This window comes from Streptomyces sp. NPDC055140 (genome assembly GCF_053607285.1).
The window spans coordinates 181,263-227,095 of the sequence record NZ_JBSGTG010000011.1; the positions used below are offsets into that span (position 1 = coordinate 181,263).

General features: G+C 70.3%; 41 protein-coding genes and 5 tRNA genes (1 of these 46 only partly in view). 31 read left to right on the forward strand and 15 right to left on the reverse strand.

Annotated elements, in window-relative coordinates; all coding sequences use genetic code 11:
• The 3 genes from ACWFR4_RS22325 to ACWFR4_RS22335 all read right to left on the reverse strand — a co-directional run.
• A protein-coding gene (locus tag ACWFR4_RS22325) for a DUF742 domain-containing protein (RefSeq protein ID WP_100595020.1) crosses the window boundary here: on the reverse strand, window positions 1-224 show its 5' portion. 187 nt of this gene lie to the left of the window's left edge; only the first 224 of its 411 coding nucleotides appear in the window; it begins with the start codon at window positions 222-224; its stop codon lies beyond the left edge, outside the window.
• Window positions 225-331: 107 nt separating this feature from the next.
• Complete coding sequence (locus ACWFR4_RS22330; protein ID WP_362904909.1) at window positions 332-745, reverse strand: roadblock/LC7 domain-containing protein; 414 nt, start codon at window positions 743-745, stop codon at window positions 332-334.
• Window positions 746-754: 9 nt separating this feature from the next.
• Window positions 755-4,612 (reverse strand): nitrate- and nitrite sensing domain-containing protein, encoded by a 3,858-nt coding sequence (locus ACWFR4_RS22335; protein WP_453654147.1) that lies wholly within the window; start codon window positions 4,610-4,612, stop codon window positions 755-757.
• Between the two features lie 578 nt (window positions 4,613-5,190).
• Here ACWFR4_RS22335 and ACWFR4_RS22340 point away from each other — a divergent pair.
• The 9 genes from ACWFR4_RS22340 (at window position 5,191) to ACWFR4_RS22380 (ending at window position 9,087) form a co-directional block, all read left to right on the forward strand.
• Window positions 5,191-5,388, forward strand: coding sequence for a hypothetical protein (locus tag ACWFR4_RS22340; protein ID WP_453654149.1), 198 nt, complete (start codon window positions 5,191-5,193; stop codon window positions 5,386-5,388).
• A gap of 91 nt (window positions 5,389-5,479) precedes the next feature.
• Window positions 5,480-6,268 carry a fumarylacetoacetate hydrolase family protein gene (locus tag ACWFR4_RS22345; RefSeq protein ID WP_116509456.1) on the forward strand — a complete coding sequence of 263 codons (789 nt, stop codon included), beginning with the start codon at window positions 5,480-5,482 and terminating at the stop codon, window positions 6,266-6,268.
• Entirely contained in the window at window positions 6,261-7,736 is a 1,476-nt protein-coding gene (gene gltX / locus ACWFR4_RS22350; RefSeq protein ID WP_453468694.1) for a glutamate--tRNA ligase, read from the forward strand. Before ACWFR4_RS22345 ends, gltX begins: the two co-directional genes overlap by 8 nt.
• A gap of 10 nt (window positions 7,737-7,746) precedes the next feature.
• Entirely contained in the window at window positions 7,747-8,475 is a 729-nt protein-coding gene (locus ACWFR4_RS22355) for an HAD family hydrolase (RefSeq protein WP_453654151.1), read from the forward strand.
• Between the two features lie 88 nt (window positions 8,476-8,563).
• Window positions 8,564-8,635, forward strand: a tRNA-Gln gene (locus ACWFR4_RS22360).
• Between the two features lie 41 nt (window positions 8,636-8,676).
• Window positions 8,677-8,749 (forward strand) — tRNA-Glu (locus tag ACWFR4_RS22365).
• Between the two features lie 62 nt (window positions 8,750-8,811).
• Window positions 8,812-8,884: transfer RNA gene (locus ACWFR4_RS22370), tRNA-Glu, on the forward strand.
• Window positions 8,885-8,914: 30 nt separating this feature from the next.
• Window positions 8,915-8,986, forward strand: a tRNA-Gln gene (locus ACWFR4_RS22375).
• Window positions 8,987-9,014: 28 nt separating this feature from the next.
• Window positions 9,015-9,087: transfer RNA gene (locus tag ACWFR4_RS22380), tRNA-Glu, on the forward strand.
• A 150-nt stretch (window positions 9,088-9,237) separates the two neighbouring features.
• Here the strand turns inward: ACWFR4_RS22380 and ndgR are convergent.
• Window positions 9,238-9,954, reverse strand: a complete 717-nt coding sequence (gene ndgR / locus ACWFR4_RS22385; protein ID WP_100595026.1) for an IclR family transcriptional regulator NdgR — start codon at window positions 9,952-9,954, stop codon at window positions 9,238-9,240.
• Between the two features lie 185 nt (window positions 9,955-10,139).
• On the opposite strand from ndgR, the gene leuC reads away from it, so the two are divergent.
• From leuC to ACWFR4_RS22405, 4 genes are all read left to right on the forward strand, one after another.
• Window positions 10,140-11,570 (forward strand): 3-isopropylmalate dehydratase large subunit, encoded by a 1,431-nt coding sequence (gene leuC / locus ACWFR4_RS22390; RefSeq protein ID WP_453654153.1) that lies wholly within the window; start codon window positions 10,140-10,142, stop codon window positions 11,568-11,570.
• Window positions 11,571-11,576: 6 nt separating this feature from the next.
• The gene (leuD, locus tag ACWFR4_RS22395; RefSeq protein ID WP_453468876.1) at window positions 11,577-12,170 is read left to right on the forward strand and encodes a 3-isopropylmalate dehydratase small subunit; all 594 of its coding nucleotides are present in this window, start codon (window positions 11,577-11,579) and stop codon (window positions 12,168-12,170) included.
• Between the two features lie 269 nt (window positions 12,171-12,439).
• Complete coding sequence (locus ACWFR4_RS22400) at window positions 12,440-12,670, forward strand: SCO5555 family protein (protein WP_453468877.1); 231 nt, start codon at window positions 12,440-12,442, stop codon at window positions 12,668-12,670.
• A 138-nt stretch (window positions 12,671-12,808) separates the two neighbouring features.
• Entirely contained in the window at window positions 12,809-13,483 is a 675-nt protein-coding gene (locus tag ACWFR4_RS22405) for an HU family DNA-binding protein (RefSeq protein ID WP_453468878.1), read from the forward strand.
• 96 nt (window positions 13,484-13,579) lie between these two features.
• Here ACWFR4_RS22405 and ACWFR4_RS22410 read toward each other — a convergent pair whose 3' ends face one another.
• Together ACWFR4_RS22410 and cofC are read right to left on the reverse strand one after the other, a co-directional pair.
• Window positions 13,580-13,783 carry a hypothetical protein gene (locus ACWFR4_RS22410; RefSeq protein WP_266674557.1) on the reverse strand — a complete coding sequence of 68 codons (204 nt, stop codon included), beginning with the start codon at window positions 13,781-13,783 and terminating at the stop codon, window positions 13,580-13,582.
• 13 nt (window positions 13,784-13,796) lie between these two features.
• Window positions 13,797-14,432: a 2-phospho-L-lactate guanylyltransferase gene (gene cofC / locus ACWFR4_RS22415; protein WP_227297395.1), complete on the reverse strand. Its 636-nt coding sequence runs from the start codon at window positions 14,430-14,432 to the stop codon at window positions 13,797-13,799.
• 165 nt (window positions 14,433-14,597) lie between these two features.
• Between cofC and ACWFR4_RS22420 the strand changes: the two genes are divergently transcribed.
• The 3 genes from ACWFR4_RS22420 to ACWFR4_RS22430 are packed head-to-tail and all read left to right on the forward strand — an operon-like array spanning window position 14,598 to window position 17,619.
• Window positions 14,598-15,398 carry a lysophospholipid acyltransferase family protein gene (locus ACWFR4_RS22420; RefSeq protein WP_453462862.1) on the forward strand — a complete coding sequence of 267 codons (801 nt, stop codon included), beginning with the start codon at window positions 14,598-14,600 and terminating at the stop codon, window positions 15,396-15,398.
• Window positions 15,395-16,405, forward strand: coding sequence for an NAD(P)H-dependent glycerol-3-phosphate dehydrogenase (locus ACWFR4_RS22425; protein ID WP_453462865.1), 1,011 nt, complete (start codon window positions 15,395-15,397; stop codon window positions 16,403-16,405). Before ACWFR4_RS22420 ends, ACWFR4_RS22425 begins: the two co-directional genes overlap by 4 nt.
• Window positions 16,406-16,461: 56 nt before the next feature.
• On the forward strand, window positions 16,462-17,619 hold the full coding sequence (locus ACWFR4_RS22430) for a D-alanine--D-alanine ligase family protein (RefSeq protein WP_372563590.1): 1,158 nt from the start codon (window positions 16,462-16,464) through the stop codon (window positions 17,617-17,619).
• A gap of 26 nt (window positions 17,620-17,645) precedes the next feature.
• On the opposite strand, the gene ACWFR4_RS22435 is transcribed toward ACWFR4_RS22430, so the two are convergent.
• A complete protein-coding gene (locus tag ACWFR4_RS22435; RefSeq protein WP_266559633.1) occupies window positions 17,646-18,137 on the reverse strand; it encodes a DUF3515 domain-containing protein in 492 nt (163 codons plus the stop codon).
• 20 nt (window positions 18,138-18,157) lie between these two features.
• Window positions 18,158-18,391 (reverse strand): Lrp/AsnC family transcriptional regulator, encoded by a 234-nt coding sequence (locus ACWFR4_RS22440; protein WP_453462871.1) that lies wholly within the window; start codon window positions 18,389-18,391, stop codon window positions 18,158-18,160.
• A gap of 224 nt (window positions 18,392-18,615) precedes the next feature.
• On the opposite strand from ACWFR4_RS22440, the gene ACWFR4_RS22445 reads away from it, so the two are divergent.
• Window positions 18,616-19,581, forward strand: a complete 966-nt coding sequence (locus tag ACWFR4_RS22445) for a thiamine-phosphate kinase (RefSeq protein ID WP_453462874.1) — start codon at window positions 18,616-18,618, stop codon at window positions 19,579-19,581.
• Window positions 19,582-19,586: 5 nt separating this feature from the next.
• Here ACWFR4_RS22445 and ACWFR4_RS22450 read toward each other — a convergent pair whose 3' ends face one another.
• From ACWFR4_RS22450 to rpmB, 3 genes are all read right to left on the reverse strand, one after another.
• A complete protein-coding gene (locus tag ACWFR4_RS22450; RefSeq protein WP_453654155.1) occupies window positions 19,587-20,843 on the reverse strand; it encodes an FAD-dependent monooxygenase in 1,257 nt (418 codons plus the stop codon).
• Between the two features lie 35 nt (window positions 20,844-20,878).
• Window positions 20,879-23,899 (reverse strand): BTAD domain-containing putative transcriptional regulator, encoded by a 3,021-nt coding sequence (locus tag ACWFR4_RS22455; protein WP_453654157.1) that lies wholly within the window; start codon window positions 23,897-23,899, stop codon window positions 20,879-20,881.
• A gap of 178 nt (window positions 23,900-24,077) precedes the next feature.
• On the reverse strand, window positions 24,078-24,263 hold the full coding sequence (gene rpmB, locus ACWFR4_RS22460; protein WP_073793294.1) for a 50S ribosomal protein L28: 186 nt from the start codon (window positions 24,261-24,263) through the stop codon (window positions 24,078-24,080).
• A gap of 247 nt (window positions 24,264-24,510) precedes the next feature.
• On the opposite strand from rpmB, the gene ACWFR4_RS22465 reads away from it, so the two are divergent.
• The 9 genes from ACWFR4_RS22465 (at window position 24,511) to mutM (ending at window position 33,489) form a co-directional block, all read left to right on the forward strand.
• Entirely contained in the window at window positions 24,511-26,181 is a 1,671-nt protein-coding gene (locus ACWFR4_RS22465) for a DAK2 domain-containing protein (RefSeq protein ID WP_453462883.1), read from the forward strand.
• A gap of 38 nt (window positions 26,182-26,219) precedes the next feature.
• The gene (gene recG, locus ACWFR4_RS22470) at window positions 26,220-28,445 is read left to right on the forward strand and encodes an ATP-dependent DNA helicase RecG (protein WP_453462885.1); all 2,226 of its coding nucleotides are present in this window, start codon (window positions 26,220-26,222) and stop codon (window positions 28,443-28,445) included.
• Between the two features lie 52 nt (window positions 28,446-28,497).
• Entirely contained in the window at window positions 28,498-29,100 is a 603-nt protein-coding gene (rsmD, locus tag ACWFR4_RS22475; RefSeq protein WP_116509421.1) for a 16S rRNA (guanine(966)-N(2))-methyltransferase RsmD, read from the forward strand.
• 26 nt (window positions 29,101-29,126) lie between these two features.
• Window positions 29,127-29,606: a pantetheine-phosphate adenylyltransferase gene (gene coaD / locus ACWFR4_RS22480; protein WP_199841845.1), complete on the forward strand. Its 480-nt coding sequence runs from the start codon at window positions 29,127-29,129 to the stop codon at window positions 29,604-29,606.
• A 73-nt stretch (window positions 29,607-29,679) separates the two neighbouring features.
• Window positions 29,680-30,741, forward strand: a complete 1,062-nt coding sequence (locus tag ACWFR4_RS22485) for an ATP synthase F0 subunit B (protein WP_453654159.1) — start codon at window positions 29,680-29,682, stop codon at window positions 30,739-30,741.
• 152 nt (window positions 30,742-30,893) lie between these two features.
• A complete protein-coding gene (locus tag ACWFR4_RS22490) occupies window positions 30,894-31,529 on the forward strand; it encodes a YceD family protein (protein WP_453462908.1) in 636 nt (211 codons plus the stop codon).
• A gap of 2 nt (window positions 31,530-31,531) precedes the next feature.
• Complete coding sequence (rpmF, locus tag ACWFR4_RS22495) at window positions 31,532-31,705, forward strand: 50S ribosomal protein L32 (protein WP_006139588.1); 174 nt, start codon at window positions 31,532-31,534, stop codon at window positions 31,703-31,705.
• A 19-nt stretch (window positions 31,706-31,724) separates the two neighbouring features.
• The gene (gene rnc, locus ACWFR4_RS22500) at window positions 31,725-32,525 is read left to right on the forward strand and encodes a ribonuclease III (RefSeq protein ID WP_453462890.1); all 801 of its coding nucleotides are present in this window, start codon (window positions 31,725-31,727) and stop codon (window positions 32,523-32,525) included.
• A 97-nt stretch (window positions 32,526-32,622) separates the two neighbouring features.
• The gene (gene mutM, locus ACWFR4_RS22505; RefSeq protein WP_453654161.1) at window positions 32,623-33,489 is read left to right on the forward strand and encodes a bifunctional DNA-formamidopyrimidine glycosylase/DNA-(apurinic or apyrimidinic site) lyase; all 867 of its coding nucleotides are present in this window, start codon (window positions 32,623-32,625) and stop codon (window positions 33,487-33,489) included.
• On the opposite strand, the gene ACWFR4_RS22510 is transcribed toward mutM, so the two are convergent.
• Window positions 33,456-33,848: a winged helix-turn-helix transcriptional regulator gene (locus tag ACWFR4_RS22510; RefSeq protein WP_453462893.1), complete on the reverse strand. Its 393-nt coding sequence runs from the start codon at window positions 33,846-33,848 to the stop codon at window positions 33,456-33,458. The two genes, mutM and ACWFR4_RS22510, sit on opposite strands and share 34 nt — an antisense overlap.
• Before the next feature lie 65 nt (window positions 33,849-33,913).
• On the reverse strand, window positions 33,914-35,038 hold the full coding sequence (locus ACWFR4_RS22515) for a CAP domain-containing protein (RefSeq protein WP_453654206.1): 1,125 nt from the start codon (window positions 35,036-35,038) through the stop codon (window positions 33,914-33,916).
• Between the two features lie 134 nt (window positions 35,039-35,172).
• Here ACWFR4_RS22515 and ACWFR4_RS22520 point away from each other — a divergent pair, with 134 nt between their 5' ends.
• From ACWFR4_RS22520 to ACWFR4_RS22535, 4 genes are all read left to right on the forward strand, one after another.
• The gene (locus ACWFR4_RS22520; protein WP_266559605.1) at window positions 35,173-35,454 is read left to right on the forward strand and encodes an acylphosphatase; all 282 of its coding nucleotides are present in this window, start codon (window positions 35,173-35,175) and stop codon (window positions 35,452-35,454) included.
• 381 nt (window positions 35,455-35,835) lie between these two features.
• Window positions 35,836-36,039: a hypothetical protein gene (locus ACWFR4_RS22525; protein WP_116509408.1), complete on the forward strand. Its 204-nt coding sequence runs from the start codon at window positions 35,836-35,838 to the stop codon at window positions 36,037-36,039.
• 267 nt (window positions 36,040-36,306) lie between these two features.
• Window positions 36,307-40,020: an AAA family ATPase gene (locus ACWFR4_RS22530; protein ID WP_453462896.1), complete on the forward strand. Its 3,714-nt coding sequence runs from the start codon at window positions 36,307-36,309 to the stop codon at window positions 40,018-40,020.
• 312 nt (window positions 40,021-40,332) lie between these two features.
• Window positions 40,333-41,757 carry a sugar porter family MFS transporter gene (locus ACWFR4_RS22535; protein ID WP_453462899.1) on the forward strand — a complete coding sequence of 475 codons (1,425 nt, stop codon included), beginning with the start codon at window positions 40,333-40,335 and terminating at the stop codon, window positions 41,755-41,757.
• Between the two features lie 40 nt (window positions 41,758-41,797).
• Here ACWFR4_RS22535 and ACWFR4_RS22540 read toward each other — a convergent pair whose 3' ends face one another.
• Together ACWFR4_RS22540 and ACWFR4_RS22545 are read right to left on the reverse strand one after the other, a co-directional pair.
• Window positions 41,798-42,778 (reverse strand): LLM class flavin-dependent oxidoreductase, encoded by a 981-nt coding sequence (locus tag ACWFR4_RS22540; protein WP_453462901.1) that lies wholly within the window; start codon window positions 42,776-42,778, stop codon window positions 41,798-41,800.
• 65 nt (window positions 42,779-42,843) lie between these two features.
• Window positions 42,844-44,292: a cytosine permease gene (locus ACWFR4_RS22545; RefSeq protein WP_453654163.1), complete on the reverse strand. Its 1,449-nt coding sequence runs from the start codon at window positions 44,290-44,292 to the stop codon at window positions 42,844-42,846.
• 212 nt (window positions 44,293-44,504) lie between these two features.
• Here ACWFR4_RS22545 and ftsY point away from each other — a divergent pair, with 212 nt between their 5' ends.
• Window positions 44,505-45,719, forward strand: a complete 1,215-nt coding sequence (gene ftsY / locus ACWFR4_RS22550) for a signal recognition particle-docking protein FtsY (RefSeq protein ID WP_453654165.1) — start codon at window positions 44,505-44,507, stop codon at window positions 45,717-45,719.
• Window positions 45,720-45,833: the final 114 nt, after the last annotated feature.

Consider the following 45,833-nt stretch of genomic DNA (forward strand, 5'->3'; position numbering starts at 1 on the left):
TCGCGGCACAGGTGGCAGATGCGCTGGTGCTCGGGGAGCAGCCCTATCAGCTGTGCCGGGTCGGCGGTCGTGCTGACGAGCGCCTCGATGGCGAGCTGGTAGCGCGGCCGTGTCCGGCCACCGGTCATCGCGTAAGGACGCACCAGCGGCTGGTCGCCCTCAGGACCGTACGAGGCGTGCGGAGATACGCCGTACGGGTCGTGAGAGGCGGTGGGCGGGGTCATGGATCCTCCGGGCGGGACAGCAGGTGGTCTGCGTGCCGTCTGACGGGCCGGTGGGGGCGGTGGCGGCCTGACGGTGCGGTCATACGTGCGTGTGGGGGAGGGCGTGACTAGTGCAGCAGGCTGCCCTGCAGTTCGGCGCGGAGATCGGGGGTGAGCACGGAACCCGCGCGGTCCACGAGCAGCGCCATCTCGTAGCCGACGAGGCCGATGTCGCAATCGGGGTGCGCGAGCACCGCGAGGGACGAACCGTCCGAGACCGACATGAGGAAGAGGAAGCCACGCTCCATCTCCACCACGGTCTGGGCCACCGTGCCGCCCTCGAAGATCCGGGACGCACCCGCGGTCAGCGAGGTGAGGCCCGAAGCGACGGCGGCCAGCTGGTCGGCGCGGTCCCGGGGGAACCCCTCCGACATGGCGAGCAGCAGGCCGTCCGCGGACACGACGACGGTGTGGGAGACCCCCGGCGTGTTGTCCACGAAGTTGGTGATCAACCAGTTCAGGTTCTGTGCCGCCTGGCTCATCTGGGTCAACTAACGCTCCTGCTGGTGAGTGGGGCTGGGGAAGCTGCCGGTCTGGCCCGTACCGGCCTGGCGACCCTGCTGGATGCCCCGACGGAGATTGGTCAGCCGGCCGCGAACGTCATCAGGCGAACGCGAGACCTGCGGACCGGTTTGGTGCTGTTGCTGCTGAGCCGTACCCGCGACGAGGTTCGCACGCGGGACGCGACGCGGGAGCCCGGAGACGGTGACTCCGCCGGCCGAGGGCTGGCGGACCCGCTCGGCCTGGCGGCCGAGCTCGTCGTTGGGCGACTGGCGCCAGTTGGCGGGCGCCTGAGCCTGCTGGGGCGCCGCGGGTGCGGCGGCCGCCGGGCGGGCGGGCGCAGGGGTGGCGTTGGGCGACTGGGGCTGCTGCGGCGAACGCTGCGGCAGACCGCCCGGACGGCCGTTGTTCTGCTGGGGGGCGGGCGCCTGCGGCCGGTCCTGCTGCTGCGGGGCCTGCTGGCCCGACTGCTGGCCGTGGAACCAGTTGGTCTCAAGGGTGTCGAAGAGCGGCGTGCGGCCGTCGCCAGGTCCGGCGGGCGGCAGCTCGTCCTGCCGGCCGGGAGCCTGCGGCTGCGCCGGGAACCCCTGTTCCTGGCTGCCCTGGGCGGGCGGGCGCGGCATGGAGAAGTCCGCCGCGTCCCGGGAGCCGAGCTGCGGCAGATCGCGTGCGGGACCGCCGCGGCGGCCCTGCGGCTGCGACTGACCCTGTCCCTGCGTCTGGCCGAAGCCGTCGCCGCCGGGGAACTGGCCGTCCTGGCGCGGACGCCCGGGGGCGTTCTGGCCGGGGGCCGCGAACTGGCCGGTGGCGGACGGGTCCTGAGCGCCGGGGCGCCGGCCGTCGTCGAAGCCGGGCGCCGCGAACTGGCCGGTCTGGTGGTTCGGGTTCTGCGACTGGCCCTGCGGCTGGCCAGGCGCCTGGTTCTGGGGCTGGAAGTGGTTCGGGTTCTGCGACTGGCCCGGGTGACCGCCGAAGACGTCGTTACGGACGAACGTCCCCGTGTCCTGGCCCTGGCTCTGACCCTGGTCGAGCGGGGCGGGCGCGCCGGGACGGGGTCCGTCGAAGTCGGGACGGGGGAACTCGGCCGTCGAGCCGGGGCCCTGACGGTCGTCCACCCGCGGGAACTGCGACGTGGAGTCCGGCTCCTCGTGCCCGCGCGGCGCGTCGAGCGAGGCGCGCGGCACCGGCGGCTGAGCGTCGTCGTTGCCCCAACTCGGCACGCGCGGCTGGGGGTTGCCCCCGGGCAGCTCGGCACGGGGACCGCCACGCGGCGGCAGGACCGGCCTGCGGCCCTGCTCGGGCGCCTGGTTCGTACGCTGCTGGGGCGGCACGGGACCGTTCTGGCCCGGTCCCTGGCCGAGACCCTGACCCTGCGGCTGACCTTGGCCGGGACCGCTCTGCAGGCCCTGCGCGCCGAACATCCCGGCCGGAGCCGGACGACCCTGCTGAGGGGACTGCTGCGGCTGCTGGGACTGAGGCGCCTGCGGGCCACCGGCCTGTGGCCCGTTGCCGTCACGGCCGGGCAGAGCCGCGCGCGGACCCGAGCCCGCGACCTGCGGACGCGCCGCGCCGGGACCGGCAGCGAGCCGGCCCGCACCGCCCTGCGGACCCGCACCCGCGCCGACCCCACGCCGTGCTGCGGCCACACCGGCGGCGGCCTGCGCGGCGGCGGGGCCACCGGAGACGGCGCCGGGACCGGGCTTGCCGGGAGCCTTCTTGCCACCCTGGGCGACGTCGACGGGCAGCATGACGAGTGCCGTCGTACCACCGGAGTCGGACGGGCGGAGCTGGATACGGATGCCGTGACGCTGCGACAGACGGCCGACCACGAACAGACCCATGCGGCGCGAGACCGACACGTCCACGGTGGGCGGCGACGCGAGCCGCTCGTTGATCGCGGCGAGGTCCTCGGGGGAGAGGCCGATGCCGGTGTCGTGGATCTCGATGAGCACACGGCCGTCGGGCAGCGCGTGACCGGTGACCTTGACCTTGGTCTGCGGCGAGGAGAAGGAGGTCGCGTTCTCGAGCAGCTCGGCGAGCAGGTGCACGAGGTCGTTGACGACGCGTCCGGCGACCTCGGTCGAGGGGACCGAGGCCAGCTCGATGCGCTCGTACTGCTCCACCTCGGAGGCGGCGGCGCGCAGGACGTCGACCAGCGGGACCGGGCGGGTCCAGCGGCGGCCGGGCTCTTCACCGGCGAGAACGAGGAGGTTCTCGCCGTTACGGCGCATGCGGGTCGCGAGGTGGTCGAGCTTGAACAGCGAGGACAGCTGGTCGGGGTCGGCCTCGCGCGACTCCAGCTCGGAGATGAGCGAGAGCTGGCGCTGGATAAGACCCTGGGAACGACGCGAGAGGTTGGTGAACATCGCGTTGACGTTGCCCCGCAGGAGGGCCTGCTCGGCGGCCAGACGGACCGCCTCGCGGTGCACGTCGTCGAAGGCCGAGGCCACCTGGCCGATCTCGTCGCGCGAGTGCACACCGACGGACTCGACGGAGGTGTCGACGTCCTGCGGGTCCGACTCGGACAGCTGCTTGACCAGCTCGGGCAGGCGGTCCTGGGCGACCTTGGTCGCGGTGTCCTGGAGCCGGCGCAGCGAGCGGATCATGGACCGCGCCACGACGAAGGCGCCGACGAGCGAGACGCCGAGGACGAGCAGGATCAGCGCACCGTTGATGATGGCCGTGCGCTCGGACTCGTTGCGCAGCTCGCGGGCCTGCTGCTCCATCTGGTTGAGCAGCGTCAGCTCGATCTTGGACATTTCCTGCAGACGCTGGCTGTCCGCGTCGACCCAGTCCTTGTAGGACCGCTTGTCCTGGATCCTGATGCCGCCCTCCTGGCTGAGGGCGCGGCGGGCGTACTGGTCGGCGGCCTTGATCGTCGCGTTGCCCGAGTCGATGGGCTTCATCAGCTCGGTGGCGGCGACGTTTCCGTAGACGGAGCTGAAGCCCTTGAGGTCGGACTCCTGGTTCTCCAGCGCGGACTCGCCGTAGCGGCGGTCGGTCTCGGAGAGCTTGCCGAAGTCACGGTCGTTCGGGGGCAGGGCGGCCGCGATGACGGCGCGCTGCACGGACGCGTACTCCTTGGCGGAGGAGAACGACGCCAGGGCGCGCGTGCGCTTGATCATCTCGGGGTTGCTGGTCGCCTGCGCCATGTCGGTGGACAGCGACAGGAGCTGCTCGACGAGGCGGCTGTAGGCGTCGATCGTCTGGGACGAGGTGCTGCGGTCCTTGAACGCGTCCTGCCGGATGCCCTTGAGGTTGTTGAGCTGGCCGGCGATCTGCGTGACGTGGTCCTGCACACCGTCGAGACCGCTGTTACTGGTCCCGTCGGTGATCTCGTACGTGCCCTCCATGAAGGCCTTGCGCGCGCGGTCGGTCTTCTGACGCGCTCCCTTGACGGTGTAGTCCTCGGTCGCCTTGCCGCCGTTGGCCAGCGGGCCCGCCGACTGGTCGCGCTCCTCCTGGAGCGCGGACGCGAGCTCGGTGGCCTGCTTGGTCATGTCGGTCAGCAGCTTCATGTTGTCGAGCTGCTGGATGTCGCTCATCGACTCGCCGATACGCAGCGCGCCGAGGGAGGTCGCGGCGACCACGGGGAGGGCGAGCAGCGACACCAGGCGGGTGGAGATACGCCAGTTGCGCAGGGCTATTCGCGAGCCGGGGCCGGTCGGGCTCTTCGGCTTCGCGGCGGTCTTGGGCGCGGCCGAGGCCGCCGTACTGCCCTCGACGGAGGCGGTCCGGCCCGGGTTCTGGGCGTGCTGGGGCGAGGAACTGCCTGTCATCGGGCCAGTCCCGCCGCGCGGCTCCGGCTCCGCCGCAGCGCTGCCATCCCTGTTCTTACGTCCCTGCACTAGCGTCGCAACCTCTGGACCAGGCGTCCCCCGCGTGCGCGGACGGGACGGTGTCGGCGTAGTTCGGGGGCGAGCTGACACGCCCCCTTCGGTCGTCGGTGACCGGCGCTGCTCCCCCTTCCCGCCGCGACTCGGCGCTGCGTTGCGCCCCGTACGCGCCGGCTCGATCTCGCGGCGGTCCCGCGAATTCCAGCACAGTGCAGGATCTCCAACAAGGGCCGAGGGTCATGACTGGACCAGTGTGACGCCGTGTAAGGGGTGTGTCACGAGACGTAGAAAGGGATCTCGTCGATAACGGACTTTTACTGACGTTCCACCTACGCCCGGGGGGTGTCCCAGTCGCCATGATCGGGAGCGGAATGATGGCTTCAATGTCGGAATGCCCGTTTCGATGCAGCGCACTTCGGGTCCGAATTGAAACTTTTGCCCGCCCTCTGGTGAGCAAACTCACATGAAGAACTTCGACTCTTCCTCGCTTTCGACGGGAATCAGATGTTTAGCCTGACGCTTTACAGGGATGGCGAATCCGACAACCGGCGCCCTGAGGGCGCCCGCACCGACAAGGTCACGAGCGACACATGAAGACTGTGAAGTCCGCGATGTTCCGCAACATCGCCAACCCGCGGCGTACGACGCTGATGCACCTCAAGGACGCCGACGAGCTGCAGACGGCGCCGGAGCTCCCGGAGTACTCCGTCGATCTCCCCGCGCAGACGGCCAACCCGCGCCGCGCCATCCTGATGGAAGCCCCGGAGCAGACGACCGTCGCCTCCTGACGCGCGGCAATCCGCGAGGCCGGGTGCCCGAGCCGCGTTAGCCTGGGGCGTCAGATTCCAGCCAGCGGAAGTAGAGGGGCGCAAGGCACCCGTGCGCATCGCCAGATTCTCCATCGACGGCAATGTCGCCTTCGGCGCGGTCGAGGGCGACAGTCCCCCCGGAACGACCGATGGGCTTGTCCTCGACATCATCAAGGGCATCCCGTTCGCGGACTTCGAACTCTCCGGCACGAAGGTCCCGCTGAGCAAGGTCAGGCTTCTGCCGCCGGTGCTCCCGAACAAGGTCGTCGCGTTCGGCCGCAACTACGCGGAACACGCGAAGGAACTGGGCAACGAGGTCCCGGACGCCCCCTTCGCGTTCTTCAAGCCGTCCACCTCGGTGATCGGCCCCGGCGACGAGATCGCGTACCCCTCCTTCTCGCAGGAACTGCACCACGAGGCCGAGCTCGCCGTGGTCATCGGCCGCATGTGCCGTGAGGTCCCGCGCGAGCGCGTCAAGGACGTCATCCTCGGATACACCTGCGCGAACGACGTCACCGCGCGTGACGTCCAGAAGCGCGAGAAGCAGTGGGCCAGGGCCAAGGGCTTCGACACCTCCTGCCCGCTCGGCCCCTGGGTGGAGACGGACCTCGACCCCAGCGACCTGACGATCCAGTGCACGGTCAACGGACAGCAGCGCCAGCTCGGCCGCACGTCCCAGATGATCCACTCGATCGAGGACCTGATCGTCAACATCTCCGAGGCCATGACGCTGCTCCCCGGCGACGTGATCCTCACGGGTACCCCGGAAGGGGTCGGCCCGCTCAACGTCGGCGACGAGGTCGCCGTCACCATCGAAGGCATCGGCACTCTCACCAACAAGGTGATCAAGCGTGGCTAACGCGAACGTCCGCGTACGTTTCTGTCCGTCCCCGACCGGCAACCCCCACGTGGGCCTGGTCCGCACGGCGCTCTTCAACTGGGCCTACGCCCGGCACAACCAGGGCTCCCTGGTCTTCCGCATCGAGGACACCGACGCGGCCCGCGACTCCGAGGAGTCGTACGAGCAGCTCCTCGACTCGATGCGCTGGCTCGGCTTCGACTGGGACGAGGGCCCCGAGATCGGCGGCCCCCACGCGCCGTACCGCCAGTCGCAGCGCATGGACATCTACAAGGACGTCGCCGAGAAGCTCCTCGCCGCCGGCCACGCCTACCGCTGCTACTGCTCCACCGAGGAGCTCGACGCCCGCCGCGACGCCGCCCGCGCCGCCGGCAAGCCCTCCGGTTACGACGGCCACTGCCGCGACCTGAGCGCCGAGCAGATCGCCGCGTACGAGGCCGAGGGCCGGCAGCCCATCGTCCGTTTCCGCATGCCCGACGAGGCGATCACCTTCGAGGACCTCGTCCGCGGCGAGATCACCTACCAGCCGGAGAACGTCCCGGACTTCGGCATCGTCCGCGCGAACGGCGCTCCGCTGTACACGCTGGTCAACCCGGTCGACGACGCCCTGATGGAGATCACCCACGTCCTGCGCGGCGAGGACCTGCTCTCCTCCACGCCCCGCCAGATCGCCCTCTACAAGGCGCTCACCGAGCTCGGCATCGCGAAGCTCACACCCGCCTTCGGTCACCTGCCGTACGTCATGGGCGAGGGCAACAAGAAGCTCTCGAAGCGTGACCCGCAGGCGTCGCTCAACCTCTACCGCGAGCGCGGCTTCCTGCCCGAGGGCCTGCTCAACTACCTGTCCCTGCTCGGCTGGTCCTTCTCGGCCGACCAGGACGTCTTCTCCATCGAGGACATGGTCGCGAAGTTCGACCTCGCGGACGTCAACGCGAACCCGGCGCGCTTCGACCTCAAGAAGGCCGAGTCGATCAACGGCGACCACATCCGCATGCTGGACGTGAAGGCGTTCGCGGCGGCCTGTGAGCCGTGGCTGCGCGCCCCGTTCGCCAACTGGGCGCCCGAGGACTTCGATCAGGCGGCCTGGGAGGCCATCGCCCCCCACGCGCAGACCCGCGTGACGGTCCTTTCCGACATCACGGCCAACGTCGACTTCCTGTTCCTCAAGGAGCCGGTGGAGGACGAGGCGTCCTGGACCAAGGCCATGAAGGGCGACCCGGTCGGCCTCCTGACCACGGCCCGCGCGAAGCTCGAGGCCGCCGACTGGGCGTCGGCCGACTCCCTCAAGGAGGCCGTCCTGGCCGCCGGCGAGGAGCACGGCCTCAAGCTCGGCAAGGCGCAGGCCCCGGTCCGCGTCGCCGTCACCGGCCGTACGGTCGGCCTGCCCCTCTTCGAGTCCCTGGAGATCCTGGGCAAGGACAAGACCCTGACCCGCATCGACGCCGCCCTGGCCAAGCTCACGGCCTAAGCTCGGGCACATGCCGATCCGCGCGGTCCTGTGGGACGTAGACGACACGATCTTCGACTACGCGAACGCGGACCGCGCCGGAATGCGGGACCACCTTCGGGCCGAGGGCCTGGCCGACGGATTCACCTCCGTCGGCCAGGCCCTCGCCCGTTGGCGCACCCTCACCCAGGAGCACTGGGCGCGCTTCGAGTCGGGCGAGACCGACTGGGAGGGCCAGCGCCGCAATCGCGTACGGGCCTTCGTGGGGCGCGGCGCCGACGACATGGACGACGCCGAGGCGGACGCCTGGTTCGGGCGCTACATCGTCCACTACGAGGCCGCCTGGGCGCTGTTCCCCGACACCGTCCCCGTGCTCGACCTGCTCGCGGAGCGCTACCGGCAGGCGGTCCTGTCCAACTCCTCGCTCCACAACCAGGACCGCAAGCTGCGCGTCCTCGGCGTGAGGGACCGCTTCGAGGCCGTCGTCTGCGCCGCCGAACTCGGTGTGGCCAAACCTCAGGCTGCCGCCTTCCACGCCGCCTGCGAGGCCCTGGAACTGCCCCCGCACGAGGTCGCGTACGTCGGCGACCAGCCCGACACCGACGCCCGTGGCGCCGAGGAGGCGGGGCTCACCGGCATCTGGCTGGACCGCGCGCGGACCGGTGGCCGTCCCGAACTCACGCGCATCACAGCGCTCGACCAGCTCCCCGCGCTGCTGGCCCCGGATAGCCGTTTTGGAGCGCCGTCCACCTTCGGGTAATGTTCTTCCTGCGCCAAGGGAAACGGGCCGACAGGCCGGACCCGGAAGCGTAAATCAAACAGAACCCTCGCAAGGGGTTGCTTTTTGATGGCCTATGGTGTAATTGGCAGCACGACGGTTTCTGGTTCCGTTAGTCTAGGTTCGAGTCCTGGTAGGCCAGCTCGCAGAGCTTATCTGCATCGCGGATTCCAGATCCGCAAAGCCCCCGTTGTGTAGCGGCCTAGCACGCCGCCCTCTCAAGGCGGTAGCGCCGGTTCGAATCCGGTCGGGGGTACAGATCCTTCCCAGGGGGACAGTCCGGGTCGCACCCGCTGTTTTTCATGCAGGATCGCTAGGGCCCCCGTTGTGTAGCGGCCTAGCACGCCGCCCTCTCAAGGCGGTAGCGCCGGTTCGAATCCGGTCGGGGGTACTGATCGGGCCATCCAGGCCTGGATCGCATTGGGCTATGGTGTAATTGGCAACACGACGGTTTCTGGTTCCGTTGTTCTAGGTTCGAGTCCTGGTAGCCCAGCTGGATCGCGTGGCAGCACAAGATCCTTGCCCCCGTTGTGTAGCGGCCTAGCACGCCGCCCTCTCAAGGCGGTAGCGCCGGTTCGAATCCGGTCGGGGGTACAAGACAGCAAGAGGCCCTCCCCAGCAGGGGAGGGCCTCTTCGCGTTGCCCGGAGCGCGTGAGCGTGACATGTCTCACCAAGTCTCAACTCGGGCCGGTCGCTGCGGCGTTGAAGCGGCCGGTCCGAGTTGAGCGGTGTGGTGGGGAGGGTCAGCCGGTGCGGCGCAGGGCCTCGGAGAGGCGGCCCGCCGCGTCGATGACGGCCTGCGCGTGCATGCGGCCAGGGTGGCGCGTCAGGCGCTCGATCGGTCCGGAGACCGAGACCGCCGCGACGACACGGTTCGAGGGGCCGCGCACCGGCGCGGAGACGGACGCGACGCCCGGCTCCCGCTCGCCGATCGACTGGGCCCAGCCACGGCGCCGTACGCCCGACAGGGCCGTCGCCGTGAAGCGGGCGCCCTGGAGGCCGCGGTGGAGGCGCTCGGGCTCCTCCCAGGCCATCAGGATCTGTGCCGACGAGCCCGCCTTCATCGTGAGCGTGGAGCCCACGGGGACGGTGTCCCTGAGGCCCGACAGGCGCTCGGCGGCCGCGACACAGATGCGCATGTCGCCCTGCCGGCGATAGAGCTGCGCGCTCTCGCCCGTCACGTCACGGAGGTGGGTGAGTACCGGACCCGCCGTAGCGAGCAGGCGGTCCTCGCCCGCCGCCGCGGCCAGCTCGGCCATGCGCGGGCCGAGGATGAATCGGCCCTGCATGTCACGCGCCACCATGCGGTGGTGTTCCAGTGCCACGGCGAGACGGTGTGCCGTGGGTCTTGCCAGTCCGGTCGCCGCGACCAGCCCCGCGAGGGTGGCCGGACCGGACTCCAGGGCGCTGAGAACAAGGGCCGCCTTGTCCAGAACGCCGACGCCGCTAGAGTTGTCCATGCGTCGATACTCGCGTCTCACTCTGTGAAACGCAAGTTCAATTTCCCGTGAAACTTGACACCCTGTACTTACAGCGGCCCGCAGACCAACGGGCCGGGACGTTCACGTCCGGTACGAGGGGTACGGACGTCGGCGACCACGATCTCTAGTTGGGCCGGCTCACGATGCCGGCCGGAGGGAAAGCGATGGGTAGGACACTCGCGGAGAAGGTCTGGGACGACCACGTCGTCCGGCGCGCCGAGGGCGAGCCCGACCTCCTCTTCATCGATCTGCACCTGCTGCACGAGGTGACCAGCCCGCAGGCCTTCGACGGCCTGCGCCAGACCGGTCGCCAGGTGCGGCGCCTCGACCTCACCATCGCGACCGAGGATCACAACACCCCGACCCTCGACATCGACAAGCCGATCGCGGACCCGGTCTCGCGCGCCCAGCTGGAGACGCTGCGCAAGAACTGCGCCGACTTCGGTGTGCGCCTGCACTCGCTGGGTGACGTCGAGCAGGGTGTCGTGCACGTCGTCGGCCCGCAGCTGGGCCTGACCCAGCCGGGAACCACGGTCGTCTGCGGTGACTCCCACACGTCCACGCACGGCGCGTTCGGCGCGCTGGCCTTCGGCATCGGCACCTCTCAGGTCGAGCACGTCCTGGCGACCCAGACGCTGCCGCTGGCCCGTCCCCGCACGATGGCCATCACCGTCGAGGGCGAGCTGCCCGACGGCGTCACCGCCAAGGACCTGATCCTCGCCATCATCGCGAAGATCGGTACGGGCGGCGGCCAGGGCTACATCCTGGAATACCGCGGCGCCGCCATCGAGAAGCTCTCGATGGAAGCCCGCATGACCATCTGCAACATGTCGATCGAGGCCGGCGCCCGCGCGGGCATGATCGCCCCCGACGAGACCACCTTCGCCTACCTCGAGGGCCGCGCGCACGCCCCCAAGGGCGAGGACTGGGACGCCGCGGTGGCGTACTGGAAGACGCTGAAGTCGGACGACGACGCGGAATTCGACGCCGAGGTCGTCATCGACGCCACCGCGCTGTCGCCGTTCGTCACCTGGGGCACCAACCCCGGCCAGGGCTCGCCCCTGTCGGCGCAGGTCCCCGACCCTGCTTCGTACGAGGACGCTTCGGAGCGCTATGCCGCCGAAAAGGCCCTGGAATACATGGGGTTGACCGCCGGGCAGCCGCTGCGCGACATCAAGGTCGACACCGTCTTCGTAGGTTCGTGCACCAACGGCCGCATCGAGGACCTCCGCGCCGCCGCCGAGATCGTCGGGGGCCGCAAAGTCGCCGACGGCGTAAGGATGCTGGTCGTTCCCGGCTCCGCGCGGGTGGGTCTGCAGGCCGTCTCCGAGGGCCTGGACAAGGTCTTCAAGGAGGCCGGCGCCGAATGGCGGCACGCGGGCTGCTCGATGTGTCTGGGCATGAACCCCGACCAACTCGCCCCCGGCGAGCGCTCCGCGTCCACCTCGAACCGCAACTTCGAGGGACGGCAGGGCAAGGGCGGCCGTACGCACCTGGTCTCGCCCCAGGTCGCCGCCGCCACCGCCGTGCTTGGCCACCTGGCCTCTCCGGCCGACCTGTCCGACACTGACGCCCGTACGCCCGCTGGAGTCTGATCAGCCATGGAAGCATTCACCACGCACACAGGCCGGGCCGTCCCGCTGCGCCGCAGCAACGTCGACACCGACCAGATCATCCCCGCCCACTGGCTCAAGAAGGTCACCAGGGACGGTTTTGAGGACGGGCTCTTCGAGGCCTGGCGCAAGGACCCCGAGTTCGTGCTGAACAAGGCCGAACGCGAGGGCGCCACGGTCCTGGTGGCAGGCCCCGACTTCGGCACCGGATCCTCCCGCGAGCACGCGGTGTGGGCGCTGCAGAACTACGGCTTCAAGGCCGTCATCTCCTCGCGGTTCGCCGACATCTTCCGCGGCAACTCGCTCAAGAACGGCCTGCTCACGGTGGTGCTCGACCAGAAGGTCGTGGACGCGCTCCAGGACCTGGTGGAGAACGACCCCCAGGCCGAGATCACGGTCGACCTGGAGGCGCGTGAAGTACGGGCCGAGGGCATCACCGCCGCCTTCGAACTCGACGAGAACGCGCGCTGGCGGCTGCTGAACGGCCTGGACGACATCAGCATCACGCTCCAGAACGAGGGCGACATCGCGGAGTACGAGTCGAAGCGTCCCGCGTTCAAGCCGCAGACCGTGCAGATCTGAACTCTGCAAGGCTGATTTCGGCCATCGCGACAAGCCTCTGTACCCCCAATCGTGGACGGTTGGGGGTACAGCTGTGTCCGGCCTCGGACCGCTCGCCAAGTGCCGTTCCGGAGCTCTCAACTCCCCGCGTTTTCAAGGGTGTTCAGGGGGTACGCGTGTCTCGCGGCGCCCGTGCGCGCATGCTCCTCGAAGGGGCCCAGAAGGCCCGCCAGGGACGGCAGTTACCCCCTGCGGAGGCGACAACTCGCCCCAGATGGCACAATCTGTGCATGGGACACGACGGCCAACTCCAGCTCTATGCGGCGGTCGCGGACCAACTCAAGGAAGCGCACTCCAGGGTGCGCGCACTGCAAGTCCCGGAGGGCGTACGGATGGCGCTGACCCGGAAGCTGCTGGTCATTACGGCCGCGGCCAAGCACGATCTCGCCGATGCGGCAAGGCGACTGGACCGATTCATGGTGGACCTCGACGAGGGTCGATTCTCACAAGAGGACCACTGAGTAACTTCGCGACAGCCCGAGTTCGTTGCGGCACAAGGGTGATTAGCCCGTTTCGTGTTTGATTTGCGGTATATATCTGCCTAACGTGCGAAAAAGCCGGACCGGATACGTTCCGGCAATGTCTCCGAAGGGGAAGACGTGAACAAGGCGCAGCTCGTAGAAGCGATTGCCGACAAGGTCGGCGGCCGTCAGCAGGCCGCGGACGCCGTCGACGCGGTCCTGGACGCCATCGTCCGTGCCGTCGTCAGCGGGGACCGGGTCTCGGTCACCGGCTTCGGCTCGTTCGAGAAGGTCGACCGCCCCGCCCGCTACGCCCGTAACCCGCAGACGGGTGAGCGCGTACGGGTCAAGAAGACCTCCGTTCCGCGTTTCCGTGCCGGTCAGGGCTTCAAGGACCTCGTCGCGGGTTCGAAGAAGCTCCCGCGTGGTGGAGAGGTCGCGGTCAAGAAGGCGCCCAAGGGCAGCCTGACCGGCGGCGCCGCGGCGACGGTCAAGAAGGCCGCGGCCAAGAAGGCCACGACCGCCAAGAAGGCGGCGGCGAAGAAGGTCACCGCCAAGAAGACCACGGCCAAGAAGACGACGGCCGCGGCGAAGAAGACCACGGCGACGGCGAAGAAGGCCACCGCCAAGAAGACCACCGCCACGGCGAAGAAGGCCGCCGCGAAGAAGGCCGCCCCGGCGAAGACCGCCGCGAAGAAGGCCACCGCGAAGAAGACGGCGCCCGCCAAGAAGGCCACGGCCAAGAAGGCGCCCGCCAAGAAGTCCACTGCGCGCAAGACGACCGCCAAGAAGACCACCGCCCGCAAGAAGTAAGGGCGACGGCCTCAAGGGCCCCTCACGCGCCGGGCCGGGCTCCCCTCGGGGAGCCCGGCCCGCGGTGTATTCGCGAAAGCCCGGTCCGGCAGCGGCTCAGAGCGTCTGCAGCGTCACCAGCGTGATGCGCCGCGCCTCGCCCTCGCCCTCGACCTCGATACGGACCCGCTGCCCGGGGCGCAGCAGCCGAAGACCGCCCGCGTCGAACGCCGGGCCGTCGAACGGTACGGGGGTGCCGTCGTCGAGCAGCACGCTGCCGGAGCGGGAGTCGGGGTCGTATGTGTACGCGGTCGCCTGCATGCAGGCAGCGTACTCAGTCCGGGATCAGCAGCCCGGCGGCCGCCCCCGCGGTGCGTGGGCCGACGCCGAGCGACAGCGCCACCCGCAGGTCCTCGCCGGTGTCCACGTCCTGGCGTACGGAGTCGACGCCCGTCAGCGGGAGTTCCACCGCGCCGGACGCGGCATGACGGGCGCGGGACGCGGTGCCGAATGCAGGACGCAATTCCGTACCGGAACCCGCACTGAGAAGTGTGGTCCCGATTCCCGCCGCATCGGGAAGAAATGCGCGGGGAAATAGCGCGGCCTCCGCGAGAACCCGGGACAATTCCGCGGACCGCAGGGCCGGCAGATCGGCGTTGAGCGCTGCGACGGCCGCATCCGGGCGCCGGGCCCGCGCCGCCGCCGCACCGTGCGCCAGGGCGGCGTTCAGGCCCGCTCCCGGGGCATCGGGGACGATCAGGGCACCCAGGGCGGCCAGCTCCCTCCCGGCGAGCGCGTCGTCCGTGACTACCACCACATCCCGCACCCCGGCCGAGGCGGTCGCGGCGGCCACGGTGTCCTGCGCGAACGCCAGCGCGAGCCCGGGACGCACCCCGTCACCCGCGGTGGGCGCCAGCCTGCTCTTGGCCCGTACCAGGGGTTTCAGCGGTATCACGAGGGTCCACTGCACGTGAGGTCCGTCCCTTCGGGTCGCGCTCATTGTGGCCCGGCGCGTGAGGTGGGCATAAACGCGCGGGCGTACGGTGTTCTCGACAGACCGGCGGCCTGGGGCGACACTTGTGCGGCTGACCAGGTCTGAGAGGGCCTTCAAGGGTCCATAGAGGAAGGTGTCCGAGTGTCCCGCCGCAGAATCGGCTTCTGGTATCGCCTGGCGGCGGTCATCGCTAAACCGCCGCTCGTGGTTCTGATCAAGCGGGACTGGCGCGGAATGGAGAACATTCCGGCCGACGGCGGCTTTATCACCGCGGTGAACCACAATTCGCATCTGGACCCGCTCGCGTACGCGCACTTCCAGTACAACACCGGACGCGTTCCGCGATTCCTGGCCAAGCACGGGCTCTTCAAGAAGGGGTTCATCGGCGCCGTCATGCGCGGCACCGGACAGATCCCCGTCTACCGCGAGACAACGAATGCGCTCAGCGCGTTCCGTGCCGCCATCGACGCCGTCGAGCGCGGGGAGTGCGTCGCCTTCTACCCCGAGGGCACCCTCACCCGCGATCCGGCCCTGTGGCCCATGACCGCCAAGACGGGCGTCGCGCGCGTGGCGCTGCAGACCAAGTGCCCCGTGATTCCCGTCGCCCAGTGGGGCGCCAACCTCGTGCTCGCGCCGTACGCGAAGAAGCCCGACCTGCTGCCGCGCAAGACGCACCACGTCCTCGCCGGACCGCCGGTCGACCTGGAGCGCTTCTACGACAAGGAGATGACCCCGGAACTCCTCAAGGAGGCCACCGAGGTCATCATGACGGCGATCACCGGACTGCTCGGTGAACTGCGCGGCGAGCAGCCCCCGCTGCGCCGTTACGACCCCCGTGAGGCGCGCATCGCGCAGCGCCGCAAGGCCGCCGGGACCAACACCCTTACGGAGCAGGCCGGTTCGGCCGCCATCGAGCACGGAAGTCCTGAGGAGAGCAAGTGACCCCACCCGTCAAGGCGGCCGTCTTCGGAACCGGCTCCTGGGGTACGGCCTTCGCCATGGTGCTCGCCGACGCGGGGTGCGACGTCACCCTGTGGGCGCGCAGGCCCGAACTGGCCGAAGCGGTCAACTCCACACGTACGAACCCCGATTACCTCCCCGGCATCGAACTCCCCGGCAACATCAGGGCCACCGCAGACGCCGCCGAGGCCGCGGACGGCGCCGAGTTCACGGTGCTCGCCGTGCCCTCGCAGACGCTGCGCGCCAACCTCGCCGAGTGGACGCCGCTGCTCGCGCCCGGCACGGTCCTCGTCTCCCTCATGAAGGGCGTCGAACTCGGCTCCGCCATGCGGATGAGCGAGGTCATCGAGGACGTCACCAAGGTCGGCGAGGACCGCATCGCGATCGTCACGGGCCCCAACCTCGCCCGCGAGATCGCCGCCCGGATGCCCGCCGCCGCCGTCGTCGCCTGCCGCGACGAATCGGTTGCGCAGCGCCTCCAGACCGCCTGCCACACGCCGTACTTCCGGCCGTACACGAACACCGACGTGATCGGCTGCGAGCTCGGCGGAGCCGTGAAGAACGTCATCGGGCTCGCCGTCGGCATCGCCGACGGCATGGGCCTCGGCGACAACGCGAAGGGCTCGCTCATCACGCGCGGCCTCGCCGAGACCACCCGGCTCGGCCTCGCGATGGGCGCCGACCCGCTCACCTTCTCCGGGCTCGCGGGCCTCGGCGACCTCGTCGCCACCTGCTCCTCGCCCCTCTCGCGCAACCACACCTTCGGCACCAACCTGGGCAAGGGCATGACCCTCCAGGAGACCATCGCGGTCACCAAGCAGACCGCCGAGGGCGTCAAGTCCTGCGAGTCGGTGCTCGACCTGGCGCGCCGGCACGGCGTCGACATGCCGATCACCGAAACCGTCGTCGGCATCGTGCACGAGGGGAAGTCCCCGGTCGTCGCCCTGAAGGAGATGATGTCGCGCAGCGCCAAGCCCGAACGGCGCTGACGCGGGGCTCGCCGGACGCTGACTCCGCTGCTACCAGCAGGTACGCTCAACGCGATATGAGCAGCGAGAACCTTCCCCAGAGCAGCCGCCCCTCGGGCCAGAAGCCCCGTGTGGCCGTCGTCTTCGGCGGTCGCAGCTCCGAGCACGGCGTTTCCGTCGTCACCGCAGGCGCCGTGCTGCGGGCCATCGACCGCACCAAGTACGACGTGCTGCCGATCGGCATCACGCGCGAGGGACGTTGGGCGCTGACGGCCGACGATCCCGAGCGGATGGCCATCACCGACCGCAAGGTGCCGGACGTCGCCGAGCTCGCCGAGTCCGCCGAGGGCGGGGTCGTGCTGCCCGTCGACCCCTCGAGTCGCGAGGTCGTCTACACGGAGCCCGGCTCCGTGCCCAAGGTCCTCGGCGACGTCGACGTCGTGTTCCCCGTCCTGCACGGCCCGTACGGCGAGGACGGCACCATCCAGGGCCTGCTCGACCTGTCCGGGACGCCGTACGTCGGCTGTGGAGTCCTGTCCTCGGCCGTCGGCCAGGACAAGGACTACATGAAGCGGGTGTTCACCTCGTTCGGGCTGAAGGTCGGCCCTTATCTGGTGATCCGGCCGCGCGAGTGGGAGAGCGACCGGGAAGGCGCGCGGCGCCGCATCGCGGACTTCGTCGGCGAGCAGGGCTGGCCGCTGTTCATCAAGCCAGCGCGCGCGGGTTCGTCGATCGGCATCACCAAGGTCGACTCCTTCGAGGGCCTCGACGAGGCGATCGAGGAGGCCCGCAGCCACGACCCGAAGATCATCGTGGAGGCGGCGCTCGTCGGCCGCGAGATCGAGTGCGGAGTCCTGGAGTTCGAGGACGGGCCGCGCGCGAGCGTGCCGGCCGAGATCCCGCCGGTCCAGGCCCACGACTTCTACGACTTCGAGGCCAAGTACATCGACTCGGCGTCCGGCATCGTGCCCGCGCCGCTCACCGACGAGCAGACGGCCGAGGTGCAGCGGCTCGCGGTCGAGGCGTTCGACGCGGCGTCCTGCGAGGGCCTCGTACGCGCCGACTTCTTCCTCACCGAGGACGGCGAGTTCGTGATCAACGAGATCAACACGCTGCCAGGCTTCACCCCGATCTCCATGTACCCGCGGATGTGGCAGGAGAGCGGCGTGAGCTACCAGGAGCTGGTGGACCGCCTCATCCAGGCGGCGCTGAACCGGTCGACGGGGCTGCGCTAGTCCCGTAGCGATCCGATCCGTGCATGTCAGTCGGCGATCCCTTCGGGGATCGCCTTCTTGACGGGCCCGGCGAAGTCGACCAGGGGCGAGGCTCCCTCGGCGGCCAGCTCCTTGGGCAGGGTGACCTCCACGTAGGCGACCCGCAGCGTCGTCGTGAGCACCTGCGTGCCGTCGTCCCGCTTCTCGTACGCCCAGCCCACGCCGTTCACCTTCACCGGCAGAGCCTGTGGGTCGTCCATCAGCGCGGGCCGTGCGACACCGCAGCGCAGTATGATCGCCGGATCTCCCCACCCCGCGGTCAGCTCGGACCGCGGAGAGGGGTCGTTCCTTCCGTGCCCGTCCACCGTGTCCGGAAGCCTTTTGTGCAGGTTCCGGCACAGGTCCGTGACCTTGGCGTCAGGGGTGGGAACCGCTGCGTGCGCCGTGTCGTCTGCTGAGGAGCAGCCCGAGACGGCGAGCAGCAGGGCCAGGGCGGGGAGCCCGGTGGCAAGGCGGGGCCGGTGACGGAAGAAGTTCACCGGCCAAGGTTAGACGGGGGCTACAAGTGCACGACCGGGCAGGTCAGGGTGCGGGTGATGCCGTCCACTTGCTGGATCTTGGCGACCACCATGCGGCCCAGCTCATCGACCGTGTCGGCCTGTGCGCGCACGATCACGTCGTAGGGACCTGTCACGTCCTCGGCCTGGATCACCCCCGGGATCTTGCCGATCAGCTCGGCTACGGTCGACGCCTTGCCGACTTCGGTCTGAATCAGGATGTACGCCTGTACCACGGAACCTCCAGGGCGGCCACGAGGATCATGTGGGGAGAAGAGACGCCACGGTATCGCGTCGCCGCTCGCCGCGGGGAGACCCGCGGTGACTGTGGCGTACACACTGAGACTGACGGACGGCGGGCACCGGTCCACGCGACGGTCCCGCCCATGACAATGACCGTACCGATGACAGAGACGGCTCGCGACCGCAAGCGGACCGGGGCAGAAGGGGCAGTACGCGCATGAAGGGCACCGTCGGCGAGCTGGGCGAGTTCGGGCTCATCCGAGAGCTCACCTCCCGGCTCACCACCACCCCGGCCGTACGACTCGGCCCGGGCGACGACGCGGCCGTGGTGGCCGCGCCGGACCGCAGGGTCGTCGTGAGCACGGACATCCTCCTCGAAGGGCGGCACTTCCGCCGCGACTGGTCCACGGCCTACGACGTCGGGCGCAAGGCGGCCGCGCAGAACCTCGCGGACATCGCCGCGATGGGCGCCGTCCCGACCGCGCTCCTGCTTGGCCTCGTGGTGCCCGCCGAACTTCCCGCCAGCTGGCCGAACGAGCTGATGGACGGCCTGCGCGACGAGTGCCAGGTCGCCGGCGCCGCCGTCGTCGGGGGAGACGTCGTACGCGGCGACACCATCACCGTCGCGATCACCGCGCTCGGCGACATGCGCAACCACGAGCCGGTCACGCGCGCCGGCGCACAGCCCGGCGACGTCGTCGCGGTGACCGGCTGGCTCGGCTGGTCCGCGGCCGGGCACGCGGTCCTCTCGCGCGGCTTCCGCTCGCCCCGCGCCTTCGTCGAGGCCCACCGCCGCCCCGAACCGCCGTACCACGCGGGCCCCGCGGCCGCCGGGCTCGGCGCCACCGCCATGTGCGACGTCAGCGACGGCCTCATCGCCGACCTGGGGCACATCGCGGAGGCCAGCAAGGTCCGTATCGACATCAAGTCCGGCAAGGTCGACGTGCCTTCGCAGATGAACGACATCGGGCAGGCCGTCGGCGTCGACCCGATCCAGTGGGTGCTCACCGGGGGAGAGGACCACGCGATCGTGGCCACGTTCCCGCCGGACGTGAAGCTGCCCGCCCGCTGGAAGGTGATCGGCGAGGTCCTCAACCCGTCGGCGCTGCCCCAGGTGACGGTCGACGGCGCCCCGTGGACGAGCAAGGGCGGCTGGGACCACTTCGGGGACATAGAGGCCTGACGGCCTCACCGGCCGCGTACCGCCGCGGCAGTTGCGTCCAGGAGGGCCGGGTAGTCCTTCAGGTCGAGCGCGGTCGCGGCCTTCTCCGTCAGGCGCTTGAAGAACCCGGCCATCAGGCGGGAGCTGAGCAGCCGGTACATCCGGTCGCGGCTGCGGATCTTCCGCTCGGTGGGCGGCGCGAAGAACGGGCCCGCGTTGCCCGAGATCTTCTGGCAGCCCTTCGCGAAGTCCCCGATCTGCGCCTCGTAGGCGGCGAACGCGGTGCGGTGATCGCCGCCGGCCAGGGCCAGTTCACCCGCCAGGACGTACGCGCCGACGATTGCGACTCCGGTGCCCATGCCGCCCATCGTGGCGCCGTACCCGGCGTCGCCGAGCAGGACCACGCGGCCCTTGGCGAGCCGGTCGACGTGGATCTGCGCGATGGCGTCGAAGTACAGGTCGTCCGCGCCCTCCAGCGCCTTGAGGACCCGCGGCGCCTCCCAGCCCATCCCCACGAACCGCTCCGCGAGGATCCGCTTCTGCTGGTCCACGTCCCTGCGGTCGTGGTCGAGAGGCTCGGAGCGGAACACCAGGAGCGCGCCCGCGCGGTCCGGGTCGCCGTCGTAGTTGCTGACGGAGACCGCCCGGCCCGGGTCGCTGTACAGCCGGCCCGTGCGGTCGAGGCCCAGGTGGTTGGGGATGCCGAAGCCGGCCACGTAGTGGTCGAGGAACCGCAGGTAGCGGGACTCGTCGCCGAACACGAGGCGGCGGGTGGGGGAGTGCAGTCCGTCGGCCGCCACGACGAGGTCGAAGCGGCTGGGCGCCGCGCGCTCGAAGGTGACGTCGACGCCGCGGTCGTCCTCGGTCAGGGTGGCGATCGAGTCACCGAAGACGTACTCCACGGTGTCCCTGCTGTGCTCGTACAGGATGTGGGCGAGGTCGCCGCGGAAGATCTCCACGTCGCCGCTCATCAGCTCCGCCGGCAGATCGACGCGCGGGGTGCCGTCGGCGTCGACGACCGTCTGGCGGCCCATGCGGGTCTGGCGCGCGTGGATGTCGTCGTGGATGCCGAGCGCGGTCAGGACCGTGCGGTGCACCCAGCCGCGGAAGTCGACCGCGAATCCGCCCTCGCGCAGGGCGGTGGCCTTCTCGACGACGGTGACACGGGCTCCGTGGAGGGAGAGGGCGAGGGCGACGGCGGGGCCGGCGACGCTGGCGCCGGAGACCAGGACGTCGAGGTGGGACAGCCGGGTCGATGCGTACGGGGTGTGTGTGTTCTTCATGTCCCCGAGCCTCGCGGGCGCCCCTGACCACCCGCTTACCGTCGGCTGACCGCCGCTGACCGCATTGCCCGGCCCTCCTCGAACGCCTTCTCGTACGTCTCCGGAGTGAGCGTCGCACGGACCCGCGCCTCTACGGGGGCGACGTCCGGGTCCCCGGCGAGCGCGAGGCCGCGCAGGCCCGCACCGGCCCCGAGCAGCACCGCGGCCTCGCGCGGATCCTGCGCCACGGAGGCCAACGCCTCGGCCGCATCGGCGAGTTCGAGGGCGCGCGTGGGCCCGTCGCAGAGCGCGATGCCCTGCTCGAACCAGTCGCGCGCCTCGTCCGGCCGTGACGCGGCGAGGGCGACGCGGCCCAGAGCGATGAGGGTCCGCACGGTCTCGCCGACGCTGAACCAGTTTGCGGCGCACAGTTCCAGAGCCGCCTCGTAGTGCACGCGCGCGTGCTCCGTGTCCCCGCCGATACGGGCCACATCGCCGAGCCCGCGCCGCGCGCTCGCCACCTTGTCGGGGACAGCCGCAGTGCGGGCCATCGCGGCCGACCGTGTGAAGTGATCGGCGGCGTCCCGGAGTTGGCCTTGGTGAAGCAGGACGTACGCCCGCCGGTGCAGCAGATCGGCGGTCTCCTCCGGGGCCTCGAGCGCGGCCACGTGCGCGAGGCCCTCGTCAAGCAGCGTCAGGGCCCGCTCCCGATCACCGCGCCAGTCCGCGAACATGCCCAGCGGATCAAGGCAGTTGGCCATGCCCCACCGGTCCCCGGTCGCCCGGAAGCCGGCGAGCGCCCGCTCGAAATGCTCCTCCGACGTGACGGGGCGCCCCGCGAACCACTCCTGGAAGCCCAGGCCGACATCGAGCAGCGCGAGCCCCCAAGGCGCTTCGCCGACCTGCCGGCGCACCCGCTCCTTCACGGCGTACTGCGGCCCGTACGCCACCGACCACAGGACCACCACGAACGGCCGCCGCAGCGCGTGGTCCCGGGATGCGAGCACGGCCTCCGCGTGGGCCAGGCGCTCCGGTTCGCGCGGGTCGTTCCCGTCGCCCGCGACCGTGTTGATCACACACAGGACGTACTCCTCGGCAAGGTCCTCCGGCGGCTCGTCCCCGAGCGCCGCGAGCAGCTCGCGGGCCAGCGGCACATGCGCGCCGTGCAGCCCGCGCAGCCGCCAGAACCAGGACAGGTCCGCCATCAGCCGCAGCGCCGCGCGCGGGTCCGCGCGCACGAGATGACGCAGGGCCGCCGACAGGTTGTCCCGCTCGGCCCCGAGCGCGGCCAGCCGCGGCAGCTGTCCGCCGCCGCGCAGATACGGCTCCGCCTGCGCCGCCAGTCCCCGGAAGTACGCGGCGTGCGCGTCCCGCAGCCGCGACACCTCGCCCTCGTCGGCCAGGTGATCCGCGCAGAACGCGCGGATCGTCTGAAGCATCCGGTAGCGCCCATCGGCCGCCTCCAGGAAGGACTTCTCCGTGAGAGAGGCCAGCAGGTCCTCCGGATACGGCACCCCGCACACGGCCTCGACCGCGGCGAGCGTCGCGCCCCCGGACGACCCTCCGGCGAACACGGCCATCCGCCGCGCGAGATCCCGCTCCTCCTCGTCGAGCAGCTCCCAGCTCCACTCGACGACCGCGCGCAGCGTGCGGTGCCGGGGCGCCTTGGTGCGGTCGCCGCGGGACAGCAGCCGGAAGCGGTCGCCGAGGCGGTCGGCGAGCTCGTCGACGGTGAGCGTGCGCAGCCTGGCCGCGGCGAGTTCGATCGCCAGCGGCAGCCCGTCGAGGGCCTCGCAGATCTCGTGAACGGCCTCCACGCGCGCGTGCAGATCGGCATCGGGCCGTACGGCGGCCGCCCGGTCCATGAACAGACGCGCGGCGGGACCGGCCGCGAGCGGGGGCACCGGGCACAGCACCTCACCGGTGATGCCGAGCGCCTCCCGGCTCGTGGCGAGGATCCGCAGCCCGGGACACGCGCCGAGCAGCGCGCCCGCGGTGCGGGCCGCGTCGTCGACGAGATGCTCGCAGTTGTCGAGCACGAGCAGCACCTCGCGCCCCTCCAGCGCGTCGATCAGCCGCTCGACCGGATCCCCCTGGGGCCCCCGGAACCCCTCACGCACCCCGAGCGCCGCGAGCAGCGCGTACGGCACCTGCTCCCCGGTGAGGAGAGGTGCCAGCTCGGTCCAGCACACGTCGGCCCTGCCCCGTGCGGCCTCGGCCGCGAGCCGGGTCTTGCCCGCCCCGCCCGGACCCGTCAGCGTCACGAGCCGATCCCCGGCGAGCAAGGCGTCGATCCGCGAGAGCTCGTCGGTCCGCCCGACGAACCGGGTCAGCTGCGCGGGAACGCCGCTCCCGCGCGCGGGTTCCCGCCCCCGCAGGAGTTCCAGGTGCAGCGCCGAGAGCTCCGCCGAAGGATCGGCCCCCAGCTCGTCGGCGAGGACGCGCCGCACCTCCTCGTACACGGCGAGCGCCTCGGCGGGCCGCCCGTCCGCGTGGAGGGCGCGCATCAGCTGACCGTAGAGGCGTTCGCTCAAGGGATGGGCGGCGATCAGCTCCCGCAGCTCGGGGACGAGACCGCCACCCGAGCCGAGTGCGAGTTCCGCCTCGATACGGGTCTGGGCGGCAGTGAGCCTGATCTCGTCGAGACGGCTGCCGAAGGCGGCGGGCAGGTCGGCGAGCGCGGGACCGCGCCAGAGCCCGAGCGCCTCCCCGAGGAGTGCGGATGCCTGGGAAGGGTCCCCGGCCGTGAGTGCACGCTCGCCCTCGCCTGCCAGCCGTTCGAAACGGTGCACGTCCACGTCGTCCGGGTCGACGGCCAGCCGATAGCCCGCCGGGGTGGCCTCGATGTCGAGGGAGAGCCGCTTGCGCAGCCGTGAGACCTGCGACTGGAGCGCGTTCGCGGCGCCGGCCGGCGGCTCGTTCCCGTACAGGCCGTCGATCAGGCGCTCCGCCGGGACGGTCCGGCCCGCCTCCAGGAGCAGCAGTGTCAGCAACGCCCGCGGACGCGGACCGCCGGGGTCCAGCGGGGTGCCGTCGGGGGCGCGTACGTCGAGGTGGCCGAGGATGCCGAAGCGCATTGGTCAGATTGTGGCAGGGGTTGGGGGGAGCGCCCCGGGTCCGTGCCCTCGCGACTTGTCCCGCATGAAAGCGGAATGAAACGGCACAAAAACTGATGGAAACGGCATAAAAAAGGACCGGCCCCCGAGGGGACCGGTCCTTCAAGCAACCAGCTAGGTGGCCGCGCTACACGTTACGTCAGCGCGAGACCTTGCCGGCCTTGATGCACGAGGTGCAGACATTGAGCCGCTTCGGCGTCCGCCCGACCACTGCACGCACACGCTGGATGTTCGGGTTCCAGCGACGGGACGTACGGCGGTGCGAGTGCGAAATGCTGTTGCCGAAGCTCGGCCCCTTGCCGCAGACGTCGCAGTTGGCAGCCACGGGTCACTCCAAGACTTCAGATGCACTTACGGTTGATCCCGGCATGCCGGGATCGGATCGGAGGATCTGAGTGGCGGTGCCAGGGGAAGGCCCGATGGATATCGGGCAACCGGAGCAGCATACAACGGCTGCTTCGGTAGAACGAAACTACCATGGTTGCCCCGGTCGCCGTCCCGGGCCCTCTTCCGGAGGGACCCCCTCCGGGGTCTACGCTGCGATGCCAGTTCGGCTGCTCTAGGAGGCGCAGGTGCCGCAGGTGCTCGACGTCCACGCGGTGCGCGCCTGGTGCGCACTGGCCCTGGAGGCGCTCGGGCGGGACCGCGAGGAGATCGACGCGATCAACGTCTTCCCCGTCGCGGACGGGGACACAGGCACCAATCTGTACCTGACCGTCGAGTCCGCGGTACAAGCTGTGGAAGCGGTCTTCACGGGCCTCGAACCCGCACCGCCCGCGCTGCCCGACGTCGTCCACGCGATGGCTCACGGAGCCCTGATAGGGGCCCGCGGAAACTCCGGAACGATCCTCGCGCAGCTCCTTCGCGGCATGGCTCAGGTCCTCGCGGGCGACGTCGGCGGTGAGGCGGATCACAGCGAAGATGCCGGCGGGGACAGCCTGCGGCGCGCACTGCGCCGGGCCGCCGAGTCCGCCCGGGAGGCGGTCGCGCACCCTGTGGAGGGCACGGTTCTGACGGTGGCGACTGCCGCTGCGGACGCCGCGGACATCTCCGGCGGGCCGGGCGGCGACTGCGTGGACGTGGCCCGCGCCGCGTACGACGGTGCCCGTGCCGCACTCGACGCGACGCCGGGACAGCTCGCGGTCCTGGGACGCGCGGGCGTCGTGGACGCGGGCGGGCGCGGGCTCGTGGCCGTACTCGGTGCGCTGACCGAGGCGCTCTCGGGTGACCCGGTGGCACCTCCGGGCGGGCGGGGCGTGCCCCACGCGCGCGTTGCCGCCGACCAGCTGCTGGACTGCGCGGACGGCGAAGGGCCGGCCTTCGAGGTGATCTACCTCCTGGAGGCCGACGACCAGGCCGTGGCGCGGCTGCGCACCCGGCTCGACGGCCTCGGCGACTCCCTCGTGGTCGTCGGCGGCGACGGACTGTGGAACGTCCATGTGCACGTCGACGACGCGGGCGCCGCCGTCGAGGCGGGCGTCGAGGCCGGCCGGCCGTACCGCATCCGCATCACGCACTTCGCCGCCGGCGACGCCCATATGACGCACCCCACGTCCGGCTCCGCGCCGACCGGGGAACGCGCCCAGCGCGCGATCGTCGCCGTGGTCCCCGGGGAAGGGCTCGCCGGTCTGTACAGAGAGGCGGGAGCCACCGTCGTACCCGAGCGGCCCGGCGAGGTGCCCGGCAGCGGGGAACTGGTCGAGGCGATCCGGCGGGCGCACGCGCGCGAAGTGGTGCTCCTGCCGAACGACGCCGAGCTGCGCCACACCGCCGCAGCAGCGGCCGAACAGGCCCGCACCGAAGGCGTGCGGGTAGCCCTCATCCCCACCCGGTCCGCGATCCAGGGCATCGCCGCGCTCGCCGTCCACGAGAAGGAGCGGCGCTTCGACGAGGACGTCGTCGCGATGACGTCGGCGGCCGGCGCGACCCGCTACGCCGAACTGGCCGTCGCCGAGCGGCAGTCGTGGACGATGGCCGGCATCTGCCAGGCCGGGGACTTCCTCGGCCTCATCGACGGGGACGTCGCCGTGATCGGCGAAGAGGTGACGCGGACGGCCCGTACGACCCTCGACAGGATGCTGGCCGCGGGCGGCGAGATGGTCACCCTCGTCCTCGGCGACGAGGTGCCCGACGAGGTCGCCGACCGGCTCGAACGGCACGTACGCGAGACGTACCTGGCCGTCGACACCGTGGTCTACCGGGGCGGACGGAACTCCGCGCTCATGCTCATCGGTGTCGAGTAGCCCCCGGTGGGCCCCCTTTGTCAGTGGCGTGGTGTGCAATGGATCTCGTGCCCGCGCTCGAAGAACCGCTGAAGAAAGCGCTCGGTCCCGCCACCGCGAAGGTGATGGCCGAGCACCTAGGCCTGCACACGGTCGGTGACCTGCTCCACCACTATCCGCGCAGATACGCGGAGCGCGGAGAGCTCACCCGCCTCGCCGACCTGCCCCTCGACGAGCACGTCACCGTGGTCGCCCAGGTCGCGAGCGCCCGCATCCTGAAGTTCAACGGCGGCGCCGGCCAGCGCCTCGAAGTGACCATCACGGACGGCAGCGGCCAGCTCCAGCTGGTCTTCTTCGGCCGTGGCATCCACAAGCCGCACAAGGACCTCCTGCCCGGCACGCGCGCGATGTTCGCGGGCAAGGCCTCTGTCTTCAACCGCAAGATGCAGCTCGCGCACCCGGCGTACGAACTGCTGCGGGCCGACGCCCTGGACGCCGGCGAGGCCGACGAGGCGATCGGCTCCTGGGCCGGCGCCCTCATCCCGATCTACCCGGCCACCGCCAAGCTGGAGTCCTGGAAGATCGCCAAGGCCGTCGACATGGTGCTGCCCAGCGCCCAGGAGGCCCTCGACCCCCTGCCGGACTCGCTGCGTGAGGGCCGCGGCCTCGTCCCGCTGCCCGAAGCACTCCTGAAGGTCCACCGGCCCCACACGAAGGCGGACATCGCCGACGCCCGAGCCCGCCTCAAGTGGGACGAGGCGTTCGTCCTCCAAGTCGCCCTCGCCAGGCGGAGGTTCGCCGACGCGCAGCTGCCCGCCGTGGCCCGCGTCCCCCGCCCCGAGGGCCTGCTCACGGCGTTCGACGCGAAGCTCCCCTTCACCCTCACCGACGGCCAGCAGAAGGTCTCCAAGGAAATCTTCGACGGCCTCGCCACCGAACACCCGATGCACCGCCTGCTCCAGGGAGAGGTCGGGTCCGGGAAGACGATGGTCGCCCTGCGCGCCATGCTCGCCGTTGTCGACGCGGGCGGGCAGGCCGCGATGCTCGCGCCGACCGAGGTCCTCGCCCAGCAGCACCACCGCTCCATCACCGAGATGATGGGCGAGCTCGCCGAGGGCGGGATGCTCGGGGGCGCCGAGCACTCCACCAAGGTCGTTCTGCTCACCGGCTCCATGGGCGTCGCGGCCCGCCGCCACGCCCTTCTCGACCTTGTCACGGGCGACGCGGGCATCGTCATCGGGACGCACGCCCTGATCGAGGACAAGGTCCAGTTCCACGACCTGGGGCTGGTCGTCGTCGACGAGCAGCACCGCTTCGGCGTCGAGCAGCGCGACGCCCTGCGCGGCAAGGGCAAGCAGCCCCCGCACCTGCTGGTCATGACGGCCACCCCCATTCCCCGTACGGTCGCGATGACGGTCTTCGGTGACCTGGAGACCTCCGTCCTCGACCAGCTGCCCGCCGGGCGCTCGCCCATCGCCACCCATGTCGTGCCCGCCGCCGACAAGCCGCACTTCCTCGCGCGCGCCTGGGAGCGCGTACGCGAGGAGGTGGAGAACGGGCATCAGGCGTACGTCGTCTGCCCCCGCATCGGCGACGAGGAGGAGCAGGGCAATAAGGGCAAGGGCGGCAAGGGGGCCAAGAAGGAGTCCGCCGAGGACGCGGCCGAGAAGCGACCTCCGCTCGCCGTCCTGGACGTCGCCGAGGAGCTGGCCCACGGCGCCCTGCGCGGGCTGAAGGTGGAGGTTCTGCACGGCAGGATGCAGCCCGACGACAAGGACGCCGTGATGCGCCGCTTCGCCGCAGGCGAGACGGACGTCCTGGTCGCGACCACGGTCATCGAGGTCGGGGTGAACGTGCCGAACGCCACAGCCATGGTGATCATGGACGCCGACCGCTTCGGCGTCTCCCAGCTCCATCAGCTGCGCGGCCGCGTCGGCCGTGGCTCGGCGGCGGGCCTGTGTCTCCTGGTCAGCGAGATGCCGGAGGCCAGCCCGGCCCGCGCCCGTCTCGGCGCCGTCGCCGCCACGCTCGACGGGTTCGAGCTCTCCCGTATCGACCTGGAGCAGCGCCGCGAGGGCGACGTCCTCGGCCAGGCCCAGTCCGGAGTGCGCTCGTCCCTGCGCATGCTCGCCGTCATCGAGGACGAGGAGATCATCGCCGAGGCCCGCCAGGAGGCGACGGGCGTCGTCGCCGCCGACCCGGACCTGGAGCACCTGCCGGGCCTGCGCACGGCCCTGGACGCGCTCCTGGACGAGGAGCGCGAGCAGTACCTCGACAAGGGCTGACAAACTGGAGGTCCCCGCACATCCCTTCAGCCCCTTCTCCACTAGGACTCAGATGACCCGCGTGATCGCCGGCCGGGCCGGCGGACGTCGCCTGTCCGTCCCGCCGGGCAACGGCACCCGCCCCACGTCCGACCGGGCGCGCGAAGCCCTCTTCTCCACCTGGCAGTCACTGCTCGGCGGTGGCCCGCTGGACGGCGAGCGCGTGCTCGACCTGTACGGCGGCTCGGGCGCCGTGGGCCTGGAGGCGCTGTCGCGCGGAGCGGGGCACGCGCTCCTGGTGGAGGCCGACGCACGCGCGGTCCGCACCATCCGCGAGAACGTGAAGTCCCTCGGCCTCCCCGGCGCCGAGGTCAGAGCGGGCAAAGCGGAACAGATCGTTCGGGGCCCGGCCCCCGCTACCCCGTACGACCTGGTCTTTCTCGACCCTCCCTATGTCGTCCCGGACGACGATCTTCGGGAGATTCTCCTCACACTCGCCTCTGGGGGCTGGCTCGCGGACGAAGCGCTCGTCACCGTGGAGCGAAGCACCAGGGGCGGTGTTTTCCCGTGGCCGGACGGATTTGAGGCACTGAGGTCCCGTCGCTACGGCGAGGGAACGTTTTGGTACGGTCGCGCCGCCCTGAAGAGCACCGTCACGTGCGAGGAAGCGCCGTGACCGGACCGGAGAGCGAGGGACTCACGTTGCGCCGCGCCGTCTGTCCGGGGTCGTTCGACCCCATCACCAATGGCCACCTCGACATCATCGGCCGAGCGTCCAAGCTGTACGACGTCGTGCACGTCGCGGTGATGATCAACCAGTCGAAGAAGGGCCTCTTCGAGATCGAGGAGCGGATCGAGCTGATCCGCGAGGTCACCGCCGAGTTCGGCAACGTCGAGGTCGAGTCGTTCCACGGACTGCTCGTCGACTTCTGCAAGCAGCGCGACATCCCGGCCATCGTGAAGGGCCTGCGCGCCGTCAGCGACTTCGACTACGAGCTGCAGATGGCCCAGATGAACAACGGCCTCACGGGCGTGGAGACTCTCTTCGTCCCCACCAACCCGACGTACAGCTTCCTCTCCTCGTCCCTGGTGAAGGAGGTCGCGGCCTGGGGCGGCGACGTCTCCCACCTGGTGCCGCCGGTGGTCTTCGAGGCGCTCACCCAGCGCCTCCCCAAGAAGTGACATCCGGGCGCCAGTTGGCCGTACAGTCGTCCCGTCCGTCTCCAACACCCCTGTAGAGAGTGGCGAGCACACGGTGGACGTGCAGAAGAAGATCGACGAGATCGTCGCCGCGGTCGGCAATGCCCGGTCCATGCCCATGTCGGCCTCGTGTGTGGTCAATCGCGCCGACCTGCTCGCGATGCTCGAAGAGGTGCGCCAGGCGCTGCCCGGCTCCCTCGCACAGGCCGAGGAGCTGATCGGCGGACGCGCGCAGATGGTCGAGCAGGCCCGCCAGGAGGCCGAGCGGATCATCGAGACGGCGCACGCCGAGCGCGGTTCGCTGATCTCCGACACCGAGGTCGCGCGCCGCTCCCAGGACGAAGGGGAACGGATCCTCGCCGAGGCCCGCAAGGAGGCCGAGGAGATCCGCGCGGAGGCCGACGACTACGTCGACTCCAAGCTCGCCAACTTCGAGGTCGTCCTCACCAAGACCCTCGGCTCCGTGGGCCGCGGCCGCGAGAAGCTCCTCGGCACCGGCCCGGGCGTCGACGACCAGGGCTACGAGGACGAGGACGCCCCTGAGCGCAGCCACGACCCCGAGACCCTCCGCCGCGACGCCGACTCGTACGTCGACGTGAAGCTCGGCGCCTTCGAGGCGGTCCTCGCCAAGACTCTGGAGGCGGTCGGCCGCGGCCGGCACACGCTCCAGGGCAGGGTCGCCAGCGACGAGCTCGGCACCCTCGACGACGGCACGGGCGCTCAGCACACCAGCGACGCCGACTACCTCGCCGGTCTCGCGGAGATCGGCAGCGTCCCCGCCGAGCCGGAGCGGGAGATCCCCCAGGCCCCGCAGATCCCGGCCCAGCAGTCGGTGTACGCCCAGCAGCAGGACCCGCAGCAGGACGTGTACGGCTACCAGCAGCAGCCCTACGGTCAGCAGGATCCGTACGCCGTGTACCAGCAGGACCCGTACGCGTACCAGCAGCAGGACCCGTACGCCTACCAGCAGCATCAGCAGCAGGGCTACGACCAGGCCCAGGCGGGCTATGCGCAGCCGCAGGTGGCGCACGAGCCGGCGGCGCTCGACGAGACCAGCCTCTTCGACACGAGCATGATCAGCACGGAGCAGCTGAGGCAGTACGAACAGGGGCGCTGACTCCGGATTGGGCCGTGAGCGAAAGGTCCAGTATCCTGGTTCTTCGGTCGCGCGTACGTCCGCGATCACAGCTGCCCGGGTTCATTCGGGACAGCGATCCCCTTGAGCAGCTTGAACAACTTGAGCATCGAAGATCGAAAGCAGGACCAGCCCTGAGTACGCACCTCGACCACCGCAACCCTCTCGTGTTCGATACGCACGAGCTGGGACGGCGTCCTGGTGCCCAGCAGCGGCTGACCCGCACGGTCGGCGCCCCCAAGGACTTCGGTATCGAAGGGGTCATCGGAGTGCCGGAAGGCGCGCCGATGGAGCTCGAGGTCCGTCTCGAGTCGGTCATGGAAGGGGTGCTTGTCACAGGCACCGCCCGTGCATCGGCTCAGGGGGAGTGCGTAAGGTGTCTGGAGCCGCTCGGCCTTGAGGTCGACGCGGACTTCCAGGAGATGTTCTCGTACCCTGACGCCGACGACCGGGGCCGCACCGCGGAACCGGCCGACGACGCCGAGGAAGACGAGGACAGGCTCTTTCTCGAGGACGGCATGTTCGACCTCGAGCCTGTGCTGCGTGATGCGGTGGTGCTTGCACTGCCGATGCAGCCGGTGTGCCAGGACGACTGCCCGGGTCTGTGCTCCCAGTGCGGAGCTCGGCTCGCGGACGATCCGGACCACCACCACGACGCCGTCGACATTCGTTGGGCGGCACTGCAGGGACTCGCCGGGACCATCCAGGACGGCGAGAAGGACGAGATGAGCGGCGCCGAAGCTGGCGTCGACGAGAAGCAGGAGAAGTAGCCGTGGCTGTTCCGAAGCGGAAGATGTCGCGCAGCAACACGCGCCACCGCCGGTCGCAGTGGAAGGCTGCGGTCCCCACCCTGGTTGCGTGCGAGCGCTGCCACGAGCCCAAGCTGCAGCACATCGCGTGCCCGGCTTGCGGCACTTACAACAAGCGCCAGGTCCTCGAGGTCTGAGCGGCTGGTGAGAGGCGCAATGTCTGAGTCGAACAAGACGGACAATGCCTCGTCCCACACGCTTCTGGAAGGGCGGCTCGGGTACAAGCTCGAGTCCGCCCTTCTGGTGCGTGCACTGACCCACCGCTCGTACGCGTACGAGAACGGCGGTCTTCCGACGAACGAACGGCTCGAGTTCCTCGGGGACTCCGTGCTCGGCCTCGTCGTCACGGACACGCTGTACACCACCCACCCCGACCTGCCCGAAGGCCAGCTGGCCAAGTTGCGGGCCGCGGTGGTCAATTCGCGTGCACTTGCGGAGGTCAGCCGTGGGCTCGACCTGGGCTCCTTCATCCGGCTCGGCCGGGGCGAAGAGGGCACGGGCGGCCGGGACAAGGCGTCCATCCTCGCCGACACGCTTGAAGCGGTGATCGGCGCCGTCTATCTCGACCAGGGTCTGGACGCGGCGGGCGAACTCGTCCACCGTCTCTTCGATCCCCTGATCGAGAAGTCCTCGAATCTGGGTGCGGGCCTGGACTGGAAGACCAGTCTCCAGGAGCTCACCGCGACCGAGGGGCTCGGCGTTCCCGAGTACCTGGTCTCGGAGACCGGCCCCGACCACGAGAAGACCTTTACTGCTGCTGCCCGCGTCGGAGGCGTCTCGTACGGCACCGGCACCGGCCGCAGCAAGAAGGAAGCGGAGCAGCAGGCCGCCGAATCGGCATGGCGCGCGATCCGCGCGGCTGCCGACGAGCGCGCCGAGGCGGCGAAGACGGCTGATGCCGTCCAGGCCACCGTGGCAGCCGAGGGGAACACCGACTCCTCCTCGGCGTCTGCCTGACGCCCGCATCCGAACTGTCCGGTGCCGACCGTCCTGAGGGGCGGTCGGCACCGTTCGTTTCGTTCCAGAGCTTCCAGAGCCCTCACAAGGAGACACCGTGCCCGAGCTGCCCGAGGTCGAGGTCGTACGGCGCGGACTCGAGCGCTGGGTCGCCCATCGCACCGTCGCCGACGTGGAGGTCCTGCACCCGCGCGCCGTGCGCCGTCACATCGGGGGCGGCGAGGACTTCGCGAACCGGCTGAAGGACCAGCGCATCGGCGTACCCGAGCGGCGCGGGAAGTATCTGTGGCTTCCGCTGGAGCCGACGGGCGGCGCGGTCCTCGCGCACCTCGGCATGAGCGGGCAGCTCCTGGTGCAGCCGGCCGAGGCGCCGGACGAGAAGCATCTGCGCATCCGCGTCCGCTTTGCCGACGAGCTGGATACGGAGCTGCGCTTCATCGACCAGCGCACCTTCGGCGGCCTCTCGCTGCACGAGACGGGCCCCGACGGGCTGCCGGACGTCATCGCGCACATCGCGCGCGACCCGCTGGACCCGAAGTTCGACGACGCGGCGTTCCACGAGGCGCTGCGCAGGCGCCGTACGACCATCAAGCGGGCCCTGCTCGACCAGTCCCTGATCAGCGGCGTCGGCAACATCTACGCGGACGAGGCGCTGTGGCGCTCGCGGCTCCACTACGAGCGGCCGACCACCGGCTTCACGCGCCCACGCACGGCCGAACTCCTCGGCCACGCACGGGACGTGATGAACGCGGCCCTCGCCGTCGGCGGCACCAGCTTCGACAGCCTCTACGTGAATGTGAACGGCGAGTCCGGCTACTTCGACCGCTCGCTCGACGCCTACGGGCGCGAGGGCGAGCCCTGCCGGCGCTGCGGCACGATCATTCGCCGACGCCCCTGGATGAACCGCTCCAGCTACTTCTGCCCGCGCTGTCAGCGCCCGCCGCGCGCCCCGTCCGCGTCGTAGCGGGAGCGCGAGGCGAGCACGTCGTCCATCCGGCCCTCGACGAACTGGATGAGGGTCAGCAGCCGTTCGGAGATCTCGCGCCCGAGCGGCGTCAGCTCGTAGTCCACGCGCGGCGGGTTGGTCGGCTGCGCCTCGCGATGCACGAGGCCGTCGCGCTCCAGCGCGTGCAGGGTCTGCGACAGCATCTTCTCGCTCACGCCGTCCACGCGGCGCCGCAGCTCGTTGAAGCGGAAGCTGCCCTCGTGCAGCGCCCCGAGCGTGAGCGCACCCCAGCGGCCCGTCACGTGCTCGAGGGTGCCGCGGGACGGACACTGCCGGGAGAACACGTCGTACGCGAGGTCGCTGCCGCTCGATTCCATGCGGCAAGCGTACTCCGGCACAGCGCGAACCTCAGGGGTGCGCTAACCACTGGTTAGTACGGGGCTCAGAAGCCGAAGTCCTGCGTCCACCACGGGCCGCCCGAACCGAAGTGCACGCCCACACCCAGCGTCTTGTAGTCGCAGTTGAGGATGTTCGCGCGGTGGCCGGGGCTGTTCATCCAGGAGTCCATGACGGACTGGGCGTTGGCCTGGCCGCGGGCTATGTTCTCGCCGCCGAGGTCCGTTATGCCGGCCTTCTTCGCGCGGTCCCAGGGTGTTGCACCATCCGGATCGGTGTGGTCGAAGAAGCCACGCGCCGCCATGTCCTCGCTGAAGTTCCCGGCGAGGGAGGCGAGGCCGCTGTCCGCGGTCACCGGGCTGCAGCCGACCTTGGCCCGCTCCGTGTTGACCAGCGCGAGCACCTGGGCCTCGGCCGACGCCTCGCCGGACGGGGCCTTCAGGCTGGGCGCGGCCACCGGGGGCTTCGGCTTCGTGGTGGCGGTCTTCGAAGGGGTCGCAGTCTTGGGCGAGGTCACCGTGCCGCCGGAACCGGAATGCGAAGCGGAACTGGAGGACTTGCTCGGTGACGCTGTCTTCGACGGGGTCGAAGACGACTTCGACGAAGATCGCGAAGGCGAGGCGGAAGGAGAGTCCGAGCGCTCCGCGCTGCGGCTCGCGGAGGAGGGGGCGCGGTCGGCGCTGCCGTCCGTCCCGCCCTGCGTCTGGAGCCCCGAGGGAGAGTCGGCGGCGCGCACCTTGTCGGCGCCGTTGCCGCCGCCCAGCGAGTAGTTGTCCATGCCGGGGATCACCCCGGAGGCCACCGCGACGGCGCCCATCGCCACGGCGGCCGAGACTCCGAGGAATCCCGTCCGCACCGGCCTGGCGACGCGCTTCCTGTGGCGGTGCGAGTGGCTGCCCGGGCTCCCGGAGGGCGCGTACGCGCTCTGGGGCTCGCCCGAGTGGGCGTTGTCGAAGGCCCACCCCAGGTCGCCGTTCGCCGTGCCGTGCGGGCTCGTGCCGTACGGGCCGGCGAATCCGCCGGCGGCGTACCTCTCCTCGTGCGCGCCGTCGTACGCGCCGGTCTGCCCGGCCCCGTACGTACCGTCGTGTCCGGCATACGAACCGGCCGTGCTGTCCGTGGCGCGACCCGTGGCGGCGCGGCCGGCGTCGGAGCGTCGGTGGCGTCCCATCTTGTGGCCTTCCTCGTCCTCGCTGTGGTCAACGTGACTCACCCGTACGAGTGAGGCTCATCGGTCCGCGACCGTACCCCAAGACGCAACGGGGCGAAGTGCTCCGAGTGCAATTGGCCGGTTAGCGTGCCCCTATGAACGAAGACGTACGCATCACCGCCTGGGTGCGCGGACGCGTCCAACGTGTGGGTTTTCGCTGGTTCACGCGGGCGAAGGCTCTCGAGATCGGCGGTCTGAGTGGCTTTGCTCTCAATTTGGACGACGGCCGGGTCCAGGTCGTCGCGGAGGGGTCACGCGAGAGTTGTCAGGGCCTTCTGGACTGGCTCCGCGACGGCGACACACCCGGGAGGGTCGACGGAGTCACGGAGATCTGGGACGCCCCGCGCGGCGGATACGCCGACTTCGCCATTCGCTGAGAAGGACGCGCAGGCCAGGAGCGTGAGAGGCGTTCATGGCATGCACCGGGCAACTGCGTGGGGCATGAATGACCTGGTGGTTGCCAATAAGAGCTTGTCGTGGCAGGCTCGCGAAGTAAGGATGATCTCGACGCCCCCAGGGGCCCGAAGTGAGGCCGCGCCGAAGTTTTCACGGTGCCGAGCCCCCGGGCTTACCCGCCAATACGGGGTGTGATCGTGTTGACCGTCAAACTTTTTGGTGAGACTCTGGAAGCCCCGCGCACCTTAGCTGTTTGGCATGTATGAACGGCAGCAAGACAACGAGTGCCAAGCACCGCGGGTGCGAATCCCTCACGACCCACACCGCTTCGGTCGGTCACTCATTGTGGAGGACCATCCATCATGGCAAAGGCGCTTCTCGGTTACGTCGGCGGTTCCGACCCGCGACTCCTCGCCGAGATGCGACGGCTCCAGCAGCGCGTCCAGGACCTCGAGTCCGAACTCGTTCGGATCCAGTCCGAGAACGACGCGCTCGCGGCTGCCGCTTCTCACGAATCGCTCCTCGAGAGCATCGACGTACCCCAGGCGGAGCCTGCGCTCACCTGACCACATCCCGCACACGACACCAGTGGTCAGGCAGCCCTTTCATCAAGCCGCTTGATCAGATTTCTCAGATCTGCAAGGGACGCTTTCGCGTCCCTTCTTTCTGACTTTCCGCTCCCCAAGCGCCGCCCCGTACTGCGCCCCCTCGAATGCCCCGTCAATGCTCCGCGCGTCGACGTCTTTCTTTAACGTCTGATGTGCCCTGCACTTTCCTGGGCGAAACCGCGGGTTCATGGAGTGAGACACACGCGGCGGGTAGAGTCCGGCGGCGTGCACCTCAAGGCCCTGACCCTGCGCGGGTTCAAATCGTTCGCCTCGGCCACCACACTGCGGTTCGAGCCGGGCATCACCTGCGTCGTCGGCCCCAATGGCTCGGGCAAGTCCAATGTCGTGGACGCCCTCAGCTGGGTCATGGGCGAGCAGGGTGCGAAGTCGCTGCGCGGCGGCAAGATGGAGGACGTCATCTTCGCCGGCACGACCGGGCGCCCGCCGCTCGGCCGCGCCGAGGTGTCGCTGACCATCGACAACTCCGACGGCGCGCTGCCCATCGAGTACGCCGAGGTCACCATCACGCGGATCATGTTCCGCAACGGCGGCAGCGAATACCAGATCAACGGCGACACATGCCGGCTGCTCGATATCCAGGAGTTGCTTTCCGACTCCGGTATCGGGCGCGAGATGCACGTCATCGTCGGCCAGGGCCAGCTCGACTCCGTGCTGCACGCCGACCCGATGGGACGCAGGGCGTTCATCGAAGAGGCCGCCGGTGTCCTCAAGCACCGCAAGCGCAAGGAGAAGGCGCTGCGGAAGCTGGACGCGATGCAGGCCAACCTCGCGCGCGTGCAGGACCTGACGGACGAGTTGCGGCGGCAGTTGAAGCCACTCGGGCGCCAGGCCGCCGTCGCGCGCCGCGCCGCCGTCATCCAGGCCGACCTCCGCGACGCGCGGCTGCGGCTCCTCGCCGACGACCTCGTAGGCATGCGGGGTGCGCTGCGCGCCGAGGTCGAGGACGAGGCGGCGCTCAAGGAACGCAAGGACGCCGCCGAGGCCGAGCTGAAGAAGGCACTCCAGCGCGAGGCGCTCCTGGAGGCCGAGGTCCGGCAGCTCACCCCTCGGCTCCAGCGCGCCCAGCAGACCTGGTACGAGCTGTCGCAGCTGGCCGAGCGGGTACGCGGCACCGTCTCGCTGGCCGACGCGCGGGTCAAGAGCGCGACGTCCGCCCCCGCGGAGGAACGGCGCGGGCGCGACCCCGAGGACATGGAGCGCGAGGCCGCCCGGATCCGCGAGCAGGAGGCCGAACTGGAGGCCGCCCTCGAAGCGGCCGAGCGCGCCCTCGACGACACGGTGGCCCACCGGGCCGACCTGGAACGGGAGTTGGCGGCCGAGGAGCGCCGGCTCAAGGACGCCGCCCGGGCCATCGCCGACCGGCGCGAGGGGCTCGCGCGGCTGAACGGGCAGGTCAACGCCGCCCGTTCGCGGGCCGCCGCGGCGCAGGCCGAGATCGACCGTCTCGCCGCCGCGCGGGACGAGGCGCGGGAGCGGGCCGTCGCGGCGCAGGAGGAGTACGAGCAGCTCAAGGCCGAGGTCGACGGGCTCGACGCCGGGGACGCGGAGCTCGGGGACCGGCACGACGCGGCCAGGGCCGCCCTGGCCGACGCGGAGTCCGCGCTGACGGTGGCCCGGGAGGCGCTGACGTCCGCGGAACGCAAGCGGGCGGCGGTTTCGGCCCGGCACGACGCCCTCGCGCTCGGGCTGCGCCGCAAGGACGGCACCGGCGCGCTGCTCGGCGCACGCGACCGCCTGACGGGAGTCCTCGGCCCCGCGGCCGAACTGCTCTCCGTCACCCCCGGCTTCGAGGTCCCGGTCGCCGCGGCGTTCGGTGCCGCGGCCGACGCCATCGCCGTTTCCACGCCCGCCTCCGCCGCGGAAGCGATCCGCCTCCTGCGCAAACAGGACGCGGGCCGCGCGGCGCTGCTGCTGGCGGGGGAGGAGGACGCGTCCGGTGCGGCCGGGGGGTCCCCTCTTGGTGGCGGGTCCGCGGGTGGTGGGCCCGGGGCTGGTGGTGACGGTGGCGTAGCCCATGCGGAGAGGGGTGCGTCGGAGGCCGGGGCGGTCGGTGGTGGTGACGGGCCCGGTGGCTTCGGGAGTGCGTACCCGGGACAGCCCGCGCGGGGCGGGGACGGGCCGCCCCGCGTGGCCGATTTCGTGCGGGGGCCCTCCGAGTTGATGCCTGCCGTGCGGCGGTTGCTGCGGGGGATCGTGGTCGTCGGGACGCTCGAGGATGCCGAGGATCTCGTCTACGCGCGGCCCGAGCTGACCGCAGTCACCGCTGAAGGGGACCTGCTCGGGGCGCACTTCGCTCAGGGCGGTTCCGCCGGGGCGCCCAGTCTTCTCGAGGTGCAGGCCTCCGTCGACGAGGCCGCGGGCGAGCTGGCCGAGCTCGGAGTGCGGTGCGAGGAGCTGGCCGAGGCGCAGCACAGCGCGGTCGCGCGGCGCGCGGAGGCCGCCGCGCTCGTGGAGGAGCTGGGGGAGCGGCGCCGGGCCGCCGACCGGGAGAAGTCGTCCGTGGCACAGCAGCTCGGCCGGCTGTCCGGACAGGCGCGGGGCGCTGCCGGGGAGGCCGAGCGCAGCGCCGCCGCGGCCGCCAAGGCGCAGGACGCGCTGGAGAAGGCCGTACAGGACGCCGAGGAGCTGGCCGAACGGCTCGCCGTCGCCGAGGAGATGCCGGCCGACGAGGAGCCGGACACCGCGGTACGCGACCGGCTCGCCGCCGACGGGGCCAATGCCCGCCAGACCGAGATGGAGGCCCGGCTCCAGGCGCGTACGCACGAGGAGCGGGTGAAGGGCCTTGCCGGACGCGCCGATTCGCTGGACCGGGCGGCCCGTGCGGAGCGCGAGGCACGCGCGCGTGCGGAGCGGCAGCGCTCTCGGCTGCGCCACGAAGCGGCCGTGGCCGAGGCAGTGGCCTCCGGCGCCCGGCAGCTCCTCGCCCACGTGGAGGTCTCGGTCGGACGGGCCGAGCAGGAGCGGGCGTCCGCCGAGAGCGCCAAGGGTGAGCGGGAGCGGGAACTCGTCGCCGAGCGGGCCCGGGGCCGTGATCTGAAAGGGGAGCTCGACAAGCTGACGGACTCGGTGCACCGGGGCGAGGTGCTCGGCGCCGAGAAGAGACTGCGGATCGAGCAGCTGGAGGCCAAGGCGCTGGAGGAACTAGGTGTCGAGCCGGCGGGACTCGTGACGGAGTACGGGCCGCAGCAGCCCGTACCACCCTCGCTCCCGGCCGAGGGCGAGGAACTGCCCGACGACCCCGAGCACCCCCGCAACCAGCCGCGGCCGTTCGTGCGAGCGGAGCAGGAGAAGCGGCTCAAGTCGGCCGAACGGGCGTACCAGCAGCTCGGAAAGGTGAATCCGCTGGCTCTTGAGGAGTTCGCCGCGCTGGAGGAGCGCCACAAGTTCCTCAGCGAGCAGCTCGAGGATCTGAAGAAGACGAGGAGCGATCTCCTTCAGGTGGTGAAGGAAGTCGACGAGCGCGTCGAGCAGGTCTTCACCGAGGCGTACCGGGACACGGCCCGGGAGTTCGAGGGTGTCTTCAGCCGGCTCTTCCCCGGCGGCGACGGACGGTTGATCCTGACCGATCCCGACAACATGCTCACCACGGGTGTCGATGTGGAGGCCCGCCCTCCGGGCAAGAAGGTCAAGCGGCTGTCGTTGCTCTCCGGCGGCGAGCGCTCCCTGACCGCGGTGGCGCTGCTCGTCTCGATCTTCAAGGCGCGGCCCAGTCCCTTCTACGTGATGGACGAGGTCGAGGCCGCACTCGACGACACCAACCTCCAGCGGCTCATCCGCATCATGCAGGAGCTCCAGGAGGCCTCCCAGCTCATCGTGATCACGCACCAGAAGCGCACGATGGAGGTCGCCGACGCGCTCTACGGAGTGTCGATGCAGGGCGATGGTGTGTCGAAGGTGATCAGCCAGCGGCTGCGCTAGCCGCACGCAGATCCGCCCGGAAATCGATCACCGTCCTGCCCGGATCCCGGTCACCGGTGCCGCATCGGCCCCAGCGTCAACCGCGGCATCAGCTCCAAGATCATTCACAGGTTGATGTTCAATACTTGAACGATGCTCGCCACCTGGGCAGCTAAAGCTCACAGTTACCCCCCTCTTGACTTCGAAACTTGAAGGCATAGTCTCTGCAACGTTGCTTTTACCTTCAGGTGGTGGGCGGCGTGAAGTTGTGCGCCACTGGAAGGGCTCTCACCCCCACCCCCGGCACCGTTGCCGGTGGCCCGAGGAGTACACGTGACCAGCACAGCGAAGCCGCCAAGCGCCCGAGAAGCTCACCCCGACCATCTCGGCCACGTCATCTTCATCACGGCGGCGGCCGCGATGGGCGGTTTTCTCTTCGGCTACGACAGTTCCGTGATCAACGGAGCCGTCGAGGCCATCCGTGACCGGTACGGCATCGGCTCCGGAACGCTCGCCCAGGTCATCGCCATCGCCCTGATCGGCTGTGCGATCGGCGCGGCCACCGCCGGCCGGATCGCGGACCGCATCGGCCGTATCCGCTGCATGCAGATCGCGGCCGTGCTCTTCACGATCAGCGCTGTGGGCTCCGCACTGCCCTTCGCCCTCTGGGACCTGGCCTTCTGGCGGATCGTCGGCGGCTTCGGCATCGGCATGGCCTCGGTCATCGGCCCGGCCTACATCGCCGAGGTCTCGCCGCCCGCGTACCGCGGCCGCCTGGGCTCCTTCCAGCAGGCCGCGATCGTCGTCGGCATCGCCATCTCGCAGCTCGTCAACTACGGCATCCTGCAGGCCGCCGGCGGCGACCAGCGCGGTCAGGTCCTGGGCCTCGAGGCCTGGCAGGTCATGCTCGGCGTGATGGTCATCCCGGCCGTTCTCTACGGCATGCTGTCCTTCGCGATCCCCGAGTCGCCGCGCTTCCTCATCTCGGTCGGCCGCGAGGCCAAGGCCAAGGAGATCCTCGCCGAGGTCGAGGGCACGAAGATCGACCTGGACGCCCGCGTCGCCGAGATCGAGCACGCGATGAAGAGCGAGCACAAGTCCACGTTCAAGGACCTGCTCTCCGGCAAGGGCAACGGCGGTCTCTACTTCAAGCCGATCGTCTGGATCGGTATCGGCCTCTCGGTCTTCCAGCAGTTCGTCGGCATCAACGTCGCGTTCTACTACTCCTCGACGCTGTGGCAGTCGGTCGGCGTGAACCCGACGGACTCGTTCTTCTACTCGTTCACCACGTCGATCATCAACATCATCGGCACCGTGATCGCGATGCTCCTGGTGGACCGCGTCGGCCGTAAGCCGCTGGCCCTGGTCGGTTCCGCCGGCATGGTCATCGGTCTCGCGCTGGAGGCATGGGCGTTCTCGTACGACCTGGTGGACGGCAAGCTCCCGGCCACGCAGGGCTGGGTCGCCCTGATCGCGGCCCACTTCTTCGTCCTGTTCTTCGCCCTGTCGTGGGGTGTCATCGTCTGGGTCTTCCTCGGCGAGATGTTCCCGAACAAGATCCGTGCCGCGGCACTCGGCGTGGCCGCGTCCGCGCAGTGGATCGCCAACTGGGCCATCACCGCGAGCTTCCCGTCGCTGGCCGACTGGAACCTCTCCGGGACGTACATCATTTACACATTCTTCGCCGCGCTCTCGATCCCCTTCGTACTCAAGTTCGTGAAGGAGACCAAGGGCAAGGCGTTGGAGGAGATGGGTTAAGTCCCCGCTGCCATCTCCTCACCCTCGTCACTGCCCCGGCTCAGACCGCTAGGTCTTCGAGCCGGGGCAGTACGTTTTCGCAGAACAGATGCAGGCTGCGCCAGCCCTCGTCGATGGGCATACCGCCCGAGAGCGGGTGCAGCACATAGCTGTCGAGGGCCTGTTCCACGCACTCGTCGGGCGTGAGGATCCGGTAGACCCCCTCGGCGCGCAGCTCGTCGACCGTCGTTGCCCCCGACTTCACCGCCGACTTGATGTCGCCGGACTGCCAGGACGCGTACGTCCGCGCCTCGTGCAGGAAGTGCTCTCCGTGCTCGGCCCACACACGGTCGGGGTCCTCGGCGACGTGCAGCAGCGGGGTGACCGCCGCGGGCATCATGGTCCACCCCTCGGTGCCGTGCTCGACGAGCTGCTCCTTGTAGTACGCCTCGAGTTCGGGCAGATGCGCGCTCGGGAAGAACGGCAGGCCGAGGCGGGCCGCGCGCCGCGCCGCCGCCCGCGAGGAGCCGCCGACCAGGAGCAGCGGGTGGGGCTGGGTGAACGGGCGCGGCGTGACGCGGACCGTGCGGCCGCGGAAGCTGAACTCCTCGCCCGTCCACGCCTTGAGTAGGGTGTCGAGGAGTTCGTCCTGGAGCTTGCCCCGCTGCTTCCACTCGACGTCGAACTGGCCGTACTCCTCGGGCCGGTAGCCGATTCCGGCCACGGTGACGAGCCGGCCGCCGCTGAGCAGATCGAGTACGGCGATGTCCTCCGCGAGGCGCAGCGGATCGTGCAGCGGGCCGATGATCGCGGAGACCGTGACGGCGATGCGCCGGGTCGCGCCGAAGACGGCGCCCGCGAAGGTGAAGGGTGACGGCAGCCAGTTGTTGGCGACGCCGTGGTGTTCCTCGGTCTGGACGGTGGAGATGCCGCGGTCGTCGGCGTACGCCGCCATCTCGACGGCCGCCCTGTAGCGGGCGCTCAGCGATTCGGGCGTCGCCGCGGGGTCCACGAGGTTGAAGCGCACGACCGTGACGGGCATGAGAAGTCCCCCTTCACAGGGCGGAGTTGGGCCTCTGATGAAGGGGGACGGTAGCTGACGGAGCGTCAGACGGCCAGGGTCTCGCGCTCCTCTTCGGTGGAGACCTCGGGCGCGGTGGCGACGGCGGGCTTCGGCAGGACCACGTACAGCAGGCCGGAGATCACGATCGTGGCGACCCAGCCGAGGCCGTACTCGCCGATCGGGTTGTTCGCGGCGAGGGGGCCGGTGAACCAGTCGGACGTGGTGAACATCAGGCCGCCGATCAGGCCGATGGCCCAGGCGGCGACGGCCGCCGGGCTGAAGCCGCCCTTGTACCAGTAGGCGCTGGTGCGCGTCGTGTCGACGAGGGCCTCGGCGTCGTACTCCTTGCGCCGCAGCATGTCGGCGCCGAAGACGCCGACCCAGGCCGAGAAGGCCACCGCGAGCAGCGACAGGAAGGCGATGAACGAGCCCATGAAGTTGGTCGCGACGAGCATCAGGATGCCGCCGAAGATCAGCGAGATCAGCGCATTGATCGAGACGGCCCAGTGGCGCGGGACCTTGAAGCCGAGGGTCTGGGCGGTGAAGCCCGCCGAGTACATCGACATCGAGTTGATCAGCAGCATGCCGACCAGGGCGATCAGGAGGTAGGGGACCGCGATCCACAGCGGCAGGATCTCGCCGAGGAAGGAGACCGGGTCGGCGGCCGAGGCGAGGTCGGGCGTGGAGACCGCCATGACGGCGCCCATCAGGACCATCGGCAGGACGACGATGCCGGCGCCGCCGACGGAGTTGCGCACGATCGCGACCGACGAGGCCGTGCGCGGCAGGTAGCGCGTGAAGTCCGGCGACGAGGGGATCCAGCTGACGCCGCCCGCGGCGATCAGGCCGATGCCGGCGACCATCAGCGACATCTTGCCCGCGGGCTGGTCGAAGACGCGGGTCCAGTCGGTGTTGGCGATCAGGTAGGCCAGCACGAGGACCGAGAAGAGGCCGAAGAGGTACGTCGCGTACTTGTTGCACTTCTGTACGGCGTTGATCCCGAGGCCGGAGATCACGAACGTCGTGACGACGAAGAGCAGCAGCGTGACGATCACCAGGACGTTGTTGCTCTTCACGCCGAAGAGGATGTCCAGGACGGTGAGCACGGCGTAGGCGCCGGTCACCGCGTTGATCGTCTCCCAGCCCCACCGGGCGACCCAGATGAGCGAGCCGGGCAGCAGATTGCCGCGCTGGCCGAAGACCGCGCGCGACAGGGCCATGCCCGGCGCACCGCCGCGCTTGCCGGCGATACCGATCAGGCCGACGAGGCCGTACGAGACGATGGGGGCGGCGATCGCGACGACGAGCGCCTGCCAGAAGTTGAGCTTGTACGAGACGACCAGGCTCGCGCCCATCGTGAGCAGCAGCACACTGATGTTGGCGGCGACCCAGGTGGGGAACAGCTCACGGGTCCTGGCGGTGCGCTCGGACTCGGGGACGGGCTCGATGCCGCGGGTCTCGAGTGCGCCTTCGGATTCGGCGGTCTTGCTCATGCGGTGGGGTTCCGTGCCTCTCGCTCGGCTCGGTGGGTGGTGGTGGGAGAGCCGGTGGGGGTGTGGGGAGGGGACGCGTTGGACTCTACGCGCGTTGACGCAGCCTCTTCCATCGTACTTTAGTCCGAGTAATGCACTCAAGTGGCTTATGTTCTTTGGAGGAAGTCACAAGCGGGGTGTCCCGGGGGTCCATGACTGATACTGGACCCGTTATGGAAATCGTCATCCTTGCTGTAGTCATCGCCGTGGTCGTGATCGGCGCACTCGGCGGGCTCGTGGTCGGCAGCCGCAGAAAGAAGCAGCTGCCCCCGCCGCCCCCCTCCGCGCCCGACATCACCGCCCCTCCGGCCGAGCCGCACGTCGGCGAAGAGGCCGAGACGCCGCGCGACGAACCCCGCCGCACGATCGAGGAGGTCGACCTCCCGCTCGTCGAGCCGGAGCCGTCCGCGCCCATCGCGGTGGAGGAGCCCCCGGCTCCGGCCGCGCCCGAGATCGAGGTTCCGGAGCCGACCGCGGGGCGTCTCGTGCGTCTGCGCTCCCGGCTCTCCCGCTCGCAGAACGCGCTCGGCAAGGGGCTGCTCACGCTCCTCTCGCGCGAGCACCTGGACGAGGACACCTGGGAGGAGATCGAGGACACCCTGCTCACCGCCGACGTCGGCGTGCAGCCCACGCAGGAGCTCGTCGACCGGCTGCGCGAGCGCGTGAAGGTGCTGGGCACCCGCACGCCCGACGAGCTGCGCACGCTGCTGCGCGAGGAGCTGGTCCAGCTTCTCGTCCCGGAGTTCGACCGCTCGGTCAAGACCGACTCGAACCTCGACACCCCGGGCATCGTGATGGTCGTCGGGGTCAACGGCACCGGCAAGACCACCACCACCGGCAAGCTCGCCCGCGTCCTGGTGGCCGACGGCAGGAACGTGGTGCTCGGCGCCGCCGACACCTTCCGAGCCGCCGCCGCCGACCAGCTCCAGACCTGGGGCGAGCGCGTCGGTGCCCGCACCGTGCGCGGCCCCGAGGGCGGCGACCCCGCGTCCATCGCCTTCGACGCCGTCAAGGAGGGCATCGAGGAGGGCGCCGACGTCGTCCTCATCGACACCGCGGGCCGGCTGCACACCAAGACCGGCCTCATGGACGAGCTCGGCAAGGTCAAGCGCGTCGTCGAGAAGCACGCCCCGCTCGACGAGATCCTCCTCGTGCTCGACGCCACGACCGGGCAGAACGGCCTCGTCCAGGCCCGCGTCTTCGCCGAGGTCGTGGACATCACCGGCATCGTGCTCACCAAGCTGGACGGCACGGCCAAGGGCGGCATCGTCATCGCAGTGCAGCGCGAGCTGGGCGTACCGGTGAAGCTGATCGGCCTGGGCGAGGGCCCCGACGACCTGGCTCCGTTCGAGCCGGAGGCGTTCGTGGACGCGCTGATCGGCGAGTAGCCGTACGGACGTCTCTACACACAGGGAAGCGCGGGGGGGCCCGGGGGGGGGGGGCGGGGGGGGGGGGGGGGGGCCCCCCGCGCCGGCGGGGGGGGAGTAGGGGGCCGAGGGCCC

Coding starts and splice junctions, on each gene's coding strand:
- ACWFR4_RS22520 (WP_266559605.1), top strand. CDS start 35,173: ATGAACGAAGACGTACGCATCACCGCCTGGGTGCGCGGACGCGTCCAA.
- leuD (WP_453468876.1), top strand. CDS start 11,577: ATGGAAGCATTCACCACGCACACAGGCCGGGCCGTCCCGCTGCGCCGC.
- leuC (WP_453654153.1), top strand. CDS start 10,140: ATGGGTAGGACACTCGCGGAGAAGGTCTGGGACGACCACGTCGTCCGG.
- ACWFR4_RS22410 (WP_266674557.1), bottom strand. CDS start 13,783: ATGCAGGCGACCGCGTACACATACGACCCCGACTCCCGCTCCGGCAGC.
- ACWFR4_RS22340 (WP_453654149.1), top strand. CDS start 5,191: ATGAAGACTGTGAAGTCCGCGATGTTCCGCAACATCGCCAACCCGCGG.
- ndgR (WP_100595026.1), bottom strand. CDS start 9,954: ATGGACAACTCTAGCGGCGTCGGCGTTCTGGACAAGGCGGCCCTTGTT.
- rsmD (WP_116509421.1), top strand. CDS start 28,498: ATGACCCGCGTGATCGCCGGCCGGGCCGGCGGACGTCGCCTGTCCGTC.
- ACWFR4_RS22330 (WP_362904909.1), bottom strand. CDS start 745: ATGAGCCAGGCGGCACAGAACCTGAACTGGTTGATCACCAACTTCGTG.
- rnc (WP_453462890.1), top strand. CDS start 31,725: ATGTCTGAGTCGAACAAGACGGACAATGCCTCGTCCCACACGCTTCTG.
- ftsY (WP_453654165.1), top strand. CDS start 44,505: ATGGAAATCGTCATCCTTGCTGTAGTCATCGCCGTGGTCGTGATCGGC.
- ACWFR4_RS22430 (WP_372563590.1), top strand. CDS start 16,462: ATGAGCAGCGAGAACCTTCCCCAGAGCAGCCGCCCCTCGGGCCAGAAG.
- ACWFR4_RS22445 (WP_453462874.1), top strand. CDS start 18,616: ATGAAGGGCACCGTCGGCGAGCTGGGCGAGTTCGGGCTCATCCGAGAG.
- ACWFR4_RS22510 (WP_453462893.1), bottom strand. CDS start 33,848: ATGGAATCGAGCGGCAGCGACCTCGCGTACGACGTGTTCTCCCGGCAG.
- recG (WP_453462885.1), top strand. CDS start 26,220: ATGGATCTCGTGCCCGCGCTCGAAGAACCGCTGAAGAAAGCGCTCGGT.
- ACWFR4_RS22545 (WP_453654163.1), bottom strand. CDS start 44,292: ATGAGCAAGACCGCCGAATCCGAAGGCGCACTCGAGACCCGCGGCATC.
- ACWFR4_RS22455 (WP_453654157.1), bottom strand. CDS start 23,899: ATGCGCTTCGGCATCCTCGGCCACCTCGACGTACGCGCCCCCGACGGC.
- ACWFR4_RS22450 (WP_453654155.1), bottom strand. CDS start 20,843: ATGAAGAACACACACACCCCGTACGCATCGACCCGGCTGTCCCACCTC.
- ACWFR4_RS22400 (WP_453468877.1), top strand. CDS start 12,440: ATGGGACACGACGGCCAACTCCAGCTCTATGCGGCGGTCGCGGACCAA.
- ACWFR4_RS22355 (WP_453654151.1), top strand. CDS start 7,747: ATGCCGATCCGCGCGGTCCTGTGGGACGTAGACGACACGATCTTCGAC.
- ACWFR4_RS22540 (WP_453462901.1), bottom strand. CDS start 42,778: ATGCCCGTCACGGTCGTGCGCTTCAACCTCGTGGACCCCGCGGCGACG.
- ACWFR4_RS22515 (WP_453654206.1), bottom strand. CDS start 35,038: ATGGGACGCCACCGACGCTCCGACGCCGGCCGCGCCGCCACGGGTCGC.
- ACWFR4_RS22525 (WP_116509408.1), top strand. CDS start 35,836: ATGGCAAAGGCGCTTCTCGGTTACGTCGGCGGTTCCGACCCGCGACTC.